The 57,671-nt window shown below is 47.1% G+C and carries 40 protein-coding genes (1 of these 40 running past the window's edge); 35 read left to right on the top strand and 5 right to left on the bottom strand.

Annotated features, from left to right (window positions below; translation table 11 throughout):
• The 18 genes from lepA to HMPREF9429_RS03220 form a co-directional block, all read left to right on the top strand.
• Positions 1 to 672, top strand: the 3' end of a protein-coding gene (gene lepA / locus HMPREF9429_RS03305; RefSeq protein ID WP_006941594.1) for a translation elongation factor 4. The gene continues 1,131 nt to the left of window position 1, outside the view; 672 of the gene's 1,803 nt are visible here — the last part of the coding sequence; its start codon lies beyond the left edge, outside the window; it ends in the stop codon at positions 670 to 672.
• On the top strand, positions 672 to 1,793 hold the full coding sequence (gene hemW, locus HMPREF9429_RS03300; RefSeq protein WP_006941593.1) for a radical SAM family heme chaperone HemW: 1,122 nt from the start codon (positions 672 to 674) through the stop codon (positions 1,791 to 1,793). Before lepA ends, hemW begins: the two co-directional genes overlap by 1 nt.
• 127 nt (positions 1,794 to 1,920) lie before the next feature.
• Positions 1,921 to 2,100 (top strand): 30S ribosomal protein S21, encoded by a 180-nt coding sequence (gene rpsU / locus HMPREF9429_RS03295; protein ID WP_006789398.1) that lies wholly within the window; start codon positions 1,921 to 1,923, stop codon positions 2,098 to 2,100.
• 18 nt (positions 2,101 to 2,118) lie between these two features.
• Positions 2,119 to 2,571, top strand: a complete 453-nt coding sequence (locus HMPREF9429_RS03290; protein WP_006941592.1) for a GatB/YqeY domain-containing protein — start codon at positions 2,119 to 2,121, stop codon at positions 2,569 to 2,571.
• A 138-nt stretch (positions 2,572 to 2,709) separates the two neighbouring features.
• The gene (locus tag HMPREF9429_RS03285) at positions 2,710 to 4,611 is read left to right on the top strand and encodes a type I glutamate--ammonia ligase (protein ID WP_006941591.1); all 1,902 of its coding nucleotides are present in this window, start codon (positions 2,710 to 2,712) and stop codon (positions 4,609 to 4,611) included.
• A 224-nt stretch (positions 4,612 to 4,835) separates the two neighbouring features.
• A complete protein-coding gene (gene hrcA / locus HMPREF9429_RS03280; RefSeq protein ID WP_040773591.1) occupies positions 4,836 to 5,867 on the top strand; it encodes a heat-inducible transcriptional repressor HrcA in 1,032 nt (343 codons plus the stop codon).
• A 12-nt stretch (positions 5,868 to 5,879) separates the two neighbouring features.
• A complete protein-coding gene (gene grpE / locus HMPREF9429_RS03275) occupies positions 5,880 to 6,455 on the top strand; it encodes a nucleotide exchange factor GrpE (RefSeq protein ID WP_006941588.1) in 576 nt (191 codons plus the stop codon).
• A gap of 32 nt (positions 6,456 to 6,487) precedes the next feature.
• Entirely contained in the window at positions 6,488 to 8,338 is a 1,851-nt protein-coding gene (gene dnaK / locus HMPREF9429_RS03270) for a molecular chaperone DnaK (RefSeq protein WP_006941586.1), read from the top strand.
• Positions 8,339 to 8,363: 25 nt separating this feature from the next.
• The gene (gene dnaJ / locus HMPREF9429_RS03265) at positions 8,364 to 9,605 is read left to right on the top strand and encodes a molecular chaperone DnaJ (RefSeq protein WP_006941584.1); all 1,242 of its coding nucleotides are present in this window, start codon (positions 8,364 to 8,366) and stop codon (positions 9,603 to 9,605) included.
• 64 nt (positions 9,606 to 9,669) lie between these two features.
• On the top strand, positions 9,670 to 10,545 hold the full coding sequence (locus tag HMPREF9429_RS03260; protein WP_006941583.1) for a 50S ribosomal protein L11 methyltransferase: 876 nt from the start codon (positions 9,670 to 9,672) through the stop codon (positions 10,543 to 10,545).
• Positions 10,545 to 11,276, top strand: coding sequence for an RsmE family RNA methyltransferase (locus HMPREF9429_RS03255; protein ID WP_006941582.1), 732 nt, complete (start codon positions 10,545 to 10,547; stop codon positions 11,274 to 11,276). The genes HMPREF9429_RS03260 and HMPREF9429_RS03255 overlap by 1 nt, the downstream gene beginning before the upstream one ends.
• Positions 11,276 to 12,592 (top strand): tRNA (N(6)-L-threonylcarbamoyladenosine(37)-C(2))-methylthiotransferase MtaB, encoded by a 1,317-nt coding sequence (gene mtaB / locus HMPREF9429_RS03250; RefSeq protein WP_006941581.1) that lies wholly within the window; start codon positions 11,276 to 11,278, stop codon positions 12,590 to 12,592. Before HMPREF9429_RS03255 ends, mtaB begins: the two co-directional genes overlap by 1 nt.
• Entirely contained in the window at positions 12,592 to 12,936 is a 345-nt protein-coding gene (locus HMPREF9429_RS03245; RefSeq protein WP_040773586.1) for a histidine triad nucleotide-binding protein, read from the top strand. Before mtaB ends, HMPREF9429_RS03245 begins: the two co-directional genes overlap by 1 nt.
• 229 nt (positions 12,937 to 13,165) lie before the next feature.
• On the top strand, positions 13,166 to 13,531 hold the full coding sequence (locus tag HMPREF9429_RS03240) for a YraN family protein (protein WP_006941578.1): 366 nt from the start codon (positions 13,166 to 13,168) through the stop codon (positions 13,529 to 13,531).
• A gap of 3 nt (positions 13,532 to 13,534) precedes the next feature.
• Positions 13,535 to 15,052: a YifB family Mg chelatase-like AAA ATPase gene (locus HMPREF9429_RS03235; RefSeq protein ID WP_006941577.1), complete on the top strand. Its 1,518-nt coding sequence runs from the start codon at positions 13,535 to 13,537 to the stop codon at positions 15,050 to 15,052.
• Positions 15,053 to 15,054: 2 nt separating this feature from the next.
• Entirely contained in the window at positions 15,055 to 16,158 is a 1,104-nt protein-coding gene (gene dprA / locus HMPREF9429_RS03230) for a DNA-processing protein DprA (protein WP_006941576.1), read from the top strand.
• Positions 16,159 to 16,286: 128 nt separating this feature from the next.
• The gene (locus HMPREF9429_RS03225; RefSeq protein ID WP_006941575.1) at positions 16,287 to 16,916 is read left to right on the top strand and encodes a hypothetical protein; all 630 of its coding nucleotides are present in this window, start codon (positions 16,287 to 16,289) and stop codon (positions 16,914 to 16,916) included.
• Positions 16,917 to 16,937: 21 nt separating this feature from the next.
• Entirely contained in the window at positions 16,938 to 17,975 is a 1,038-nt protein-coding gene (locus tag HMPREF9429_RS03220) for a threonine aldolase family protein (RefSeq protein ID WP_006941574.1), read from the top strand.
• Between the two features lie 23 nt (positions 17,976 to 17,998).
• Here the strand turns inward: HMPREF9429_RS03220 and HMPREF9429_RS03215 are convergent, their stop codons facing one another.
• Positions 17,999 to 18,748 (bottom strand): transglycosylase domain-containing protein, encoded by a 750-nt coding sequence (locus HMPREF9429_RS03215; RefSeq protein ID WP_006941573.1) that lies wholly within the window; start codon positions 18,746 to 18,748, stop codon positions 17,999 to 18,001.
• A gap of 205 nt (positions 18,749 to 18,953) precedes the next feature.
• Between HMPREF9429_RS03215 and HMPREF9429_RS03210 the strand changes: the two genes are divergently transcribed.
• The 4 genes from HMPREF9429_RS03210 (at position 18,954) to HMPREF9429_RS03195 (ending at position 23,072) form a co-directional block, all read left to right on the top strand.
• Positions 18,954 to 20,177, top strand: coding sequence for an argininosuccinate synthase (locus HMPREF9429_RS03210; protein ID WP_040773583.1), 1,224 nt, complete (start codon positions 18,954 to 18,956; stop codon positions 20,175 to 20,177).
• A 31-nt stretch (positions 20,178 to 20,208) separates the two neighbouring features.
• On the top strand, positions 20,209 to 21,642 hold the full coding sequence (argH, locus tag HMPREF9429_RS03205) for an argininosuccinate lyase (RefSeq protein ID WP_006941571.1): 1,434 nt from the start codon (positions 20,209 to 20,211) through the stop codon (positions 21,640 to 21,642).
• Between the two features lie 124 nt (positions 21,643 to 21,766).
• A complete protein-coding gene (rd, locus tag HMPREF9429_RS03200) occupies positions 21,767 to 21,925 on the top strand; it encodes a rubredoxin (RefSeq protein ID WP_006941570.1) in 159 nt (52 codons plus the stop codon).
• A 112-nt stretch (positions 21,926 to 22,037) separates the two neighbouring features.
• On the top strand, positions 22,038 to 23,072 hold the full coding sequence (locus tag HMPREF9429_RS03195) for an alpha-hydroxy-acid oxidizing protein (RefSeq protein ID WP_006941569.1): 1,035 nt from the start codon (positions 22,038 to 22,040) through the stop codon (positions 23,070 to 23,072).
• A gap of 69 nt (positions 23,073 to 23,141) precedes the next feature.
• On the opposite strand, the gene HMPREF9429_RS03190 is transcribed toward HMPREF9429_RS03195, so the two are convergent.
• The gene (locus HMPREF9429_RS03190; protein ID WP_006941568.1) at positions 23,142 to 24,599 is read right to left on the bottom strand and encodes an amino acid permease; all 1,458 of its coding nucleotides are present in this window, start codon (positions 24,597 to 24,599) and stop codon (positions 23,142 to 23,144) included.
• Positions 24,600 to 24,838: 239 nt separating this feature from the next.
• On the opposite strand from HMPREF9429_RS03190, the gene HMPREF9429_RS03185 reads away from it, so the two are divergent.
• From HMPREF9429_RS03185 to HMPREF9429_RS03175, 3 genes are read left to right on the top strand one after another with little or no spacing between them, the layout of a single operon-like run.
• Positions 24,839 to 25,114 carry a chorismate mutase gene (locus HMPREF9429_RS03185; protein ID WP_040773579.1) on the top strand — a complete coding sequence of 92 codons (276 nt, stop codon included), beginning with the start codon at positions 24,839 to 24,841 and terminating at the stop codon, positions 25,112 to 25,114.
• Positions 25,114 to 27,276 (top strand): SF1B family DNA helicase RecD2, encoded by a 2,163-nt coding sequence (recD2, locus tag HMPREF9429_RS03180; protein ID WP_006941566.1) that lies wholly within the window; start codon positions 25,114 to 25,116, stop codon positions 27,274 to 27,276. The genes HMPREF9429_RS03185 and recD2 overlap by 1 nt, the downstream gene beginning before the upstream one ends.
• Positions 27,270 to 27,923, top strand: coding sequence for a ComF family protein (locus HMPREF9429_RS03175; RefSeq protein WP_006941565.1), 654 nt, complete (start codon positions 27,270 to 27,272; stop codon positions 27,921 to 27,923). The genes recD2 and HMPREF9429_RS03175 overlap by 7 nt, the downstream gene beginning before the upstream one ends.
• Before the next feature lie 45 nt (positions 27,924 to 27,968).
• Here the strand turns inward: HMPREF9429_RS03175 and HMPREF9429_RS03170 are convergent, their stop codons facing one another.
• From HMPREF9429_RS03170 to clpB, 3 genes are all read right to left on the bottom strand, one after another.
• Positions 27,969 to 28,574: an HD-GYP domain-containing protein gene (locus tag HMPREF9429_RS03170; RefSeq protein WP_006941564.1), complete on the bottom strand. Its 606-nt coding sequence runs from the start codon at positions 28,572 to 28,574 to the stop codon at positions 27,969 to 27,971.
• Positions 28,575 to 28,614: 40 nt separating this feature from the next.
• Positions 28,615 to 29,100, bottom strand: a complete 486-nt coding sequence (locus tag HMPREF9429_RS03165) for an S-adenosylmethionine decarboxylase family protein (protein ID WP_006941563.1) — start codon at positions 29,098 to 29,100, stop codon at positions 28,615 to 28,617.
• A gap of 241 nt (positions 29,101 to 29,341) precedes the next feature.
• Entirely contained in the window at positions 29,342 to 31,921 is a 2,580-nt protein-coding gene (gene clpB / locus HMPREF9429_RS03160) for an ATP-dependent chaperone ClpB (RefSeq protein WP_040773576.1), read from the bottom strand.
• 762 nt (positions 31,922 to 32,683) lie between these two features.
• On the opposite strand from clpB, the gene HMPREF9429_RS03155 reads away from it, so the two are divergent.
• From HMPREF9429_RS03155 to HMPREF9429_RS03105, 10 genes are all read left to right on the top strand, one after another.
• Positions 32,684 to 41,119 (top strand): ESPR-type extended signal peptide-containing protein, encoded by an 8,436-nt coding sequence (locus HMPREF9429_RS03155; protein WP_006941561.1) that lies wholly within the window; start codon positions 32,684 to 32,686, stop codon positions 41,117 to 41,119.
• 58 nt (positions 41,120 to 41,177) lie between these two features.
• Positions 41,178 to 41,774, top strand: a complete 597-nt coding sequence (locus HMPREF9429_RS03150) for a hypothetical protein (RefSeq protein ID WP_006941560.1) — start codon at positions 41,178 to 41,180, stop codon at positions 41,772 to 41,774.
• Positions 41,775 to 42,075: 301 nt separating this feature from the next.
• On the top strand, positions 42,076 to 43,392 hold the full coding sequence (locus HMPREF9429_RS03145) for an MFS transporter (RefSeq protein WP_040773573.1): 1,317 nt from the start codon (positions 42,076 to 42,078) through the stop codon (positions 43,390 to 43,392).
• 676 nt (positions 43,393 to 44,068) lie between these two features.
• A complete protein-coding gene (locus tag HMPREF9429_RS09085) occupies positions 44,069 to 51,169 on the top strand; it encodes an ESPR-type extended signal peptide-containing protein (protein ID WP_006941557.1) in 7,101 nt (2,366 codons plus the stop codon).
• An 88-nt stretch (positions 51,170 to 51,257) separates the two neighbouring features.
• Entirely contained in the window at positions 51,258 to 52,016 is a 759-nt protein-coding gene (locus HMPREF9429_RS03135; protein WP_006941556.1) for a hypothetical protein, read from the top strand.
• A gap of 134 nt (positions 52,017 to 52,150) precedes the next feature.
• Entirely contained in the window at positions 52,151 to 52,633 is a 483-nt protein-coding gene (locus HMPREF9429_RS03130; protein ID WP_006941555.1) for a tRNA (cytidine(34)-2'-O)-methyltransferase, read from the top strand.
• A gap of 12 nt (positions 52,634 to 52,645) precedes the next feature.
• The gene (locus tag HMPREF9429_RS03125) at positions 52,646 to 52,996 is read left to right on the top strand and encodes a YlbF family regulator (protein ID WP_040773570.1); all 351 of its coding nucleotides are present in this window, start codon (positions 52,646 to 52,648) and stop codon (positions 52,994 to 52,996) included.
• Positions 52,986 to 53,909 carry a UDP-N-acetylmuramate dehydrogenase gene (gene murB, locus HMPREF9429_RS03120; protein WP_006941553.1) on the top strand — a complete coding sequence of 308 codons (924 nt, stop codon included), beginning with the start codon at positions 52,986 to 52,988 and terminating at the stop codon, positions 53,907 to 53,909. The genes HMPREF9429_RS03125 and murB overlap by 11 nt, the downstream gene beginning before the upstream one ends.
• Before the next feature lie 145 nt (positions 53,910 to 54,054).
• Positions 54,055 to 55,866: a translational GTPase TypA gene (gene typA, locus HMPREF9429_RS03115; protein WP_040773567.1), complete on the top strand. Its 1,812-nt coding sequence runs from the start codon at positions 54,055 to 54,057 to the stop codon at positions 55,864 to 55,866.
• 746 nt (positions 55,867 to 56,612) lie between these two features.
• Positions 56,613 to 57,566 (top strand): lactate/malate family dehydrogenase, encoded by a 954-nt coding sequence (locus tag HMPREF9429_RS03105; protein WP_006941548.1) that lies wholly within the window; start codon positions 56,613 to 56,615, stop codon positions 57,564 to 57,566.
• Positions 57,567 to 57,671: the final 105 nt, after the last annotated feature.

Raw genomic sequence — 57,671 nt, 5'->3', positions numbered from 1 at the left:
AAGACAGACGGTGAAATGGTAGCGGTGGACAACCCTTCCCTGTTGCCGGATACGACTAAAATAGAACATATAGAAGAACCGTTTGTAAAAACGACGATTATAATTCCCAAGGATATGGTGGGAACGGTCATGGAAATTTCACAGAATCGGCGTGGGCAGTATGTGACTATGGACTATCTTGACGACACGCGGGTATCCTTGGTATATGATTTGCCGTTGAATGAAATACTCTATGACTACTTCGATGTCTTGAAGTCGTCTACTAAAGGGTATGCATCCCTGGACTACGAATTGGACGGTTACCGCACCTCGCCTATGGTTAAGATGGATATCCTCATTAACGGGGAAATTGTCGATGCCTTGAGTGTCATTGTCCACAAAGACTTTGCAGCTCGCCGCGGCAGAGGCTTGGTGGAAAAACTTCGCGGTCTTATTCCCCGTCAACTTTTCCAAATACCGATCCAGGCGGCTGTAGGTAATAAAATTATTGCCCGTGAAAACGTGGCGGCTTTGAGAAAAGATGTGTTGGCTAAGTGCTACGGCGGGGATATTTCGCGTAAGCGCAAGCTGTTGGAAAAACAGAAAGAAGGTAAAAAGCGAATGAAGCAGGTAGGTAGTGTCGAAATACCTCAAGAAGCCTTTATGGCTGTCTTGCAGGTGGATGATAACTGATGACGGGCCTGTATGTTCATATTCCTTTTTGCGTACGTAAGTGCCTCTACTGCGACTTTCCGTCGTACGGAGGCATTTCGTCGTATTTAGATGACTATGTAGAGGCTCTGTGTCGAGAAATACGCGCAACTTCATACATTGGGGAGGCGGCGGATACCGTCTATTTCGGCGGCGGTACTCCCTCCCTTTTGACGGCACGGCAAGGCGAAAAAATAATGTCGGCACTGACAGATACCTTTCGGATAGACGCAGATAGCGAAATTACGTTTGAAGTAAATCCGGACGGAATTAAGTCCGATTATATACGCGATCTTATAAAAATTGGCGTTAATAGAATCAGCATGGGAATCCAGTCTTTTGACGATCGATTGTTGCAATTGTTAAGGCGGGTTCATACGTCGGCGGAAGCCTTTGCGGCCTTGGAAGCCGTACGTACTGGCGGTGTGACGAATGTATCGGCAGACCTCATTTACGGCCTGCCGGGACAATCACCCGAGGACGCCGAGACCGATGCCCGTAGCTTAATCGAACTGGGTGTTACACACGCTTCGGCATACAGCCTTATTGTTGAAGAAGGTACGATGCTGAAGCGTCTTGTCCGGAAGGGGGAAATCCTCCTTCCGGAAGATCGTGTTACGGAAGAAGCGGGAGAAAGGGTATGCCATACTCTGGAGAAGGGCGGCTTGAAGCGTTATGAAATTTCAGCCTATGCGGCGGAAGGTTTTCAATCAAAGCATAATCTTAAGTATTGGCAGTATGAGCCGTATATCGGGTTCGGCGCTTCGAGCCACTCCTTTGACGGCACCTATCGTTTTTCAAATATACGTTCTTTGCCGGAATATATAAAAAATGCAGGAAAAACATCGGTCCTGGCAGAACATGAACTAATCGACAAGGAAAGAGGAGAAGAAGATTTTTGCTTTTTAGGGTTGAGAACCATGAAAGGAATTGATAATAAACGGTTTGAGCGGTGTTTTAAGAGAACGGTGACAGATGCTTTCGGCACGGTAATAGAGGATTTGGTACTGCGAGGTTTCCTGGAAAAGACCGAGTGGGGATATTGCCTTACAAGCCAGGGGATTCTTTATGGAAACTATGTGTTCAGCCGCTTTTTGAGATAAAACACGAGAGAATGTTTTTGCATAGGATAAAAGGGCATGTAATTGACAAAACGACGCTTTTTAAGTATAATTTTCATGTGTGCAAAACAGCACTCCCTAACGATAATTTTGGAGGGAGGGATACAGAATGGCAGAAATCAGAGTTGGTAAAAATGAAACTTTGGACAGCGCATTGCGTCGTTTCAAGCGCTCTTGCCAAAAGGCAGGTGTTCTTTCCGAAGTCCGTAAACGCGAACATTATGAAAAACCCAGCGTACGGAGAAAGAAAAAGTCCGAAGCGGCACGTAAACGTAAATTTAAAGCATAATCCGAGAAGGTTGATACAGTGTCTTTAAAGGAAGAATTATCGCAGGACATGAAGTCGGCGATGAAGAAAAAAGAAGCGGGCAAGATTGAACTTGCCGTTATTCGCTCAGTACGTTCTTCCATCAAGAACGTGGAGATCGACGGAAAGTGCGAGCTCGATGACGCCGGTGTAAGCAAGGTCATCGCCAAAGAAATGAAGCAACGCAAAGAATCGCTGGAAGACTTTGTCAAAGGCGGTCGGGAAGATTTAGCTGCACAAGTTCGTGCGGAAATTGCAGTTCTCGAAAAATACATGCCTGCTCAGATGTCGTCGGAAGAAGTGTTTAAAATTGTTTCCGACATAGTGGCCGGTATGGGCGAAGGTGCTTTAAAAATGGGTGATGTCATGAAGGCGGTTATGCCGCAGCTTCAAGGCAAGGCTGACGGAAAGGTCATTTCCGATGCGGTAAAGAAAACTCTGCAAAGCAGATAGATTTTATATCGTCGAGTTGACAGACGAGTCGGTTACTCATATAATGTAACTGTAATTCGGACAAAAGAATATGACCGAGTCAAAGGGGACTCCGCACCGGTAGAGGTGCGGAGTTTTTTAGTTCTAAGGAGGAACAGTATGAATACGGAAAACTTGCTTTATGTAATCCCTGCCGGACAGTACGGAAAAGAAGGCATTCTGGCGCTTTTGGAACAACATCCGGAAATTAAATTCGTATCTTTGGTAGGTGTCGATTTGGCGGGCAATGATACGGATGAAAAGATCCCTATCTCCGTCTTCTTTGACGACTATGAAAGTTTCTTTGACGGCTCGGCCTTCCAGACGGACGGTTCTTCCGTAGTCCTGCCGGGGATTGCCACCTTAGACAATGCTCGTGTAGATATTAAGGCGGATCCGAGCGTTAACTGGTTTGTTGACTATAACGACGGAAATATAGATGAAGCTACGGGAAAGCCTGTAGGGACTTTGCGTATACCGAGTTTCCTTGAACATGCTACGGGCTTTATAGATTCCCGATCTATTTTGCGCAATACGACCGACTATGTAGGCGATGAAGTTCTCAAGCTGGTTAAGGAATACGGTGTTCCCGGGTTGAATATCAATGTAAATGATATAGAGAAACTGGTACTTACGACAGCTACGGAATTGGAGTTTTGGGTTAAGTCGCCCAGTCAGGACGTGGCTTCTCGCCTTTTGTCCACATCGCAAAAATTGCAGGAACAATATTGGCAACGGACACACGGTGTTGTACGCACGGCCTTGGAACAGGCAGTTGAACGCCTTGAAAAATACGGCCTTGAGCCGGAAATGGGGCACAAGGAAGTAGGCGGTATTAAGGCTCATATTGATGATTCGGGTAAACTTATCTTCGTTCTTGAACAGCTGGAAGTAGACTGGAAGTTCTCGTCCGATCCTGTTCAGACAGCAGATAACGAAATTCAGGCCCGTATTATTATTCGCGAAGCCTTTCGTGAAAACGGCCTGGAAGTCACCTTTAAGGCCAAACCGATATCGGGGGTTGCCGGTAGCGGTGAACATACCCATATCGGTATAGGCGCTATTATGAAAAACGGTAAGTATGTTAACCTGTTCAATCCGGATGACATGATGAAAGAGTTCCTTTCATCTGTAGGGTACGGGGCCTTAATGGGTATTCTTAAACATTATGAAGTCATTAATCCTTTTGTATCGTCTACGACGGATTCGTTGAATCGTTTGAAACCGGGATTTGAAGCACCGGTCTGCATTGTAACCTCTTTGGGCGGTGAAAGCCCCGACGTGCCGACTCGAAATCGTTCCGTTTTGGCCGGCTTGATTCGTAACGTAGCAAGCCCTAATGCGACGCGTGTGGAAATGCGGGCTCCCAATCCGTTTACCAATACTTATATCGCTATTGCCCTCTTCTACTTGGCAGCCTTGGACGGCATTCGTTATGCTTTGAAGAATAAAAAAGCACCGGCTGAATTATTGGCTGAAATTTCCAAGAAGGTGGGAGATAAGGCAGACTACCTGGCTGCGGATCGTGCTTATCGTTCGGAAGTGGATGTGTTTGAAGCCTTCACGGAAGAAGAACGCAATACTATGTTCGGCAAGGCTCCGGCGACGGTTTGGGAAAATTTCAAGTCATGGGAAGTATATCCCCATAAACTGGAAACCCTGGCTTGCGATAACTTTGCAAGACGTGTTATGGATTCCTTCCGAGAAGGAGCTTTGAAACGGTGGGCTCTTGAACTTCAGTACCGTATTGTCCCTGATAATCTGGAAAGGGTAATTAATGCTAAGGCATTGCATTTAGATAGCGATGCGAATCCTTTGGAAGAAGAACGGTGGCAGCAAATTAATGCTTTGCGTACTGAACTGGGGAGAGATACGGATAAGAATTTGTCTCTCTTTACGCAAATCAAACGGGCCTTGTCGGAAGAAGACTATGACACGGCTTCGGATTTGCAAGTCTTGATGAGTAAAAAAATGGATGAATTGAGCGAACTTTATTATGTATATTCGCACAATGCTTTCTAAATAATTTCACCTTGGATAGAAGAAATAAAAGAGCAGATTCTCAGGGAGAATCTGCTCTTTTGCCTTTTTCAAAACTAAGAAATAAAACATTTTTGACCTTTTGACTAAATTTGCTGTTTTTGGCTTAAAATCTATTGACAAAGAAAAATAAACATGTTATCTTTTATACAGTTGTTAGCACTCAAAATAACGGAGTGCTAATCAACCGAAACGAGGTGAAGTCGATGGAACTGGATGAAAGAAAACAGAAAATATTGGAAGCCGTCATTCAGGATTATATTACATCGGCTGAGCCCGTAGGATCCCGAACGATAGCGCGTAAATATGATTTAGGCGTCAGTGCGGCGACCATTCGCAACGAAATGTTCGACTTGGAAACAATGGGCTACCTGGAACAGCCTCATACGTCGGCAGGCCGAACTCCTTCAGCCAAGGGGTATCGATTTTATGTTGACTGTCTGTTGCAACCGTCAAAGGTTACAAAAGATGATAAACGGCTTGTACAGACATGGCTCGGGGATCGAGCGGATAATGCGGATCAACTCTTTCGCTCAACGGCTCAGGTATTGGCGAAGATAACTCACAATGTGAGTTTTGTCGTTACATCGGGGCAAAGCGGTGCCAGACTGAAATATGTCCGCTTTTTGCCTTTAGATGACAGGCGAGCCATTATGCTGGTTGTCAGCGATACGGGCCAGGTAGAAGACAGTATTTATGCCAAACCGGCTCATGTAGAGATAGACGAGTTGAACGTATTGGCACAGAAATTGACAGAGCGCTTGGCCGGTATGCAGCTAAGTAAGATTACGACACAAGTGCTGGAACGTTTCAGGAACGATATTGTCGACGATATTGATTTATATAAGGCGGCATTTCGAAATCTGCAACGGGCTTTTCGGAAGCAGGATTTATACCAGGGCGGGGCTACGGAGTTGTTGAATACTCCCGAGTTTCGCGACATGGATAAGGCACGCTCCCTTTTCAGTATGCTGGAAGAAAGGGAAAGGGTAATCCATCTTCTCGGCAAGGAAACGGAAGAAAAAAATCCTGTCGTCCGCATAGGAGATGCACGAACTCCCGCACCTTTAAATGATTGCAGCATTATTGAGGCTACATTCAGGCAAAGGGACGAGGTAGTCGGAAAAATTGCCGTTCTCGGGCCGACGCGAATGGAATATGCCAAAATAATCGGCTTGCTCGATTTTATGAAAGAGCATGTAGTGCAAATCTTGTCGTACCATCATGAAGACACGTAGGAGGTATATTGGATGAGCGAAAGTGAGGAAAAAAACACGCAAGAAAAGGCGGCTGTCGAAGAACCGGTAGTTGAAGAGATCGTTGAAGATGTTGTAGATGATACGGCACAGACGGAATCTCAAGACGCGGGTCAGACGGATGGGGCTGAAGCCAAGGCTCAAGAATTTCAAGAGAAGTTCATGCGTCTGCAGGCCGATTTTGCAAATTATAAAAAGCGCTCTTCAGCCGAACGTTTGCAAGTAGCCGGCGTTATCAAGGGAGAACTCATCAGTACGTTACTTCCTGTAATGGATAACTTTGAACGGGCTTTAAACGTACCGCAAGAAAAGCAAAGTGAAGAAGTAAGACCTTTTATTGAAGGATATGAAATGATTTACAAACAATTGGCCGGAGTTTTGGAAAAGGCGGGCGTCCGTAAGATCGAAGCTCTTGATAAACCTTTTGATCCGAACTACCACCAGGCGGTCATGAGAGTGCCTGCCGAAGGGGTAGCTAACGATACAATCGTAGAAGTGTTGCAAGACGGATATCTTTTAGGAGATAAAACGCTTCGACCGGCCATGGTAAAAGTAGCATTTAACGGTTAAATAATCGTGTATATATTGAGGAGGAATTCAGAATGGCAAAAGTTATAGGTATTGATTTAGGTACGACAAACTCCGTAGTCGCTGTTATGGAAGGCGGCGAACCTACGGTTATTACCAACTCGGAAGGTTCTCGTTTAACACCGTCCGTAGTAGGTTTTTCAAAAACCGGTGAACGTCTTGTAGGGGAATTGGCAAAGCGCCAGGCTATTTCCAATCCTGAAAATACGGTAGCTTCTATTAAACGTCACATGGGTGAAAGCTATACCGTAAAGATTGAAGGTAAAGATTATACGCCTCAGGAAATTTCGGCTATGATCTTGCAGAAATTAAAAGAAGATGCCGAATCGTATTTGGGCGAAAAGGTGACGCAGGCTGTTATTACAGTTCCGGCTTATTTCTCCGACAGCCAACGCCAAGCAACAAAAGACGCCGGTAAGATTGCAGGCCTCGATGTATTGCGTATTATCAACGAACCGACGGCGGCAGCTCTTGCATACGGCCTTGATAAGGGCGGTGAAGGTAAGATTCTCGTATTCGACTTGGGCGGCGGTACATTCGACGTATCTATCCTCGAATTGGGTGACGGTGTCTTTGAAGTTAAGGCAACGAACGGTAATACTCACTTGGGTGGCGACGATTTCGATAACGCCGTTATGAACTGGCTGGTAGAAGAATTTAAGAAACAAACGGGCATCGATCTTTCACAGGATAAGATGGCCGAACAGCGCTTGAAAGATGCGGCTGAAAAAGCAAAAATTGAATTGTCCACTGTTATGTCGACAAACATTAATTTGCCGTTCATTACAGCAGATGCCAGCGGTCCGAAACACTTGGATCTTACGCTGACGCGGGCTAAATTCAATGAATTGACGTCAGACCTCGTACACGCTACGATGGAACCGACTCGCCAAGCTATTAAAGATTCGGGTCTTTCCATCGATGAAATTGATAAAATTATCCTCGTCGGCGGTTCCAGCCGTATTCCGGCTGTTCAGGAAGCTATTAAAAATATTCTCGGAAAAGACCCGGATAAGGGCATTAACCCCGATGAATGCGTAGCTATCGGTGCGGCTATTCAAGCAGGAGTTCTCGTAGGCGATGTTAAGGATGTATTGCTTCTCGATGTTACTCCCTTGTCTCTCGGTATTGAAACTATGGGCGGTATCTTCACGAAGATTATTGAACGCAACACGACCATCCCGACGGAAGGCAAACAAATCTTCTCGACAGCTATGGATAACCAACCGTCCGTTGATGTTCATGTCTTGCAGGGCGAACGTGAAATGGCCGCAGACAACAAAACGTTGGGCCGTTTCGAATTGTCCGGTATTCCTGCAGCTCCCCGTGGAGTACCTCGCATCGAAGTTGCCTTCAATATCGATGCCAACGGCATTGTCAATGTATCGGCAAAGGACCTCGGCACAGGTAAGGAACAGAAAATTACCATTACGTCTTCGTCCGGTCTCGACCAGAGTGAAATCGACCGCATGGTAAAAGAAGCGGCTGCTCATGAAGCGGAAGATAAGAAGCGTAAAGAAGGTATTGAAGCTAAAAATAATGCCGATTCCCTCGTATATCAGGCTGAAAAGACGCTGAAGGAAGTCGGTGATAAAGCCGATCAGACTAAGGTTTCGGAAGTTAAAGATAAGATTGCCGCTTTGAAAGAAGCACTTAAGAGCGAAGATACGGAACAGATTAAAGCCGCATCTGAAGCATTGACGAAACCGCTTTATGATTTAACCGGCGATATGTATAAGCAGGCTGAAGCACAACAACAGGCTCAGCAGTCATCCGGTCAGGAACAGGCACAGGAATCGACGAGTGCCGGTGACGACAATGTAGTCGATGCGGATTACCAAGTCGTAGATGATGATAAGAAATAAGAAGTAAGAAAAGGGGCAGCTCGGAATGAGTAAAAAGGATTATTATGAATTGCTCGGTGTATCGAAAGATGCGAGCGAGGCTGATATAAAAAAGGCGTTCCGAAAACTGGCCATAAAATATCATCCTGATAAAAACCGGGATAACCCGGAAGAAGCGGAAAAAAAGTTTAAAGAAATCAATGAAGCATACAGTGTTCTTTCCGATAAGGACAAACGGGCACAGTATGATCAGTTCGGACCCGACGCCTTCCAAAACGGAGGCGCCGGTGCCGGCGGTTTCGGCGGCTTTGGAGGCTTCGGTCAGGGCGGTTTCGGCCAAGGCGGATTCCAGGGTGACTTCAGCGGATTCGGTGATATTTTCGACTCCTTTTTCGGCGGCGGTCGGGCACAACGACAGAATGGACCCGAACGAGGTGCCGATTTACGATATGACTTAGACATTACTTTTAAGCAAGCCGTTTTCGGTGATGAAACGGAAATCCAGATACCGAAGGATGACACATGTGACCATTGTCACGGTAACGGTGCCGAACCGGGAAGCAAGGTGGATACTTGTCCCGAATGTCACGGTACGGGGCAACAAAGGGTCGTACAAAATACTCCCTTCGGGCAGATGGTCAATGTTCGTACGTGTTCTCATTGTGGCGGTACAGGTAAGATTATTGAAAAGAAATGCAAGAAGTGCCACGGAACGGGTACGATTCGTGTGCGTAAAAAGATTAAAGTCAAGATTCCCGCAGGCATCGATGACGGTCAACGATTGCGCATAGCCGGTGAAGGTGAACCGGGAGTGCGCGGCGGCGGTCGCGGTGACTTGTATGTATACATTTTCGTGCGTAAAGATCCGAACTTTGTTCGTCGCGGTAACGACATTATTTCGCAGCAGACCATCAGCTTTACTCAGGCAGCATTGGGTGCTACTATTCGTGTAGAGACTATGGATGGTAAAATTGACTTAAAAATCCCTGCAGGAACACAGACCGGAACCTTGTTCCGTATTAAGGGCAAGGGGGTTCCCGTCCTCGGGTCCAAGGATCGTCGCGGCGATCATCATGTTCAAGTCAATATTGTCGTGCCGAAACGTCTCAACTCTGAACAGAAACGTTTGCTTAAAGAATTCGGTATAGCCGGTGGAGAAGATTGGCTTATTGAAGATGAAAGTAAGGGTAAAAAGGAAAAAAACAAAAAAGAAGGAATCTGGGACAGGTTGACGAAAATAGTCCGTAACAGATGTATCGGATACAGTCAATTTGCAGCCGGAATGTAGGTCTTACAGGCTGCGGACAACGAGTTTGTTCGCAGCCTTTTTGTCGTATAAAGGAGATGTGTATATGGAGTGGACGGAAATAGGATTACACGTGCCGGTTGAAAGTGCCGACAGTGTTTCATCCCTTATTTGGGAATCCTTGGTGAATGTATCCGTAACAGACGGAGAAACGGATGAAAAGGGCATGAAATCTCTGACTGTGTATACGGAAGCTGAGGGACAACGTGTGGCTGAAGAAATTCGTCGACTCTTAGATTCTTTGTGGCAGGAACATACATGGCAAGACTATGATTTGACCGTTCGGCAAGGTGAGGGAACGGACTGGTTATATGCATGGCAGGAGTTCTTTCATCCTAAAAAAGTATCTGCACGTTTTTGGGCGGCACCGGTAGGAGAGTCCGTGTCGGTACGAGAAGGTGAGGAAGTTATTCGTATCGAGCCGGGAGCTTCCTTCGGCAGCGGATTTCATGAAACAACTTGCATGTGTATTCGTTTCCTGGAAGACTTTGTTAAACAGGGACAAGTCGTATACGATGTCGGTACGGGCACCGGTATTCTGGCTATTGCAGCTGCAAAGTGCGGAGCTTCTACGGTGCGGGCCGGCGATTACGATGAGCAGGCTGTAGAACAGGCTCGACTGAATATAAAATTAAATGCTGCAGATGCCTGTACGACCTTGGTTGTCAGTGACCTGTTAGAACAAATGGTGCCTCGAGGAGAAAAGGCTGATCTTATTGTAGGAAACCTGGTTACGGACCTGATTCTTCGTTTGTTGCCGAATTTAAAAGATTACTTAAAAGAAGGCGGTCTGTTCATTACGAGCGGTATTATTGATGAACGCGTAGGAGAAGTCATAAACTATGCTGAAAGATACGGTTTTTCCGTTGAACGGAAAGCATTTGAAAACGGTTGGTATGCCCTCGTGTTAAGGAGTATATAATGCGTAAATTATTTACAGATTTTCCTATAGAAGGGGAATTCTATTTATCCCCCGAGGACTCTCGCCATGTTGTTCGCGTATTGCGTCACGTTACGGGAGATGTTCTTACCGTATCGGATGGTACGGGGATTGCCTATACTTGTCTTATTGCAGATACGGCCGGTGAAAGGGCCTTGATGCGGCCGTTGAAAAAGATTGTACCTGAAGATGAAACAGAGCGACATGAGCTGATTTTAGCTGCCGCTTTGTTGAAAAATGATCGTTTCGACTGGTTGGTTCAGAAGGCTACGGAGTTGGGGGTAGACCGCGTCGTTCCTATACAAATGAAACACTGTGTAGTAAAATTAGATGAAAAACGTCGTAAAGAACGTTGTGCAAGATGGCAGAAAATAGCCCTCGAGGCGGCAAAGCAATGTGGTCGTACTCGAGTCCCTTCCGTTGATGAAGTGAGGACCTTAAAAGAACTTATACAAGAATACGACCGGTACTTTTTCTTTATCCCTTACGAAGGGGAAGAAAAAGCGGCACGGATTGCCGTTGAGCGGGCGGCCGGGGAAGATACTGTGATCTGTATCGGTCCGGAAGGCGGATACGCTCCGGAAGAAATAGAGGAGCTTACGTCATCTTGCGAACAATATGCCGTCGTATCTCTCGGCAAAAGAATTATGAGAGCAGAAACGGCGGCTTTGGCGGCTTGTTCCGTCATTATGTATGAAAGAGGATTTGTTTAATGCCGACTATTGCTTTTACTACTCTGGGATGCAGGGTGAACCAATATGATACGGACAGTATGCGCGGTCTTTTTGCCGCCGCAGGTTATGAAGAAGCGGATTTTAGCGGTCCGGCCGATGTATATGTTATCAACACTTGTTCCGTCACCCATGTAGGTGAAAAAAAGTCGCGTCAAATTATACGTCGTGCCAAACGAAATAATGCCGACGGCCTTGTTATTGTCACGGGTTGTTATGCTCAGTTATCTCCCGATGTATTATCAGCCATTCCCGGCGTGGATGCCGTTATCGGGACGAACGAACGAAAGTGCATCGTTCAAGTTGTCGAATCGTTACGTAACGAACGAAGCGGGCGGACTGTCCGGGCGGTACATGACATTATGGGAAGAGATGAGTTTGAAGAAATCCCTCTTTATCCGTCGGCAGTAGAACATACGCGGGCAGATTTAAAAATTCAGGAAGGGTGCAATAATTTCTGTGCCTATTGTATTATCCCTTACACTCGCGGTAGTCTGAAATCACGGCAACCCGATGCGGTTATTGAAGAAGCGAAGAGACTGTCTGCGGCAGGTTTTAAGGAAATCGTTTTGACCGGTATCCATTTAGGGGCCTACGGCATGGATTTGCCCGACAGGCCTACACTGGCACTCGTACTTAAAAGGCTCTTGGCGGAAACGGATATTGCCCGTATTCGTATGGGTTCTATCGAGTCCGTGGAAATCGGTGACGATTTGGTAGAGGCCATCAACTCTTCTTCCAGAATTTGTCCTCATTTACACTTACCCATGCAATCGGGGTCCGATGAGATTCTTAAGAGCATGAAAAGGCACTATACAAAGGAAGAGTATATACTCCTTATCGAAGACTTGCATAAAAAGATTAAAGATCTTACAGTATCAACCGATTTGATACTGGGATTTCCCGGCGAAACGGACGAGTTGTTTGACGAAACAATGGATACTTTGAAACGCCTAAAGTTTTCCCATATTCACGCCTTTCCCTATTCGCCGCGGGAAGGAACTCCGGCGGCACAAATGGAGAATCAGGTAAGCAGTGACGTAAAGAAAAAGCGTGTCGAAACGGTAAATGCCTTATCCAAAGAGCAGAAGGAAGAGATTCTCGACGGCATGATCGGTAAGACCGTTCACGTTCTTATTGAAGAGGTAAAGGGGACGACAGTTGAAGGATTTTCGGAACAGTACGAACGTATACGTGCGGAAGTTCCGACCGCTTATACGAGCGGTCGTATTATAAAGATACTCCTGACGGGCCGTGACGGTACGATTTTGACGGGAGTAGAGAAGGAGGATGTATGATGGAAGATTGTATTTTTTGTAAAATTACGGCGGGTGAAATACCGAGCAAAAAAGTGTATGAAGATGAAGATTTTTACGCCTTTGAAGATATTGCTCCCGTAGCGCCTGTACACGTATTGGTTATTCCCAAGAAACATGTTAAAAGTATTGCGGCTCTTACACAGGATGATGCGGCTGTGGCAGGGCGTATGCTCTTTGCCATTCAAAAAGTGGCAGCCTCCTTGGGCCTTGCTGAAGACGGGTATCGCGTAGTTTTCAATACGGGAGAAAAAGCGGGTCAAACGGTACACCACATGCACGCTCATATTTTGGGCGGTAAAGAGATGGCATGGCCCGGAGTATAATATGACGAAGAAGAAAAAAAAGGTAACAGTTACCTTTAACTCGTCCGCTTTGATTCGTATTGCAGCAGTAGCCGCCTTGGCCGTCATTATCGCCTGGCTGGCTGTAAAGGGATTATAAGCAATCGGATGAATCTCAATGAGGTTCATCCGATTTTTTTATGTATTTTTAAGAAAGAGTTTAAGTAATTTCACAGAAAGAACGGCTATACTGAAAACATGAGGTGATAAGGTGACGGATTATAAAAGGTTCGGCTATAAGGGTGAAGATCTGGCTGCCGATTTTTTGCGTCGTAAAGGGTACGATATTGTGGCTGTCAATTATACGACCTCTTTCGGAGAAATCGATATTGTAGCCAGGTATAAGGGGACCACGGTTTTTGTGGAAGTAAAATCACGACGATCCGAACGGTTCGGCGTACCGGCGGAAGCGGTTCATTACAGAAAACGCAGAAAAATTGTCAAGACGGCGCAATGCTGGCTTCAACAGTATAAGGAGAACGACCGTCCTTGCCGCTTTGATGTCATCGAAATCCTAAAAACGAAACCCTCTTATGATATAAGACATATTACACATGCTTTTATAATGGAGTGTTGATTCATGTTTTCACGTATATACGGGGCCGTCCTATTCGGATTGAACGGTTGTTTAATTACAGTAGAAACAGATATTGCTAACGGCTTACCGTCTTTTGATATTGTAGGTTTGGCTACTGTAGCTGTTAAAGAAGCAAAGGAAAGAGTAAGAACAGCTGTCAAAAATAGCGGGTTAGCCTTTCCCGTACGTCGAATTACCGTCAATCTGGCACCGGCGGATATGAAGAAAGAAGGGGCGGCACTGGACCTGCCCATTGCCGTGGCTTTATTGGTATCAAGCGGACAAATTGCACCGGAATCATGTGAAGATTCCGTATTTATCGGGGAACTGTCGCTGGACGGTCTTATCAGGCCGACTGTCGGGGTTTTATCCATGGTCATTGCTGCTAAAGAAAGGGGCATGAGAACTGTTTACGTCAGCCCCGAGAATGGAGACGAAGCTCTTTTATGTGAAGGGATAACGGTTTATGAGGCCGAGACTTTCGCCGTACTATCCGATCACTTACGAAAGATACACTGCCTTTCTCCCTCTTCAGCTAAAATGTTACAGGAGGAAGATAAGGAATATCATAATGACTTTTCGGAAGTACAGGGACAGGCAGTGGCTAAAAGGGTGATGGAAATTGCCGCTGCAGGAGGGCATAACCTGCTTATGACAGGCCCTCCGGGGTCAGGTAAATCTATGTTGGCAAAACGGATGCCCACTATTTTACCGCCCATGACCTTAAACGAGTCTTTAGAGGTTACGAGAATTTACAGTGTAGCCGGTATATTGAACAAGGCAGGTCGCATTACGGAAAGGCCCTTCAGAAGTCCCCATCACACCGTATCTGCAGCAGGTCTTATAGGAGGAGGTTCCGTGCCTAAGCCGGGAGAGGTGACACTAAGTCATAACGGCGTTCTCTTTTTGGACGAATTGCCCGAGTTTTCTCGTTCCGTTCTTGAAGTATTGCGCCAACCACTGGAAGACGGTGATGTGAGAATCGTACGTGCACGGGCTTCTTTAGCCTATCCGGCATCCTTTATCCTTATTGCGGCCATGAATCCCTGTCCATGCGGTTATTTGCATGATAAAGATCACGTTTGTACTTGTTCGGCCGGAGAAATCAGAAAATATGTACGTAAAATTTCAGGGCCTTTATTGGACCGCATCGACTTGCATGTTACCGTTGAACGCCCTTTATACAGTGAATTATCTTCATCGCAGCGGCAAGAATCATCTGCGGCTATTCGAGAACGTGTTACGGCGGCAGCGAACATTCAGGCGATGCGCCTGAAACCGTACGGAATCTTACGTAACGGTTTGATGGGGCACAGAGAGATTCGTGAAACATGTCCGCTTACGAGCGAAGGAAAAGAATTAGCGGCTCGGATTTTCCAACATTTGAAATTGAGTCCTCGCGGGTTCGATCGACTCATAAAGGTTGCCAGAACTATTGCCGACTTGGCCGGTTCCGATGTGATTGAAGCTTGCCATATTACGGAAGCGGCTGCTTACAGAGATACGGTACAGCGCCAGTAAGGATGAAGGAAGGGATACTTATAAAACGTGAAGGGGAAAGAGAATGCTTAACGGCTCTGGCGGCCATGCCCGGAACGGGTCCCGGCACCTTGCGTGATTTATTTGAAAAGTGCGGTACGGCGGCGACGATTTGGTATGAAGGGGAAAGGGATGAAAGACTGCCTGAAAAATTCAGGCGAGCCTTGGTAAGCTGGCGTACCCAGTATTCGTTTGAACGGACAAAAGAAAATTTAAAAAAATACGAAGCCGTTGTTCTTACGTGGAATGATGAATCTTATCCTAATTTACTGCGCTGTACCGTGAATCCGCCGCCTGTATTGTATTATTGCGGTCGTCTCTTGCAAACGGAAAAGACCGTGGCTCTTGTGGGATCGAGGAAGGCCGATACGTACGGGTTACGTGCGGCACACAGGTTAGCACGCACCTTGGCTGAGGCCGGTGTAACCGTTGTCAGTGGAGGAGCGAGAGGCATTGACACGCAGGCACATTTAGGTACCTTGGCGGGTGGAGGAATGACGTGGGTTGTAACGGGGGCCGGTTTGGATAAAACGTATCCGCCGGAAAATGCGGCCTTGTTTCGGAGAATTATCGGAGCAGGCGGTGTCGTTTGCAGCGAATTTCCTTTCGGAACACCGCCTTTGGGGCGTAATTTTCCGGCTCGCAATCGTGTTATCGCCGGCCTTTCGCAAGCCGTAGTCGTAGTAGAAGCGGCCTTGCGAAGCGGGTCTTTGATTACGGCGGATTTTGCCCTGGAAGAAGGGCGTGATGTTTTTGCCGTACCCGGTTCCGTATACTCACCACTATGTGCCGGTACGAATCGTTTGATTAAAAGCGGTGCCGTACCGCTTTTATCCGGTAAAGAATTATTGGAGACCTACGGTTGGCAAGAAGAGGTGAAAAAAAGAGGAAGGAAAGCCTTGCCACCTCTATCTAAAGGAGCCGGCCGTATTTATAAACTGATGCAAGGCGATCGCTCCGTAAGCTATGAAGAGCTATGTGCCGAGACGGCCTTATCGCCGGCGTGTTTGGCCTCGTCCTTGACGGAACTGGAAATGGCGGGACTTATCGATGTTTCGGCACAACAATATTTTTTAAAAATAGATTAGGTGACAAATGTATATAAACGGCTTTATTATCGAAAAAAGACGCCCTGAAAAGGGCGTCTTTTTTGACCTTAAAGGTAAAATAGTATAGAATTATAAATAATTAATTTTTCAGTAAGAAAGGAATAAAAATGCGTATAAAGACATTGGCTTGCCTGGCTTTAGCCGTATGTATTTTTGCGGCACCCGTAAGTGCAAAAGATAAAAATAAGACTGCGGATATGTTCTTAAACGGATGGGGAAACGTTGCAGTTCCCGATAGCTTATATATCCAATCCGGAACCCAACAGTTATTGATCGCCCAGGAGACGGGAAATGATATGACGTCGTATATTGCCCAAGCTCTTCCGGGAGTAACCCCTCATACCTATCAGTTGGTTAAGGTCTATAAGGGAGAGTTCCAATATGCATATATGATGCATTATTCTCTGTTGTCTTCCGATGTAAAAACACTTATCGGCACCGATTCCATAACGCTGACAGCTATGAATGATGCTTTGACCGGCCGATTACCTCGTAATTTTTATGTAGCTGAAAATATGCATGGCGTCAAAGTGAACGGAAATACTTATTATATAGGGACTGTCAATGGAGATTTATTCGTAAATAACGGAAGATTTACGGAAGCCGTTCGCATTCTTGTTGCACCTCGAAGTTCCGGGGCGGATGTGATACTGATCTTCGGTCAAAATGAGGATAGTGGAGACTTGTTGTCGACTGTAACGGACATATTGGTGCGAACCAAAAATACAAAAAAATAATTGAGAAAGGGTGGAAGCAGTATGATACGCTTTGAATGTGACTATTTGGAAGGAGCTGTTCCGGAAATCCTTGAAGCCCTAGCCGCTTCGGCAGGAGAACAGCATCCCGGGTACGGGACGGATGAACGTACGGAACATGCAAAGGAATTGATTCGTCAGGCTTGTGACGCTCCCGATGCGGGAGTATACTTTGTTGTCGGCGGCACGCAAATCAATCTTACCGTTATCGGAGCGGCTCTAAAAAACTATCAAGGTGTATTGGCTCCTGTGACTTCTCATATTAATGTTCATGAAGCCGGAGCCATTGAATTAACGGGTCATAAGGTATTGATTCTTCCGTCTGAAGACGGAAAATTACAGCCTCAACAGATTGAAGAATACTGTCGTGCCTATCAGGCTGATACACACGGGTTTCACATAGTTCAACCGGGTATGGTTTATATTTCGCAGACGACGGAAACGGGAACCCTCTATTCAAAGGCCGAATTAGAAGCCATCCACGATGTTTGTCGTCGTTACGATCTCATCCTTTTTGTAGACGGCGCTCGCTTGGGGTATGCTCTCGAATCTCCCGACTGTGATATGACGTTGCCCGACTTGGCGCGACTTTGCGATGTCTTTACCATAGGCGGTACAAAGCAGGGGGCTCTTTTCGGAGAAGCAGCCGTCATTACGAATGAGACCCTGAAGCGTGAGTTCCCTTACCATGTGAAACAGCGCGGTGCTTTATTAGCTAAGGGATGGCTCTTAGGATTGCAATTTGAAACTCTTTTTACAGACGATTTGTATTTTAAGGCTGCTCGTCATGCGGCTGATTTGGCCGTCGTCTTACACGAAGGATTAAAAAAACTGGGATTCGACTTCTTCTATCATCACAGGACGAATCAACAGTTACCCATTTTGACGAAAGAACAATGCGATAAGTTGGCGGAAAAAGAATTTACTTTCGATCATTTCGGGGACTTACCGGACGGTCGTGTAGCTATTCGCCTCTGTACTTCGTGGGCTACCAAGGCGGAAGATGTAGATGCCTTATTGACAGCTATGGAAGAGCTTTAAACCGAATAAAAAGGGTAAGACCGTCAGGTCTTACCCTTTTTTTGTAGGTGCAGGTCTTCGGCATATGCCTTATCGGCCTGAGCTTTAGTAATAAGCTCCTGGTCCGCCATTCGGTCGAGAACTATTTTTTGACGACTCTTGGCAGCTTCATAATTTTCGAAAGGATTGTAGTAAGTGGGTGCCTGAACCAATCCTGCCAACATAGCTGATTGGGCCAGTGTCAGGCTTTCAGGGGAAATGCCGTAATAAATTCGACAGGCCTTGGAGATTCCGTACGCATCGGCACCGAAATAGGCCGTATTAAGATAAGCGGCAAGAATGGCGTCTTTACTGTAGTTTCGTTCCAGTAAGACAGCTAAGTACAACTCTTTCAACTTTCTGGAAAAGGTGCGCTCTTGCGTTAAAAAGACATTTTTAACAACTTGTTGACTGATGGTGCTGCCGCCCTCAACCGTGTCTTGTGAATATAAGTTGACGAGGCCGGCTCTAAGAAGACCGAGAACGTCGATAGCCCCGTGGTCGTAGAAACGTTTATCTTCAACTGCGACAAGAGCTTTTTTCATGGAAGACGGAATATTATCGTTTCGTACATATGAGGGGATCCCGTTCAGTTTTTGTTGCATAGCTTCACGGAAGTGAAAATACGGAGATATGGAATTTTCTTCGGACTCGGCCTGTACTGTCTGAGCCGGTCGAGCCGTGTCACTGAAATGACTCCATGCGGCCGTTACGGCAAAGGCCAGCACGAAGAAGAGAATATACTTTATTTTCATAGGCCCTCCTCCGGGTGAATTATAGCATATTCGCAAAGAAACGGCAAAAATAAGCGGTTTATACCTGAAAAAAAGGGATGTTGCTAAAAATATATATAGAAAATATACAAAATACTTGCATAAAATAACAGATAAGAGTATACTCTCATCATAGCATATGGTAACGTCACAGGTTGATGTGGCACAGGTAGAAAGGAGCAGTAACATGAGTGAAATAAAGAAGATTGTCTTAGCATACTCGGGCGGTTTGGATACTTCCGTCATTATACCGTGGTTAAAAGAAAACTATAACGGATCTGAAGTTATAGCCGTATGTGCCGATGTAGGTCAACCCGATGACTTTAAGGCCGTTGAAGAGAAGGCATACATGTCGGGAGCCGACAAGGTATATATTGCAGATGTAAAAAAAGAGTTTTTAGAAAACTATGTATGGCCTGTAGTGAAGGCCGGCTGCGTATATGAAGGAAAATATCTTCTCGGCACGTCTTTTGCACGGCCGTTGATTTCAGCCAAATTGGTAGAAATTGCAAAAAAAGAGGGAGCCGATGCTATTTGTCACGGTGCAACAGGAAAGGGAAACGACCAGGTTCGTTTCGAACTGACCGTCAAAGCCTTGGCACCGGAAATGAAAATAATTGCACCTTGGAGAGTTTGGCATATTAAGTCCAGAGAAGATGCCTTGTCATATGCAGCGGCTCATGATATCCCTATTGCACATCAAAGTACGGATAAGCCTTATCCGTACAGCATGGATTGGAATATTTGGCACTTAAGTCATGAAGGTGCGGACTTGGAAGACCCGGCTAATGAACCGCAAAATGATGTATACTTGGTAACGACGCCGCCTGAAAAAGCTCCGGATATGCCCGAATACGTAAGCATTGACTTTGAAAAAGGGGTTCCCGTGGCCGTGAACAGTGAAAAGCAGGGAGCCGTTCAGTTATTGACGACTTTGAATGAAATAGGAGCACGCAACGGTATCGGTATTGTCGACATTGTAGAAAACCGTCTCGTAGGGATGAAAAGCCGGGGCGTATATGAAAACCCGGGCGGAGCCCTGATTATGTATGCTCACAAAGAGTTGGAATATCTCTGCCTCGATAGAGCTACTATGCATTGCAAAGAGGAATTATCCGGTAAGTACGCAGACCTCGTTTATGACGGCATGTGGTTCTCGCCCTTGCGCGAAGCTTTGGCGGCCTTTGTAGATGTTACTCAGGAAACCGTAACGGGTACCGTAACATTGAAGTTATATAAGGGTAATATTATCAGTGCCGGCTCCGTATCTCCTTATTCATTATACAGTGAAGAATTCGTTACCTTCGGCGAAGATGATGTGTATAATCAACAGGATGCGGAAGGGTTTATCAATCTTTTCGGATTGCCGTTGAAGATGAGAGCCCTGATGTTGCAGGCAAAGAAAAAGTAGCCGTGTACAAACGGGGAAAAGAGGAATAGGTATGAAATTATGGGGCGGCCGATTTACGGCAGAAACGGATAAGGCCGTAGAAGCTTTTACGGCGTCGATTCATTTTGATCGGCGTATGTATGCCGAAGATATTTGCGGCAGTATCGTACACGCTGAAATGTTGGCAAAGGAAAACATTATTACACAGACTGACAAGAAGGATATTATTGAAGGGTTAAAAAAGATATACCGCCTTATTGAAAAAGATGAATTCGAGTTTTCCGATGCGGCTGAAGATATTCATATGAGCGTTGAACAGAAATTGACGGATATGATCGGTGAAGGCGGGAAGCGTTTGCATACAGGACGATCTCGTAATGACCAGGTGGCCTTGGACACGCATTTATATGTGCGTAAGGCCGTTACCCGGACGGGGAAGCTTCTGTTGCGCCTACAGAACTCTTTGTTGGAAGCGGCGAAGCGGTATGAAGATGTTATTATGCCCGGCTATACCCATTTGCAGAGAGCGCAGCCCATTTTGTTCAGTCACCATATGATGGCTTATTTTGCCATGCTGTCCCGTGATTTTAAATATCTATCCCTGACCAGAGACTTGGCTGACATGATGCCCTTGGGTGCCGGGGCCTTGGCGGGTACGACATGGCCTTTGGATCAGGCTTATGTGGCAAAGCGACTGAAATTCACGACATTATATGAAAACAGCCTCGATGCTGTGAGCGACAGAGACTACATTATTGCTTTTTTGGAATTTGGCGCTCAAGTAATGATGCACCTAAGTCGTCTTTCTGAAGAGTACGTTCTCTGGTCATCGGCAGAATTCGCCTTCATTGAACTGGATGATTCTCATTGCACAGGGTCGTCTATTATGCCGCAAAAGAAAAATCCCGATATTTGTGAACTTGTCCGCGGTAAAACAGGGCGGTTCTACGGGCATCTTATGGCTCTTCTCACTGTAATGAAAGGTCTTCCTTTAGCTTATAATAAGGATATGCAGGAAGATAAAGAAGGACTGTTCGACGCTGTCGATAATTTACACTTCGCACTGTCCGTATATGCCGATATGATCGATAAGATGACCGTCTGCAAAGATCGCATGCGGGCTGTATTGGAAGGCGATTTTTCAGATGCGACGGATATGGCCGACTACCTTGTCCGTCAAGGACTTCCTTTCAGAGAAGCCCATGCCGTCACGGGCCATGCCGTCCGGTATTGTATTGAACACGGTAAGGTCTTGAAGGACTTAAGTCTTGATGAATTGCGGACATGGAGTCCCGTTTTTTCAGACGATGTTTACGAAGCTTTACAAATCGAGTCTTGCGTAAGAGGGCGCAAAACGTATAGCGGTACGGCTCCCGAATCGGTTTCTCGACAATGTGCGGACGGTGAAAGGCTTTTAAGATCGGAAGAAGCACAAATCTCGGCTTGGGAAGATATGGATCGTCATGTATATGCCATTTTGAAATAGGAAAAATCCCTTTTTTTTACTACGAAATATGGATAACTTGTTGCAATAGAAAAAATCCATGTTATAATAGGGATGTAGTTAATTAATAACGATAATTTATTAGTAATCACAGGAGGAAGTAACAATGGATAAATACGAATGCACAGTATGCGGTTACATTTACGATGAAGCTGAAGGCGATCCGGATAACGGCGTAGCTGCAGGCACGAAATGGGATGATGTTCCGGCTGACTGGGTATGTCCTTTGTGCGGTGCCGCAAAAGACGCATTCCAGAAAATGTAAGACTTTAAAATACCGTCACTTTCGTGACGGTATTTTTTTGCCCTTTTGCACTAGTCGGGTAGAACCTGTTATGATATGGTTATAAATTTTTCGGGCAGGAGAGTGAGTAACTATGACATATGAAGAAATACGTGCCGCCGCTAAGGCTAAAATGAAGGGGTGTCGTGTCTGTTCTCAATGTGACGGTCGCGGTTGTATCGGTCATATACCGGGGTTCGGGGGATTGCGACGCAGTCGTTCGTTTTTGCGTAATATAGCGGCACTAAATGAATACGGGTTGATTATGAACAGTCTGAGGGGCATAGAAGAACCGTCGACGGAAACGGAGTTTTTCGGACAAAAACTGTCCATGCCCGTCATGGTAGCCCCTATCGGAGCCATTACCCTGAATTGTAAGGTAGAAGGCGAACCGGAACAAGTCGAAAAAGAGTATGCCCTTGCTGTAGCGGCCGGAGCGGCTACAGCGGGAACGCTAGCTTTTTGCGGAGATGGCGGAGCTCCTTATATGTATGAAGGAACCTTGGCGGCTTCAGCGGCTTGTCCCGGGCGAGTGATTCCGACGATTAAGCCGCGGGAAGACGACAAGATTATTGAAAAAATCGCTCGGGGTGAAGCGGCGGGAGCTCCGGCGACAGCTTGTGATATAGATGCGGCTACACTGGTAAATATGCGACTTCTCGGCCAACCGGTAGGTCCTAAAAATGAAGCGAGTATTCGTCGTATTTGTCAGGAATCTCCCTTACCCTTTGTCGTCAAAGGAATTATGTCTGCCAAAGAGGCAAGAATTTGTGCCGATGCGGGAGCGGGTGCTATTGTAGTGAGCAACCACGGCGGGCGTATTCTCGATGATATGGCCGGCACAGCCGATGTTTTGCCGGAAATTGCCGCTGAAATTAAGGGTAACATACCTGTTTTTGTCGACGGCGGTATTCGTTCGGGTGAAGATGTACTTAAAATGTTGGCTCTCGGGGCCGACGCTGTTCTTATCGGCAGACCGGTGGCCGTAGCCGCCATAGGCGGAGGCGCTGAAGGCGTAGCTCTGTATTTGGATAAAATTCGCAGAGAACTTATAGATGCTATGGTTATTACGGGAACGGCGGATGTACGCCGTGTAGACGCATCGTGTCTTAAAAAATTAGTATCCTGACAAGAATAAGCAATACAAAGCCCCTTGCAGATTATCTTATGGTGACCTGCAAGGGGCTTTTTGTATAGTTTATTTTGAATCTATGTGTTCTTCACGCGTCAAGTTTACATCTTTCAAGGGGATAAGACTGGTTTTGTGCTTGAACTTGTGATAGAAGAAAACGGCTAAGAATACGGGAATACCTATGTAAGCAACACTGGCGCCGTACCAGTCGATTTCAGGGCCTGTGAAGGCCGAATAATTCTGTCCTGCCGTAACGATAATGCAAAGAATAAGGGCCAAAATCGGTCCGAAGGGAAATAAAGACGCCTTGTAAGGCAGGGCGGACAAGTCCTTATTTTGAGCCTTAAAAGCACGGCGGAAACGATAGTGACAAATAGCAATACCTATCCAAGTAATAAATCCGGCCATGCCGCTGATATTGACAAGCCAGTCATAGGCCTTGCCTTCACCGATAAGAGAAGTGAGGAAGGCGGCGAGGCCGAAGATAGCCGTAGCAAAGAGGGCGTTGGTAGGTACGCCGCGTTTATTAAGCTTTAAGAAGATTTTCGGAGCTTGTCCCGTCTTGGCCATAGCGTAGAGCATACGCGTCGATACGTATAGGCCGGAGTTGCCTGCCGAAAGAACGGCCGTAAGAATAACGGCATTCATGACGGAAGCGGCGGCAACGAGGCCGAAGCGTTCAAAAACAAGGGTAAACGGGCTGATGGAAATATTTTCCACATCCGTGTTCAAAAGGTTCGGATCCGTATAAGGAATAAGGAAGCCGATAACGACGAAGGCACCTAAATAGAAGAGGAGAATTCGCCAGAAAATGGAGTGGACGGCTTTGGGAATATTTTTTTCCGGGTCTTCACTTTCACCGGCCGCAATGCCGATCATTTCCGTCCCTTGGAAAGAGAAGCCGGCAACCATGAAAATACCGAGAACGGCAGCACCGCCGCCTACAAAAGGAGCTTCCCCGACAGTCCAGTTCGTAAAGCCGGGTGCTTCACCGCCTACGCCGAGGATGAGTAAGGTACCGACGACGAGGAAGGTAACAACCGTAATAACTTTGATACTGGAGAAAATAAATTCGCTTTCACCGTAAGAACGGGTCGATAAATAGTTAAGGAAAAAAAGGATGACCAGGAAAATACCGCTCCATACGGAAGCCGGTACATCGGGGAACCAGTATTTCATAATGAGTGCCCCGGCTACGAGTTCGGCAGCCAGTGTTATGGCCCAGTTAAACCAATAATTCCAACCCAGTGCAAAGCCTAAGGACTTATCGACATAACGGTTGGCGTATGTCTCAAAGGACCCGCTGACCGGCAGATAAGCCGCCATTTCACCGAGACTGGTCATAAGAAAGTACACCATAACGCCGATGAAGGCATAGGCCAACAAGGCCCCTCCGGGACCGGCCGTACTGACTGTTTCCCCGCCGGCAACGAAAAGGCCTGTACCGATAGCGCCGCCGATGGCGATCATGTTCATGTGACGGGCCTTCAGGCTCCGTCGTAACTCTTGCTTTTCTTCTGACATGTGAGAAATCACAACCTTTGTATAAGATATAATAAATTCATAAATAATACATAATATTATAACGAAAGAGAAAGGCTCTGACAATTACTTGAAGACTGTAAATGTGTAATAAATATGTTGCATCTGAAGAAACGGCGTTGTACGCATAAATAAAAGTCCCTTGCTAACCGTGGTTTTCCCTTATAAAGTGCGGTATAATGAAAAAAATATACTGTTTCTCAACAAAAGGAATGAAAGATATGAACCTTACGGCCAGTCGTCAGCAAATCGATGAAATTGACAAACAAATAACGGCTTTGTTGGAAGAACGAATGAAAGCCGTAGCCGCTGTGGCAGCCTATAAAAAAGCTCACCGTATGCCCGTACTCGATGCAAGCAGAGAAGCAGCCGTTCTGGATAAAGTAGCCGCCTTTACTTCAGATAAGCTGCTGGTTCCTTATATTAAGCGTATTTATCAGGCCTTAATGGATGAAAGCAAGGTTTATGAAGACGATGAAATGAAGAGGAACGGATAATGGTTGAAGGAGAAGTAATTTCAGGGACAGTTGAACGCCTGCTTTTTGAAGCACCCGACTCGGATTACCTCGTTTTTCGCATTCGCCGAGATGACGGTGCCTTGCTGACTGTAACGGGAAACGGAGTAAAGCCCTTACAGGGGGACCGATTGGAGATACGAGGTCACGGAACAATCCATAAAAAATACGGAGCTCAGTTTGCCGCTTCTTCGTGGAAGCGGCTTTTGCCGGATACGGCGGAAGGTATTGAAAACTTTCTTGCCTCAGGTGCTGTCGACGGTATCGGTCCGGCTTTGGCTAAGCGGCTTGTTAACGCTTTCGGGTCGGAAACGATGAAAATCATGATGAATGAACCCGAGCGGCTTAAGGAAGTTGAAGGAATAGGGCCGAAAAAATTAACGGCTCTTACAGCGTCTTTGCAGGCGGAAAAAGACGTTAACGAGTTGGCCCTTTTGTTGGAAACTCACTATATCTCAGGTCGTTATGCCAAACGCTTGTTGGCGGAATACGGTGATGAAGCGGCCTATGTGCTTGAACACGAGCCTTACAGAATGATTCGTGATATTGACGGTATCGGGTTTAATACGGCCGATCGAATCGCACTGGCTTTTGGAACGGACCCGACGGGAACGGAACGGCTGTCGGCAGGTATCGAGTATGTATTACAGGAAATGACGTCGAACGGACATGTATGCCTGCCTGACGATGAATTGGTCGAAAAGGCGGCGAATGTGTTGAAGGCCGAACCCGTACATATTCGCGATGTATTAAATGAGACCTTGATAACCGGACGTCTTGTAGCTGAAGATTGCAGCGGTCTGACCTATATATATACGGTTGATGCTTATGAGAAGGAGCTGCGTGTTGCCGACGACATTCGCAATCTGGTGGCTATGATACCGTTAAAGACTCATGTCAATATAAACGAGTTTATAGATCGGTGGCAGACAGAACGGGAATTTACGCTGGCAGACAAGCAAAGAGAGGCGGTCGAGAGATCTTTGGACTCGGGACTGACCGTGATTACCGGCGGTCCCGGTACAGGTAAGACGACAGTTGTAAAGGCCATTATCGCACTGGCTGAGCAGGAAGGACTGAATATTTTGCTGTGTGCTCCTACGGGTCGAGCAGCGAAACGACTGGCCGAAACAACTCAGCGTAAAGCCAAGACTATTCATCGGCTTTTAGGACCTGCCGGATATGTAGGGACACATCCCTTATTCGATCATAATCGAGACAATCCTCTGGAGGGCGATTTAATTATTGTTGATGAGGTTTCCATGCTCGATTTGGAATTGACGGACTGCCTTTTGGAAGCCTTGCCCGGCCATTGCCGGTGTATCTTTGTAGGAGATGCGGATCAGTTGGCTTCTGTCGGTGCCGGTGCGGTTTTGCATGATATTATTCGGTCGGAAACAGTACCTGTCGTACGTTTGGAAACTATTTTTCGGCAACAGGAAGGCGGCCTTATTGTCACCAATGCGCACCGCATTAATCACGGTGGTATGCCGGTTGTGGACAAAGAAGGAGAATTTTGTTTTATAGAGACGAATGATGAGGACAAAGGCGCTCATCTTGTTGCCGATCTATACGAGAAAGAAGTGATGTCTACGGGCGGGGACATTTTCTCAGTTCAGGTTCTGTCACCTATGTACAGGAATGCATGCGGCGTCGATGCTCTGAATCAATTGATTCAGAAACAAGTAAATGGCGCCGATGCCGCAAAGGCGGAGTTGAAAAACGGTAATATACTTTTTCGTACAGGCGATAAGGTTATGCAAAAACAGAATGATTATGAAAAGGGCGTGTTTAACGGGGATATGGGAGCCGTCTTCGCGCTCGGTAATGACAGCATGCATGTACGCTATCCCGAGCAGGATATACGCTACAAAGGAAATGACTTGGGAGAAATATCTCTGGCTTATGCCGTAACGGTCCATAAAAGTCAAGGGAGTGAATATGATACGGTTATTATTGTCCTTGTAAACAGTCATTCCATTATGTTGCAGCGAAACCTTTTATATACGGCCGTTACACGTGCCAAGAAGAAGGTAATCCTTGTAGGTACGAAGGCGGCACTGCAACGAGCTGTAAGGGCTACCGATAAAAGTAAGCGGTATACCTTATTGGCTCAACGATTGAAAAGAGATGAAATATGCTGAGTCGTGGGGGAAAGTTTTTAAAAAATCTTCTTTTTCCGCCCGCTTGTCCCGGCTGTGGGTGCTATGTCTCTACTGAAGCCGAGTGGTGTGAAGTTTGCCGAAAAAATTTACTGCATCCCCGCTTTTTGGATGACAGCAGACGAAACAGACTGGACGGTTGCTATGCCCTATGTGATTATTCGGAGCCCGTACAACGAGCTTTAACGCATCTTAAGTATAAGAGAAAACGACAGTACGGTCGCGCTTTCTCGGATCTGCTGGAAGCCTTTCCCTTCACCCGGCGATTGGAGATGTATGATGCCGTTGTGCCTGTGCCGCTTTACCCTTTGAAGGAAAGGGAAAGAGGATTTAACCAAAATGATATTCTCTTCCGTTCGTGGGCCCAAAGACACGGTTACATGTGGCTACCTGCGTTACAACGAATTCGGCCGACTGGTTCGCAGGTCGGCTTGGCACGTAAAGAGCGACAGAGCAATTTGAAAGCGGCCTTTACCGTGGTTGCCGGCAAGACCGTGAAAGATTGTCGCCTGTTACTGGTTGATGATGTATATACGACGGGAGCGACTTTACAGGCCTGTGCCGCCGCTTTAAAGCGAAACGGTGCCGTTGAAGTGACCGGACTTGTTATAGCTTCGTCGCGCAACTGAAAACCCCTTCTTTACAATTTGTAAAGAAGGGGTTTCGTTATTTGTTTATTTTCCCAATGTATCGATAAAGGCTTTTACAATTTCCGGATCGAAGAGAAGCCCCGAAGCGGAGAACAGCTCACGTACAGCCTGTTGCTTCGTCTTAGCCCAAAAATCCGCAGACGGATTAATAATTGTATCATAATAATCGGCTACGGCAATAATGCGGGCACCGAAGGGAATATTGGCACCGCGCAAGTGCTTGGGGTAACCCGAACCGTCCCAACGTTCGTGATGATGAACGATATAGGGAATAATGTCCTGACAACAAGGAATGTTTTCCAGCATATTACCACCGGCTGCAGCATGACGCCGGTACAGAGCCTTTTCCGAACGATTCAGATAAGGGGCCTTGGCCAGTAAGGAATTGGAAAGACTGAGTTTTCCTATGTCATGTAACAACGAAGCGTATTTAATCAACTCGATTTCGCTTTTCGGCAAGCCGAGTTTGGCAGCCACACTGACGCTGTAGTTGGCAACCTGCAAAGAATGTCTGTACAGGCGTTGACTCTTCATTTGTAAGAATGAAACGAGATTGGCTGTAATCGCTTCCAGTGATTCTTTTTCATCAAAGCCCATGCCGGCAGATTGACTCAATGATAACATGTACATGGGGATAAGACCTTTCTGATGCGGACAAACAAACTAACGATTATTCATTGGGAGGCCGTTTGGGGTGGCGCAAAATATTAATCATTTTGGCACTCGTGCGCTTTAAACGAGCTCCCGTATTTTTGACTCTGCGAGCTGTAGAGACTTTGGACTTACGCGTGGGACGCATATCCCTAATGGAACCGAAATCGCCACGACGGACGCTGGTTGCCTTGATGCGATCCGACTTTAAGCTGATTTTGAAGATGTTCATTAACCGATTTAAATTCAAGTCCGTCGAAAAACTGTACAAGTCGACGGCGGCATATGATAAAACGGGGTAATAATGAATACAGACGTGCGTATTACCCGATAAGGCCATGCACGTCATTTCATCAGTTGATTGAAAAAAACTGATTCCCTCAAGTTTAACATCTGCCTGAGCAAATGCTTTTTCTATGGACGGCCGCAACTCTTCCGGTTCGGAAATTACGAGTCGGCAGTTGTAAAAATCAATAAGTAAATGCTTACCTAAAGTATTAGTCATTCCGTTCACCTGTCTATGTATTTGCAGTTCATTATAATATTTTTTTGACCCCTTGTAAACGCGAACGAATGTACCCTCGGGGGTATATCTTGAGAAAGAGAAGAGGAAAAACCGATACCTTATTGTGACAAAGCCGAAAAGAAAGGGATAAAAGAAATAAAAGGACTCTTCTCGTTTTGAGAAGAGTCCTTTTATATAAATATAGAATAAAGGAAACCCGGCTGTTCGGAATAGGAAAGGCTTACCCCTTGACAGGAGTGAAAGTAAAGTCTGTACCGTCGAAATCGATGCGTACAGTTTGGCCTTCACCGATGCGACCGCTGATAATATCACGGCTTAAGGCCGTTTCTACGGTATGCGTGATGAGGCGGCGCAAGGGACGAGCACCGAACTGAGGTTCATATCCTTTATCGGACAGTTCTTCCAAAGCCCGATCGGTCCACGTCAAGGTAATATTCATTTGCTTTTGCAAACGGTTGCTGAGGTGTTCCAACAAAATACGGGCAATATCGAATACCTGTTCTTTTTTCAACGCTTTAAAGACGACAATGTCATCAATACGGTTCAGAAATTCAGGGCGGAAATAGGATTTTAAGATATCCTTAACCGATTTTTCCGCCGTTTCGAAGTCGGCAGCTTCAAGAATTTCATGAGAACCTAAATTACTGGTCATAATGATAACCGTATTTTTGAAATTTACTACGCGGCCCTTGCCGTCCGTCAGACGACCGTCATCGAGGATTTGTAAGAGAACGTTGAAAATATCGGGATGGGCCTTTTCGATTTCATCTAATAAGATGACCGAATAGGGATGACGGCGAACAGCTTCCGTCAACTGACCTCCTTCGTCGTATCCGACGTATCCCGGAGGCGCTCCGATAAGTCTTGACACGGTGTGCTTTTCCATATATTCGCTCATGTCGATACGTACGATATTGCGATCGTCGTCAAAGAGCGATTCAGCCAAGGCTTTGGCCAGTTCTGTTTTACCTACGCCTGTAGGTCCGAGGAAGATGAAAGAACCGATGGGACGATTCGGATCTTTAATGCCTGCACGAGCACGCATAATAGCATCACTTACGACGCGAACCGCTTCGTCTTGGCCGACGACTCTCTGATGGAGTGTATCGTCCAAATGAAGGAGCTTTTCACGTTCACCCGTCATCATCTTTGTAACGGGAATACCCGTCCAACGACTGACAACCTGTGCAATGTCTTCTTCACTGACTTCTTCTTTCAATAAGTGGCTGTCTTTTTCTTTCGAAAGCAAGTCTTCCTGTTCGGCTAATTGACGTTCCAATTCGGGTAACTTTCCGTATTTTAATTCGGAAGCCTTTGTTAAATCATAATCCCGTTCGGCCTTTTCCATTTGATGGCGTACGTCATCCAGTTCTTTTTTCAAGGCCTGAGTACGTAAAATTGCCTGTTTTTCCTTATCCCAACGAGCTTTTAATTCTTCTTCTTCTGCAACCAGTTCCTTCTTCGTGTCGACAATTTTAGCCAATCGTTCTTTAGAAGTATCATCCGTTTCTTTATTTAACGATTGTTCTTCAATTTCCAGCTGCATGATTTTATGACGAATTTCATCGAGCGGTGCCGGCATGGATTCAATTTCCGTGCGAAGCTTTGCAGCGGCTTCATCGACGAGATCAATCGCCTTATCGGGAAGGAAACGGTCGGAAATATAGCGATCCGAAAGAACGGCAGCGGCGACCATGGCATTATCACGAATGCGGACGCCGTGATGGACTTCATAGCGTTCTTTCAAGCCGCGAAGAATGGTGATTGTATCTTCTACAGAAGGCTGGTCCACCATAACCGGCTGGAAGCGGCGTTCCAAGGCGGCATCTTTTTCAATGTATTTCTGATATTCATTCAAGGTCGTAGCACCGATGCAACGGAGTTCGCCGCGAGCCAGCATAGGCTTCAACAGATTGCCCGCATCCATAGAGCCTTCTGAAGCACCGGCACCGACGACCGTATGGATTTCATCGATAAATAAGAGAATCTGGCCGTCCGATTTAACGATTTCATTGAGGACGGCTTTAAGCCGTTCTTCGAATTCACCGCGATATTTAGCTCCGGCAATGAGAGACCCCATATCGAGAGAGTAGAGGGTCTTGTTTTTCAGAGATTCCGGAACATCACCGGCAACGATACGACCGGCTAAGCCTTCGACAATAGCTGTTTTACCGACACCGGGTTCACCGATGAGAACCGGATTGTTCTTGGTACGACGCGAAAGTATTTCGATGGTACGGCGAATTTCTTCGTCTCTACCGATGACGGGGTCGAGCTTTCCTTTACGGGCGGCAGCCGTCAAATCGCGGCCGTACTTTTCCAAAGATTTATAATTATCTTCAGGATTATCGGATGAAACGGACTGCTTTCTGTTTGCCTTAATGGAAGAGAGAATCTTATCGGCATTTAATCCGAATTGACGGCAAACTTCCTGCATACTTTCATCACTGTCTTCGGCAACGGCTAAAAGCAAATGTTCTGTGCTGACGTAATCGTCGTGCATAGCTTCGGCACGCTGTTGAGCCTTGCCGATGATACGTACCATTTCTGTCGACATGGACAGGTTACTTGAACCTTGAACGGACGGAATCTTTTTAAGCATCTGTTCCAACTTGGCTCTTAAAAGCGGCAAATCAGTTTTACAATCGCTGAAAATAGAGGCTAAGAGACCTTCCGGATCTTTGGTTAGACCGATCATCAGATGAACGGATGTAATTTCTTGATTATAGTGGAGAGCCGCCGTCTGTTGTGCATCTTGGAAAGCGGCCATTACCTTTTGTGTGTATTTTTCATTTCCCATAGTATAAACCTCCTTAGCGGTCAAGAGATAGGAACGATTCATTCATTTAAACTTCTTTATGTTCTCGACTACAACTATGATTATACACTTAAAAGTCAAAAAGTCAAATATTGGAAAGAAAAAATAAAAGTGATTTTATCTTATCTTTTGAGATGATAGTAAATAAAAATAAAACTATCATTTAAAAAAGAGGGATAAATAATTACAAATAAATCTTTTTAAGAAAAAATAGAGTAAATAGCTGAAATATCCCCCAAAGGCTGTGAAAAAACTGTTAGAAAATAAGGAATGAAAAATGAAAGGAAGGGGAGAAAAACTATCAAATAAAAGAAGTAAAAATAAAAGAAATATAACAGAATATACAGAAAACTTCAGGCAACACAAATGACATCAAGATAAAACGGGTTTTCTTGACTCACTATGAGTTACAGTAAGTACAAAGTATTAGCGGTATGTTGATTAAACATTGTAAGGGAGAAAAGGTAATCCCGGGAAATGGATATAAATAAATTTTCGTACTACCCCAGATATTAACGTGTTTACATGCGTTTATATTTCAAAAAAATAACGAAAAACGGGAATGTAACAGAATTGTAATAATTTCACCTTCAAGCATTGCCATAACAAAATAGAATGTGTAATCATAATGTAAAAGAATTGATAATTTATAGAAGATGTTTTGGGTTCCTAAGGGAAGGAGGATATGTACGAATTTTTAAAAGTACATAAACAAAAATACTTTTTAGAAAAAGGGGTCATGATATGAATAAGATTTTTAAGGTTATTTGGAACAAAGCCAGAAACTGTTATGTTGTTACTTCGGAAATAGCAAAGTCTCATTCAAAAACTAAGTCCGAAACATCCAAAGACAGAGGATACACACTTATTTCAACATTGGCGGTCTTATTTTTAACCGGTTGTGTACCCGTCTTTGCTGCCGTCACTGACGAACCGGGACCGACCGATCCCAACCCTGCAAGAAGTGCGGGCATTCGCTTATCATCCGGGTGGATGTCTGCCTTGGAAGGCGGTACGGCGACGAAGATGTACGACTACGGGACGCCGGGTAATAAGGCCTATGACAACACGGGGATCTTACAGTGGGACGGCACAGGTCGGTATCAATTATATACGGGGACGCATTTGTACGGCATTGCACTCGGTAACGCCGCCAACGCTTATGACCCTGAGGTACAGACGGCATCCGGTACGGCACTCGGTGATTATTCGCGGGCTCGTTCGCTGGCCGTTGCCGTAGGTCCCTATGCGTCTGCCGAAAAGATTGCCGCTGTCGCCATCGGTGCCGGGGCCAAGGCTGCGGAATTTAACTCTCTGGCCATGATGCGTCAGTCTTATGCAAGCGGTAAGTATGCGGCGGCTATCGGGACGGCTGCCGTAGCTAAGGGGGAAGCCAGCCTGGCTATGGGACATTCGTCTACGGCTACGGGCAATCAGTCCATCGCCATCGGCACCATAGCACCGAAGACACAATATGATTCCAAGGGAACTCCCATTGCCGCCTATGACGGTGTAAACAATACGCAGGCTACGGCCGATCGTGCCATTGCTTTGGGGCAGACGGCTCACGCTACGGGCGTAGACAGTATAGCCTTCGGCAGTCGCAGTACGGCCGGCGGTGCCAGCTCTATTGCTTACGGTACCGATGCCAAAGCGTGTGTCGATAATGCCGTGGCTATCGGTAAAAGCGCTTCGGCACCGACGGTAAACGGCGTAGCCTTGGGCTCCAACTCGAGGGCCGACAGAACAAGCGGTGAATGGGGCTATAATGTTAAAACCGAAGACGGGCGGACAAACGGTTATACCGGACTTGGCGGCTCTGCTTTACGGTCCGAATATGCAGCCGTTTCCGTCGGTAATGAAGGCCATACAAGACAGATTACCCATGTAGCAGCCGGCAGCAAGGATACGGATGCTGTCAATGTAGCGCAATTGCGCAATGTGAACCTCAAAGTGGGTGCCAATACGGGTCATACGGATGTCTTATTGGATAGTCAGACTTTAAAAATTCAAGGTGATAATCAGTATGTGACCACTCAGGCAGGAAGCGGAACGGTTACTGTCGGGTTAACCGATGCGGTTCGTCAAAAGATTGATGCGTCGGCTAACATTAACTTATCCAACATTACCAATGAAGGCAAAACGGTTATTCACAACGAAGCTCAGAAGGCCGTCGTAGTGAAAGGCGGTTCGAATACGACCGTTACATCAACTGTTGCTAACGGAACAAAAACTTATACTGTAAACGGTAGAGATACGACTGTGTCCGCCGTTCCGGGGAGTCGTATTACCGTTAAAGATAACGGCGGTATCGATGCAAACGGAAACAGACATTATGAGATCGGCTTTAAAGACTGCGACTTGGCGAAGAAGACGGATATTTGGACGCTACAGGCTAACGGGAAAGATGTACCGCCCAGCCGGGGTAAGGTCAATCTTGTAAACGGTGAAAACGTGACCATCGAAAAGTCGGCAAACGGGCAAATCCGTATTTCCGCAAAGGGCGGTCACGATGAAGACGCCGTTCACTACGATATTTCAAACGGCGTGGTGAATAAAAACTCCGTTACCATGGCGGGCAGCACGTACGTTAACAAGACGGGCGGCACGCATATTACCAACGTAGCCTATGCGACGGGTAACGACGGAAGCGAAGTCGTAAATGTAGATTACCTGACGGATCAGGTAAATAATGCCGTAACGAATACGACGACGAATATTACGAACAACCTGACGGCCAAAGGTATGAACTTTGTCGGTAATGACGGACAATCTATTCACAAGGATTTGGGCTCGACCTTGGGCATTGTCGGAAAAAATTCGAATATTCAAACGGCTAACGATAACGGTAAAATTTCTATTGCCTTAGCGAAGAATTTGACGGACATTACATCCGTATCGAACGGCAATACGAGTATTGTCTTGAACAACAATACGAGTGTAGGCGGCAACGGCGTGACCATTACGGGCGGTAATGTCAGCGTATCGAATAACCGAATCACGAACGTCCAAAACGCCGTAGACAGTCATGATGCGGTCAATAAGGGGCAGCTTGACTCGAAGGTGGAAGAAGTTACGAACAAGGGACTTCGTTTCGATGCCAATGTGGGCGGTGAACAGACGAGTGCCTTGGGGTCGAAGGTGACCGTTAAAGGCGACGGCACGAATATTAAGACGTCTATTAAGAAGACGGGTGCCGACACGGTTATTGACGTCGCTCTCGGCAAAGACGTGACAGCTGAAACGGTAACCGTTACGGGCAAAAACGGCAAAGACGGCACCATCGGCATTAACGGTAAAGACGGCGTAGACGGTATTAACGGTACGAGTCGTGTAGACATTCATGTTGAAAAAGGTCAGCCGGGTGTCAACGGTACGGACGGCGTTACTCGCATTGTTTATGAAGATAAGACGGGGAATCACGAAGTGGCAACCCTGGACGACGGCATGAAGTTTGCCGGAGATAACGGTACGGTGATTTCCAAGAAACTCAACGAACGGTTGGATGTCCGCGGCGGTGCTGCAGGAGCTTTGTCTGACGGCAACATCGGCGTCAACAACGTCGGCGGAGTCTTGAAGGTACAGCTTGCCAAAGAAGTAACGGGACTTACGAGCGTAACGGCCGGCAATGTGAAGACGGGTACGCAAGTATCTGGCGGCGTGACGGGTAACTACGTGACGGGCCTTGATAACAAGACGTGGAACGGTACGGCTGTTTCAGGCAGAGCGGCTACGGAAGATCAGCTGAAAGTCTTGCAAGATACCATTTCGACTCAAGGCGCCGGTGCGACGGATTACCGTTTGGTGGAAAACAATACAGCCGATAAGGCGTATAGCGTCGATGCCGACGGCAAGGTGAACTTGACGGTAGAAGACAAGAATCATGCAGGAATGAAGCAGACGGTTACGATTAAGGATGTAGCGTCCAAGACGGCTGTAGACAACTTGTCGAACCGTTCCGTACAGTACGATGTAACAGGCGGCGTGGTGAATAAAAACTCTGTCACCATGGCGGGCAGCACGTACGTTAACAAGACGGGCGGCACGCATATTACCAACGTAGCCTATGCGACGGGTAACGACGGAAGCGAAGTCGTAAATGTAGATTACCTGACGGATCAGGTAAATAACGCCGTAACGAATACGACGACGAATGTGACGAACAACCTGACGGCCAAGGGCATGAACTTCGTCGGTAACGACGGGCAATCTATTCACAAGGACTTGGGATCTACCTTGGGCATTGTCGGAAAAAATTCGAATATTCAAACGGCTAACGATAACGGTAAAATTTCTATTGCCTTAGCGAAGAATTTGACGGACATTACGTCCATATCGAACGGCAATACGAGTATTGTCTTAAACAACAATACGAGTGTAGGCGGCAACGGCGTAACAATTACGGGCGGAAACGTCAGCGTCTCGAATAATCGGATCACAAACGTCCAAAACGCCGTAGACAGTCATGATGCGGTCAATAAGGGGCAGCTTGACTCGAAGGTGGAAGAAGTTACGAACAAGGGACTTCGTTTCGATGCCAATGTGGGCGGTGAACAGACGAGTGCCCTGGGTTCTAAGGTGACCGTTAAAGGTGACGGCACGAATATTAAGACGTCCATTAAAAAGACAGGTGCCGATACGGTTATTGATGTAGCCCTCGGCAAAGACGTGACGGCTGAAACGGTAACTGTTACGGGTAAAGACGGTAAGGACGGCATCATCGGCATTAACGGTAAAGACGGCGTAGACGGTATTAACGGTACGAGTCGTGTAGACATTCATGTTGAAAAAGGTCAGCCGGGTGTCAACGGTACGGACGGTGTTACTCGCATTGTTTACGAAGACAAGACGGGCAACCACGAAGTGGCAACCCTGGACGACGGCATGAAGTTTGCCGGAGATAACGGTACGGTGATTTCCAAGAAACTTAACGAACGATTGGACGTTCGCGGCGGTGCTGCGGGAGCTTTGTCTGACGGAAATATCGGCGTCAACAACATAGGCGGAGTCTTAAAGGTACAGCTTGCCAAAGAAGTCACGGGACTTACGAGCGTAACAGCCGGCAATGTGAAGGCGGGTACGCAAGTCTCAGGCGGCGTGACGGGTAACTACGTGACGGGCCTTGATAACAAGACGTGGAACGGTACGGCTGTTTCAGGCAGAGCGGCTACGGAAGATCAGTTGAAAGTCTTGCAAGATACCATTTCAACGCAAGGAGCCGGTGCGACAGATTACCGTCTGGTGGAAAACAACACGGCCGATAAGGCGTATAGTGTCGATGCCGACGGCAAGGTAAACTTGACGGTAGAAGATAAGAAGCACGCAGGCGTAAAAGAAACCGTTACGATTAAGAATGTGGCTTCCAAGACGGCTGTAGACAACTTGTCGAACCGTTCCGTACAGTACGATGTAACAGGCGGCGTGGTGAATAAAAACTCTGTCACCATGGCGGGCAGCACGTACGTTAACAAGACGGGCGGCACGCATATTACCAACGTAGCCTATGCGACGGGTAACGACGGAAGCGAAGTCGTAAATGTAGATTACCTGACGGATCAGGTAAATAACGCCGTAACGAATACGACGACGAATGTGACGAACAACCTGACGGCCAAGGGCATGAACTTCGTCGGTAACGACGGGCAGGTAATTCATAAAAATCTCGGCGAAACCTTGGGTATCGTCGGCGGCGGCACGAAGATCGATTCCGAGTATAGCGGTGAAAATATTAAGACCGTAAAAGATGCAAACGGCAATATTTCCGTCATGATGGATAAAAACCTTGTTACCGAATCCGTTCAAGTCGGTAAAGACGGCAAGGACGGTATCATCGGCATTAACGGTAAAGACGGCGTAGACGGTATTAACGGTACGAACCGTGTAGATATTCATGTTGAAAAAGGCCAGCCGGGTGTCAACGGTACGGACGGAGTTACTCGCATTGTTTATGAAGACAAGACGGGAAATCACGAAGTGGCAACCCTGGACGACGGCATGAAGTTTGCCGGAGATAACGGTACGGTGATTTCCAAGAAACTTAACGAACGATTGGACGTTCGCGGCGGTGCTGCGGGAGCTTTGTCTGACGGAAATATCGGCGTCAACAACATAGGCGGAGTCTTAAAGGTACAGCTTGCCAAAGAAGTAACGGGACTTACGAGCGTAACGGCCGGCAATGTGAAGACGGGTACGCAAGTCTCAGGAGGCGTGACGGGTAACTATGTGACGGGCCTTGATAACAAGACGTGGAACGGTACGGCTGTTTCAGGCAGAGCGGCTACGGAAGATCAGCTGAAAGTCGTAAATGAAGCTATTAATAACGTGAGCGGTAATATGTCCGACTTCCGTTTAGTAGCTAATGACGGAAGTGCCGACGGTGCCTACTCTGTCGATGCTGACGGCAAGGTGAACTTGACGGTAGAAGATAAGAAGCATGCAGGCGTAAAAGAAACCGTTACGATAAAGGATGTGGCTTCCAAGACGGCTGTAGACAACTTGTCGAACCGTTCCGTCCAGTATGATGTAACAGGCGGCGTGGTGAATAAAAACTCCGTTACCATGGCGGGCAGCACGTACGTTAACAAGACGGGCGGCACGCATATTACCAACGTAGCCTATGCGACGGGTAACGACGGAAGCGAAGTCGTAAATGTAGATTACCTGACGGATCAGGTAAATAACGCCGTAACGAATACGACGACGAATGTGACGAACAACCTGACGGCCAAGGGCATGAACTTCGTCGGTAACGACGGGCAGGTAATTCACAAAAACCTCGGTGAAACCTTGGGTATCGTTGGCGGCGGCACGAAGGTAGATTCCGAATATAGCAGTGAAAATATTAAGACCGTAAAAGATGCAAACGGCAATATTTCCGTCATGATGGATAAAAACCTTGTTACCGAATCCGTTCAAGTAGGTAAAGACGGAAAAGACGGCAAGATCGGTGTGAGCGGTAAGGACGGTAAGGATGCCGTAACCGTATACGGTAAAGACGGTGTGGGCCATATCGGCTTAACCGGGCCGGCGGGAACCAACGGTAAGGACGGTACTAACGGTATCGACCTGACTGTGAAGAACGGTTATGATGATGTCTCCAAGGGAATTAAGGGTGAAAAAGGTGTAGACGGTACGGACGGAATTACGCGTATCGTTTATGAAGACAAGACGGGAGAACATCAAGTTGCAACGATGGAAGACGGCATGGTCTTCGGCGGCGATACGGGAACGGATATTATTAAAAAATTGAACAACAAGGTTTCCGTTATCGGCGGTATTACGAACAGAACTCTGCTTACGACAGAGGATAATATCGGTGTCGTCTCTGACGGAACGGATAACCTGAAGGTTCGGTTGGCGAAGGACTTGAGAGGCATTACCTCTATTTCTAACGGCGATACGAAGATAACCTTGAAAGACCATTGTGAAGATGCCGTAACGATTACGGGCGGCAATATTAACGTAACGAACAATCGCATTACGAACCTTAAAGACGGCGAAGACGAACATGATGCTGTCAATAAGGGGCAGCTTGACAAGGCTGTAGACGGGATCAAACAGGGAGCCTTCGGTGTGACGGCTGATGACGGTAAGTCGGTTAAGAAAAACTTGGGCGAAACCGTCGCTATCGGCGGCGACGGAGCCAATATTTCCACATCCGTTGAAAACGGTAAGGTTCGCGTATCTCTGAATAAGGATGTGCGCGTTGACACGGTTACGGCCAATAAGGTGACGACCGGTGATACGACCGTAACCTCTGACGGACTGGTTATTAACGGTGGTCCGTCGGTTACGAAAAACGGTATCGATGCGGGAAATAAGGTTATTACGAATGTAGCGGCAGGACGTATCGGTGCCGGCAGTACGGATGCCGTTAACGGCGGCCAACTTCATGATATGGCGGACAGTATAAGCCGTAAAGGATTCGGCGTGACTGCTGATGACGGCCAGTCGATTATGAAAGGCTTGGGCGAAACGGTGGCTATCGGCGGCGACGGTACGAACGTACGCACGTCCGTAAGCGGCGGTAAGGTTGTCGTAGGCCTTTCGGACAAATTGACCATCGGTAGCGGTGCCGGAGCTGTAAGTATTGACGGTGTAAACGGCAATATCGGTGTCGGCGGAGTAAGTATAGGTCGACAAGGCGGCGGCAGCTATGTAGGCGGCTTAAGCAATACGACGTGGGACGTAAAGAACCCGAATATTACAAGCGGCAGAGCGGCAACGGAAGATCAGCTCAAGGTCGTCAGTGATAAGATTTCCGGCGGTCGTGTTTTCCAAGGCGACTGGGGTAAGGTTTCGGTCGGCCTCGGAGATACGTTAAATCTGCGCGGCAATGCGAAGAATCTGTCGCGCTTGACGGACGGCAACATTGCCGTAGTATCGAATTCCGCTCAAGACGGCTACAATATTAAGTTGGCTAAGGACATCAATATGGGTGACGGTACTATTACCTTTACCACGTCGACTACGGCTCCCGAGTCAACGCCGAGAGAGATGACAAACGGACCGGTTCTCGGTGAAGATCGTCGACCGGGGGCTCCGACCGTGACATCGTCCATGACCATGGGCGGTAGCGGTATTACCTTCACACCTGTCGGCACTTCGACAACAGGGGTCAGACTGACGGGAACGGGTCTTAATAACGGCGGACAACAGCTTCACGGAGTGGCAGCCGGCACTTTAGATGACGATGCGGTCAATGTAAGCCAGCTTCGTCGCGTACAGGTTAAGGTGGATAATGCCGGTTCCGCATCGGCAGCCTTGGCGGGATTACACCCCTTGGCTTATGATCCTATTGCACCTACACAGGTTATGGCGGCCGTCGGTTCGTACGGTAACAGTACGTCCGTAGCACTCGGCTTGGCCCATTACACGAATGAAAATACGTTGCTCCACGTGGGTGCCTCCTTCGGACAACAGGATAACGCCGTCAATGCGGGCGTAACGTACAAGTTCGGTCGATCGGCTGAAAAGAAAGCCATTCCCGATCGCTACAAAGCCGGTCCTATCAGCTCCGTATACGTAATGCAAGATGAAGTAACGGCACTGAAGGCTGAAAACGCCCGTATTAAACACCATGAAGAAGAACTGACTGAAGCGTATCGGAAGGTTCAGGCCGATAATGAAGAAATGAAGGCTCAAATTGCCCTCTTAATGGAAAAAGCGGGTCTGAAGTAAGTATGAGAAACGGGGGCTCCCGGCTTCGGCCGGGGGCAAACCTCGTAAGGAGGATGCTATGTTGAAAAAACTGATTACTGCAGCCTTGGCCTTGTCTGTCAGCGCTACGGCTTATGCTGCCGTCGACCCCTTATCCCAACCGGCACCGTCGAGTCGGGATTTGACGGCAGTTCAGGAAATGACGGCTATCGTCGTTCCGAATACGGAAGTGTATAAGGCGTTGCAACAATTTACGACCCTACAGGCACAAAGAGGCGGGCAGTTGGTCAAGGAAGTCGGTGTGGGCGTAAAATCCGAACAGGGTTGGTATAACGATCAGGTTCTGCATTATATGTACGTTCGCGTCAATCTGTATCGTGACAGTCATGGCTGGAAGGAAGCAGCGTACGGCAAACAGGCGGTCTATAAGCTTTATCATGACTATGAAACATTTTTTGCCACTCATTCCTATGTAACGCCGGAGAACAAGGCAACGTTTGAACAAGACTTCCTGAATATTTTGGCTGACAATACACGACAAGTCGAAAACAATGAATTACGGTTCTATTTAAATGAAACGGTACTCTTTTCACTGCAAGCCGGTATGGATGCGGATAGACAATTAATTTCGCCCTATGAAGAAGGACGTATCGTAAATTTACGTCAACAATTATAATATTTATATAATGTAATATAAGAGGGAGCTTCTTATTAAAGAGGCTTCTTTTTATATTGCTTTAAAAGTGTATAAAGTAAAGTAATAGGTGTCGGCATGGGTATGTGAAAGTTTTATAAGGTTTATAAGAATAACTATGCTATACTTATAAAGTAGCATTTATAGTGATGATAAAATAAAAGGGGATAGAAGATAGAGGCTGTCCTACTTTTATAAAAATGGATGAGGAATATATATAAATGGGGCTTAAAATTTAAAATGCGTATTTGCACAATTATATACATAATATGAGGAGGATGATATTGTGCTGGAACGTTTAAATGCGTTACCCGTTTCATCGTTTCACTATAAGCTGTTGGTGGTTGCAGGAATCGGTTGGGTTTTTGATTCCATGGATACGGGGCTTATTGCGTTTGTATTGCCCTTGCTTATCAAAGAATGGGGGCTTTCGGCTACTCAGGCGGGGATGCTCGGTAGTATCGGCCTTGTCGGCATGGCCCTGGGAGCCGTAGCGGCAGGAACCTTAGCCGACAGAGTGGGGCGGAAAACCGTATTTTCCGTCACCATAGTGTTGTACAGCTTGGCTACGGGATTGTGTGCCGTAGCACCGAATTATGAGTTACTCGTTCTTTTTCGCTTTTTGGTAGGGCTGGGACTGGGCGGTGAGTTGCCCGTAGCGGCTACGCTGGTGACCGAATACGTTCCGGGGCGTGCCAGAGGTCGTTTTATGGTACTCTTGGAAAGCTTCTGGGCCGTCGGCTGGTTGTTGGCAGCCCTTATCGCCTACTTTATTATTCCCGTGACGGGATGGCGTACGGCCTTTCTCATCGGAGCCTTACCGGCCTTATATACCATGGTTATTCGTATGCACTTACCCGAATCGGTTCGCTATCTTTTAAAAAAGGGAAAAATAGAAGAAGCCCGAAAAATCGTTTCTTCCTTGGAAGAACGTTGCCATATGGAACCTCGTCCCCTTGAAGTGACGGAGAAGGATGTGGCGGAAGAAACTAAAGGCTCCTTTACGTCTCTTTGGACAAGCCGTTTTATTAAACGAACCGTCATGCTCTGGCTCGTGTGGTTCGGCATCGTTTTCAGCTATTACGGTGTCTTTATGTGGCTTCCTTCCCTTGTATTTAAACAAGGATTTACGGTAGTCAAAACTTTTGAATATGTCCTCGTCATGACTTTGTCACAGTTGCCGGGATATGCAGCGGCGGCTTGGCTCGTCGATCGACTGGGACGGCGCTATACCTTGTCCCTGTTTTTGTTGGGCAGCGGCATAGCCAGCTACTTTTTCGGACACGCTGAGACTGTTACGGCACTGCTTTGTTGGGGAGCGACCATGTCTTTCTTCAATCTCGGTGCCTGGGGTGTTATATATACTTATACACCCGAACTCTATCCGACGGAGATTCGCGGTCTGGGTTGCGGCTGGGCTACGGGATTCGGTCGTGTAGGCGGTATGGTGGCACCTCTTCTTGTAGGAGCCCTTTTGACCGATGCGTGGGATATGGGACATATATTCTATATCTTTGCCGGTGTATTTGTACTTATTTCCTTTATTGTCCTTACCTTGGGAAGGGAAACGAAGCGAAAAGAATTGGAAAGTTTGTCGTAAACAAGACGAAGAATTCATGTAATCCGGAACGGGAACTCCTGTATGATACAGGGGTTCCCGTTTTTTACAGCATTATAACCAAGTAACCCGGAATGAAACGTAACGGATAATCGAATGTTATAAAACTGTAACAGAATGAAAAATAAACGGAAATAAATTAATGGTAAAATCTTAGCGAAATACAAATTATATTCCGTTTAAGAATGACGTTAGTATAAAAATGTGTATAGCATATGAGAGGGTGGTATGGGGAGAAAGAGTATGCACGAAAAATAAATAATAACACAAAAGAATATGGAGTCCGTATTTGGTGAGAAGAAGTTCCGGGGGGTGGGAGAAACGCGGACAACAAGCTCCGACCTTACTGTATGCAGTGTTATCGCATATTGGGAAGGTCTTTTTTTATAAAAAAAATCAAGAGCTTGTCATCATGAATAAATTTGATAACCTCATCAAAAAACATGAGTTCAACTCATTCATAAATTACTAATGGAAAACGATTACTACCTTGAAAGAATAGAAAAAGTTTTGTAAAATAACATGCACGTAAGTTATTAAAAATTTGAACTCATGGTGAAAGTTTCGTTTACATGACGGAACGAAAGGTTAAAAACCTGTAACATCGACAATTGTATGTTTGTATCGTTATTTTTTGGAAAGGAAGGTAATGTGAAGAATGAATAAGGTTTTTAAGATTGTTTGGAGTAAGTCTAAACAGTGTTATGTAGTTGTGTCGGAATATGCCAAGTCAAACGGCGGCAAGAAAAAGGTTTTGGCAACCGTTTTGGCAGGCCTCATGATGGCCGGCGTTGGCATGGATGGAGTCCAGGCGGCTCCCCATCAAGGGACTGTTGATACGTCGGGAAGTAAGGTCAATATTTCAGCTTACGGAAAACCGCAGAATACTGGGACTAGCGATGCGAATGCCGTTAACTATATTGCCATCGGCTATCAAAATGATGTCACGGCAGCAACTCCCGGTCAAGACGGTCGTACGGCTATCGGTGCGGGCAATAAGGCGACGAGAAATTCTGCATTGGCAATCGGTAACCAAAATGAAGCGACAGGCGGTGCGTCTACGGCTATCGGTGCTTGGGCAAAGGCTTCAGGGGATGCATCCGTGGCGATGGGGAATGTGGCTTATGCGGATAAGCATGCTTCTATTGCTATCGGTGACTATGTAAATGCCGAAGTACCTAGTGGCAACAAAATTTCGACAGGGGAATATGCGACAACTGTCGGCAGTCGTTCTAGCGCTACTACGGATTATGCGACGGCGCTTGGTGCGGAAAATAAGGCGACAGGGAATATGGCAACCAGTGTCGGTAATCATAATACAGCAAGTGGCGACGGTTCTGCGGCATTAGGTGTTAATAGTGAAGCCACCGGTCGCTGGGCTGTAGCTGTCGGGAATGTGGCGAAAGGTACAGCTCAGAATGCTACAGCTATCGGCAATACAGTTACGGCTTCGGGAAATAATTCCAATGCTATAGGTTTCAGAGCTGCCGCGTCGGGTGAAAATTCTACGGCTATGGGTACGTCGACAGAAGCGACGGGTACTGGTGCAACGGCTGTCGGTAATGCGGCGAAAGCAAAGGATCAGAGTGCATCCGCTTTCGGTGATCAATCGGAAGCGACGGGTACTGGTGCAACGGCTGTCGGTAATGCGGCGAAAGCAAAGGATCAGAGTGCATCCGCTTTCGGTGATCAATCGGAAGCGACAGGCTTCCAATCTACAGCAATCGGTTTTAAAAATAAGGGGATAATAAATGATGCTACGGCCGTTGGTAGTCAGAATACTGCGTCGGGAGCACAGTCTACGGCAATAGGGTTTCAAACAAACGCGACCAATACAAGTGCTATTGCTATTGGTGATCAAGTGACCGCATCGGGGGCACAGTCTGCGGCAATAGGCTATCGAGCTACAGCGTCTGAAGTTCGTTCAGTTGCATTGGGTGACAGGGGACAGGCTTCAGGAAATGGTGCTTATGCTATGGGTTATGATACAAGGGCCACTGCGAAAGGAGCCTATGCCATTGGTTTCTCGGCACACGCAACAGCCGAGACTGCCTATGCTATTGGCGGTGCGGCTGAGGCTTCTGCTTCAAATTCCATGGCTATCGGCAGGAAAGCTAATACAAAGGCTCAGGATGCTACGTCGACTTATTCCTATTCCGGTACGGGCGGTGCTGTAGGTGCGAGCGGCTACAATACGGAAACGTCGACTATTCATTCGGGAGACGGTACAAATACAGCCACCGATACATATAATGCAGGCGATACGTTGGCTATCGGTACCAATGCGACTGTAAGCGAACAGTCCAACGAGACGGTGGCTATCGGTAAAGACAGCTCGGCAGGGAAGAACACTCATTATTCGACGGTTATCGGTCAGGGTGCTCAGGCAAGACAAGGTGCTTCAGACAGTACGGTTATCGGTCACGGTGCGTATACGGAAGCCAGAGAGTCCGTAGCTATCGGCAGAACGGCTAATGTATCGGGTACGGACAGCGTGCGGTCTACGGCTATGGGCTGGGGTGCACGGGTTTCGAATGCGTATGATGCGACGGCTATCGGTACGGGCGCACAGACGACCGTGAGAGGCGGTGTTGCTATCGGTTCGGGTGCAGATTCTTCCAGAGCTACAACGGATCCCAAATCGGATGCTTATGATGCGGCTTATGCAAACGGAGCGGTTATTCATAACCGTAAATACAATCCGACCGTATTTGCAGCAAGCGCGACTCAAGGTGCCGTTTCTGTCGGCAATGACATAGAAAAACGCCAAATCATCAACGTAGCCGGCGGTTCCGACGACTATGATGCCGTCAACGTGGCTCAGTTGAAGAATGTCGGTGTGATTGTAAAAGGCAATACGGGAAAATCGGACTTCCTCGTTCACGACGGTTCTCTGAAGGTTGAAGGAACCGGCCGTATCAGCACCGTAGCAGCCGATGACGGTACGAAAGATTCAAAAATTACATTGAAATTTAACGACTCGGACTTGGCTAATACGAGTTTAACCAATATTACCAATGACGGTAAAAAGACGATTACAGGCCTCGGTACTATTGTTAAAGCCGGTGATAACGTAACGGTTACGTCTACATCCGATGCGACGACGGGACAAAAGACCTATACGGTCAGCACGACAAGCCCCGTAGTTTATACGGATAAGGACGGCAACAAGGTATACCTCCACGACGACGGTAAGTTCTATACGTCTGCGACGGGCGGCACGGAAGTAAATAATTCCAACGTTATTGCTTCCTTTAAGGATCCGAGCGGAGCCACGACGGGCGGTACTATGATCGTCAATAACGTGGGCAGCGCTATTTCCAACCATACGACTCCGGGCGTGACGTCGCCGACGTACCTCGATAAACTCGATGCGGCGGCAGGCGATACGAAGACGCAAAATGCAGCGGTCAACGTAACGGACTTAAAGAATACGGCAGACGGCTTGACGGAAAAGGGTCTCAAATTCGATGCCAACTCGGGCGGCGTAAAGACGAACAAGCTCGGTTCTACGGTTAAGGTTCAAGGCGAAGGTGCTAAAGCCGATACGGAATACAGCGGCAAGAACGTTAAAACCATCATTAATCAAGACAGCGTCGGTAATACGACCATTGATGTAAAGCTCGATAAAAACCTGGAAACGGATACGATTACGGCAACGGGTAAAGACGGCAAAGACGGCAAGATCGGTATTAACGGTGCGGATGGACAAACGACGACCATTACGGTAACTCGTGACGGCAAGCCGGGCGTAGACGGAGCACCGGGAACGACGACGACTCGCGTTGTATACGAAAAGCCGGACGGCAGCAAAGAAGAAGTGGCAACACTGAACGACGGCATGAAGTATGCAGGCGATGACGCTCAGGGTACGGATAAGACCAAAGTCGTTAATAAGAAGCTCAACGAAACGCTCGATATCATCGGCGGAGCGGACGCTACGAATTTAACGGACGGCAACATCGGTGTTAACAACGACGGTAACGGCAAGCTCAAAGTACAGCTTTCCAAGAACCTGAAAGATATTGATACCATTAAAAACGGCGGCACGACGATTACGCTTAACACCACTCCGGGCGGCGCAAGCAATACGCCGGCGGTGGTTATTAACGGCGGCAACCTGAGCATGGGCGGTAACAAGATTACCAACGTATCTCCGGGTGAAATCAGCAGCACGTCGACAGAAGCCGTAAACGGCTCGCAGCTTTATAAGTTAAAGGCGGAAGAACGCCACATTCGTCCGACAAACGTACCGACAGGCTCGACGGAAACGACGCAGACGACGGGTACGGATGCCGTTTACAAGTACGATGCATCGACGAAGAAAGTTACGTTGGTATATAACGACGGAAACGGCACGGCTGTAAGCGACACGAAGGCGGTCATCGACTTCTCCGATCTGTCCACAGGCGGCAGCGGCACGAATACGATTGTTGAATCGACAGACGGTACGGTCAAAGTAACGGATAACGGTACGTCACCGGACCACAAGTATGACTTGGCAGTCAACTCGCAGAAGGTCGTAAACAACGCACAACTTCCCGTAACGTACACGAAGGCGGACGGCACGAAGGTATATCTGCATAACGACGGCAACTTCTACGATGATAAAGCAGAAGGACAAGGCAACTTGGTAGCGAAGTCGGATGTCATTGCGTCCATGAACGACGGCAACAACTCGACGACGGCTCCGATGCGTCTGAACAATGTAGCAAGCTCGATCTCCAACCAGACGGGAGCTACGTTCCTGGATAAACTCGACGCGGCTAATACGAACAACCCGAACAGTGCCGTTAACGTATCGGACTTGAAGAACACGGCCGACGGCTTAACGGACAAGGGTCTTAAGTTTGACGCCAACTCGGGCGGCGTGAAGACGAACAAGCTCGGATCGACGGTTAAGGTACAAGGTGCGGGCACGAAGGCCGACACGAACTATGACGGTTCGAACATCAAGACGTTCATCGACCAGGATGCAAGCGGCAACACGACGATTGACGTGAAGCTCGATAAAGACCTGAAGACCGAAACGATTACCGTTACGGGTAAAAACGGCAAAGACGGTACTATTGGCATTAATGGTAAAGACGGTGTGGACGGTATTAACGGTACGAGTCGTGTAGACATTCATGTTGAAAAAGGTCAGCCCGGTGTAAACGGTGCTCCCGGAACGACAACCACGCGTGTCGTATATGAAGACCATACGGGTAAGCATGAAGTAGCAACACTGGACGACGGCTTACGCTTTACGGGTAACAACACGTCTACGGAAAACAAACACAAGCTCAACAGCTTGGTTAAGGTAAAGGGTGAAGGCGTAACGGAAGCGGAAGCGAATGCCTTCGACAGCGCGGCAGGCAATATCGCAGTGGTAGCAGACGGCACGGATACGTTGACGATTAAGCTGAACAAGACTGTAAAAGGCTTGAATACGGTAGAAACGAAGACAATCCAGTTGGGCGATCCTGTAGGTAACCACACGACGATTAACTACGCAGGCGACCGCATTACGTACACGACGCCGGATACGACGCCGGGTGCCACACCGGGCTCTACGGTAACGCATAAGGTAGCGAACCTGGAAGATGAACTTCACATCAAACCGGGTACGTATACGCCGAATACAGCCGGTAAGGTAACTCTTACTTACGTAGACGGTAACGGAAACGACGTAGCCGGAAAGACGGCGGTAGTCGACTTGAGCAGCTTCACACCGGCAAGCGGCATGAGCAAGTGGGTAGCTAAGTCTTCTGCAGGCGAAGGTACACACTCGGGTGATACGACTCAGGATATTACGGACAGCAAGGCTGTTGAATTCCAGGCAGGAAAGAACGTCACCATTACCCAGACGAACGACAGTGCAGGCAATACGGTTATTAAGTACGGCCTGAGCGACGAAATCGAAGTAGGTAAACCGGGAACGCCGGGAAAAGACGGTAAGGTAGGCGTTAAGGGTGCAGACGGTTCGGCAGTTGTGATTAACGGCAAGGACGGCTCCATCGGCTTGAACGGCACAAACGGCCGCGACGGCATTACCATTCAAGGTAAAGACGGAGCTAAGGGTCTTGACGGCACGAACACGACGCGTATCGTATACCATGACGAAACGAACAATAAAGACCATCAGGTAGCAACACTTGACGACGGCATGAAGTTTGCCGGTGACGACGGCCAGACGGATTCTTCGAAGGTTATCAGCAAGAAACTCAATACGGTTGTCGACATTGTCGGCGGTGCTGATAAGACGAAGCTTACGGATAACAATATCGGCGTCAATAACGTAAACGGCAAGCTTAAAGTACAGCTGTCCAAGGACCTTGATTTGACGGCCGGCGGCAGTGTCAAGATGGGTGATACGACGGTTAACAACGGCGGTATTACCATTAAGGCACCGACAGGCGGCACGACGACGGATGTTCATCTCGGATCTGACGGCCTCAACAACGGCGGCAATAAGATTACGAACGTTGCTAAAGGTACGGCCGATACGGATGCTGTTAACGTAAGCCAGTTGAAAGACGCCAAGAGCGAATTGAAGGCTGCTGAACGCCACATTAAGCCGGGAACTTATACTGTTGACAGCAACGGTAAGGTAACCATGACCTATGTGGACGGCAACGGTGACGACGTAGCTGATGAAAAAGCGGTTATTGAAGGCATTGCCAAGAACGACTTGTCAAATATTACAAACGACGGCAAGAACGTTATTACGAACCTTATCGACATGGAAAACGGTAATAACACGACTGTTTCCTCTCGTAAGGATACAACAGGCAAGAAGATCTTCAAGGTCGACGTAGATTTGTCGGCTACGAATCGGAAGGTTGATACGGCCGCTACAGGTACGGGTTCCGTGGCATCGGGCAGTGCTGCCGGTGCAGCTGTAGTCAATAAGGGCACGCAGTTCGTTGCAGGCGACAACATGGTCGTTAAACGCGAAACCATGAGCGGCAACGATACGGATCAGAAGATTACGTATGCTCTGAACCCGAACTTGCAGAACATTAAGTCCATCAGCAGCGGTACGACAACGAGTAATGCTCCGCGTATCGACTTCGGCTCCAACACGGTAACGATTAATAACGGTAATTTGAGCCTGGGCGGTAACAAGATTACCAACCTGGCACCGGGCACAAGCTCGACGGATGCCGTAAACCTCAGCCAGTTGGAAGGCGCTCGTACGAAGGTTACATCCAATGACGGATCCGTAACTGTTACGAGAAACGAAAATACGACGACGAAGGAAATTACTTATGACCTTCATGTAGCAGGCGGTAACGGTACTCCGGATCCGACTATTTACAATCGTCTCAACAACCTGGGTGATGAAATCCAGACAGTCGGTGCATTAGGAGCCGCATTAGGCGCACTGAAACCGATTCAGTACGATCCGTTGGAACCGACTCAGATTATGGCCGGCTACGGTAACTATCGCGGTACCTCGGCTTTGGCTTTAGGGGTAGCTCATTACAGAAACGAATCGCTCATGATGCATGCAGGCATGTCCTGGGCAGGCGGTTCAAGCCACATGATGGCTAATGCTGGTGTTACGTGGAAACTCGGTCACCGCGATCCGGAAACGGCTATTGCCGACCGCTATCGTCGCGGCCCGATCAGCTCGGCTTACGCATTACAACAGGAAATGGCGGCAGTGAAAGAAGAAAATCAGGGCTTGAAGGGTGAAGTAGCCGATTTGAAGAGCGAAAATGCGGAAATGAAGAAGAATATCGCTATGTTAATGGCGAAACTCGGCATGTAATTCAGCGGCTTTTATGACAGGTAGGGCCTCGCAAGAGGCCCGTCGCCTGTTAACTTGAGACTTGATACTAAAGAAGAGGAGTATAGACATGAAAAAATCTATCTTGTCTGCTTTCACGGCAGCACTTGTTTTAGGAACGGCTTTTGCCGGTACATCCGTACAGGCATTGCACGATCCCTTGCTTAGTAAAAATCCCGAAACGACACCGCAACTCGGCACAGTCGTACTCGTAAAGGTTCCGAATCAGGAAGTTAAGGACTCGGTACACGCTTTTGCACAGGCTTGGCAACATGCGACAACACGTATTGCCGAAGTAAAGGCAAAGCAGGCTGAAGGCAAAGAGTTGACAAAAAATGAAAAGAAATGGCTCGAATCCAATCGAGTCAACAATTACGGCGACTATTTCCGTACAGACATTTATTCGTATGTCCACGGTCTTGAATTCGTAATGAACTGGAATGCCGAAAACGACGGTATTCAGGAATACAACTATGAAACCATGCCCGGTAAGGATCCGAAAACGGGTACGGATATGAAGCACGGCTATACAAACAGCTATGGCTGGAATGTCATGCGCGGTATGGCTGACAGACTTATTGAGATTACAAAAAAACAGCAGGATGAAGGCGGCGTAAAGAGTGATGAAGAAGCAGCCGCTTTGGAAAATGCGATTCTCACTGTCATGGTTGAAGACCAGGAACATGTAGCCAATGAAGAACTGCGCCATTATATGAATGAAGGCGTATGGTTTACGACAAAACAGGTCGTAAAAGACAAACATATTACGGAACCGACCGAACAGGAAGACCATACAGTCGACTTGTGGCAGTCTATAAACCGTAAATAAGCGGATATAAACCGTCCGTTTGATGAAATTCGAAAAACCGCGATGAAAATCGCGGTTTTTTGCTGTTTAGACATGTACCCGTTCTTGTCTTTCCGCGGCGTATCTTGTACAATTAAAAACGGAGTGTGATTACGATGCATGTAGTAATGGTGGAACCGGAAATTCCCGGGAATACGGGTAATGTTTCCCGCCTTTGTGCGGCTAACCATATAACCTTACATTTAGTAAAACCCTTGGGGTTTTCGTTGGAAGATAAGTATCTTAAGCGGGCCGGTCTCGATTATTGGGATCTTCTCGATTTACATGTACATGAGAATTTTGAGGAAGTTCAGCAACAGTATCCGAACAGCAGATATTTTTATTTGACGACCAAATCGGATAAGTCGTACACGGATATTGTCTTTAGAGAAGATGATATGCTGGTTTTCGGTAAGGAAACGAAGGGGCTTCCTGAAGATTTGTTAAAACGAAATGCGGATTACTGTTTTCGTATTCCTATGATTGATAAGGCACGGAGTTTAAACCTGTCGAATGCCGTGGCTATTGTTTCGTATGAAGCGTTACGACAACTGGGTTTCCCGGGAATGACGGGCGGTAAGGGTATAGAAAATTTGTAAATGAGGTGCGGCATGGAAGACGTATTTGTAAAAGCCGATGCATTGGCTAAGGCTGTAGGAGAATGTGAAGACTATAAGAATCTTCTCGCTGCGGGAGAAAAGTTGGCAGCCGAAGAAAGTACGCGAAAAAACGTGCGCGACTATCTGATTTTACAGGCTAAGTTAGCTTATGCACAGTCTATGGGTGACAAACCGGTAAAAAAGAAAATCGAAGAATTAAATCGCTTAGCCGATATTATTAAAAATAAGCCGACGGCTATGGAATACTTGCAGGCGTATAATACGTGGCAGTCGAAGGCCGGCGAAATTTATCAGATTATACAGAATTCCATGGCGGAAGGGATGAGCATTCTTGACCAGTAAGGCAGTTGAAAAGTTCACGGAATGCCTCGGTGCCGAGATTCCTAAGGATCGAATTTATCGGGACGAACCTATGCGTGATCACACGACCTTTGCCGTCGGCGGACCGGCGGATGTTCTCGTCTTACCGCATTCGGTAAAGGAAATGTCTCTGGCCATTCGGGCGGCTCGCTCTTTGGAACTGCCCGTAACGGTTCTCGGCGGCGGTTCCAATGTTCTTGTTCTGGACGGCGGAATACGCGGCGTCGTCATTCAGCTCAATGAGATGAAGCGAACCCTTTCATGCCACGGCAATCGTATTCACGCCGCCTCAGGTTACATGTTGGCCGACGTATGCGAATTTGCTTATGAAAACGGTCTTACAGGAGCGGAATTTGCCTGCGGCATTCCCGGTACCTTGGGCGGTGCCGTCTTTATGAATGCCGGAGCTTACGGCGGTGAAATGAGCCAGATAGTTTCCCGTGTACGTACGGTAAACGGTCACGGCGGAGTGACGACCTATGAAAAGGGCGAGTTCGGGTTTTCTTACAGAAAGAGCATTTTTCAGAAATTGCAGGAATATGTGGTAGATGTGGAGTTGTCTTTACAATACGGCGATAAAACCGAGATCAGAGCGACGATGGATGATTTAACGGAACGTCGTACGTCGAAGCAACCTTTGGAAATGCACAGTGCGGGCAGTACCTTTAAGCGTCCGCCGGGGTACTTTGCCGGTACGTTAATCGACCAAACCGGGCTTAAAGGGTTATCGCACGGCGATGCGGAAGTATCGGAGAAGCATGCGGGCTTTGTCGTTAATCGCGGTCATGCTACGGCGGCAGATGTTTTAGCCGTCATTCGTGAAGTTCAAAGGCGTGTGGAAGAAGCTCACGGAGTGACTTTAGAGACGGAAGTGCGTATTATGGGAACACCTTAATGTAATAAGAGGTGGAACGAGCGGTTGTCGACCTTGCGGTTGAGAGCCGCTTTTTGTTTGGCTATGGTCGGTATATGTGCTATACTATTACAGTTATATAAAAATTGAAGTTTTTCTATTTTTCTGAATGGGAGAGGAAATATATATGGAACGTCAGGATATTCGCAATATTGCTATTATCGCTCACGTCGACCACGGTAAAACGACACTTGTCGATGCGATGCTCAAACAGAGCCACGTTTTCCGGTCTAATGAAAAGGTTGCGGAACGTGTCATGGATTCGGGGGACATCGAACGGGAACGAGGCATTACGATTTTATCCAAAAACACGTCGGTTATGCATGACGGCGTAAAAATAAATATTGTCGACACCCCGGGCCATGCCGATTTCGGCGGCGAAGTGGAACGCGTTTTGAACATGGTTGACGGTGTATTGCTTCTTGTCGATGCATTTGAAGGCCCTATGCCGCAGACCAAGTATGTATTGCGTAAGGCTTTGGAACAAAATTTAAAACCCATCGTGGTCATTAATAAGATTGATAAGCCTGATGCACGTGTTGCGGAAGTAGAAGACGAAGTCCTCGAATTGTTCATGGAATTGGATGCCAATGATGAACAACTTGATTTCCCCGTTATTTATGCCAACGGCCGTGACGGTATTGCCAAGACGGATATGGCGGATGAAGGTACGGACTTGCAGCCCCTGTTTAAGGCGATTATCGACCACTGCCCGTGCCCGAAGGGCGATTTGGAAGGACCTTTGCAGTTCATGGTTACTACCTTGGACTACGATGATTATGTCGGTAAAATCGCTATCGGTCGAATCGTTCGCGGCAGTATGAAACCGAATCAGAACGTGCTTCTCGTTGACGGTGAGAGCCAGAGAAAGGCTAAAATTTCCCGAGTGTATACGTATGAAGGGTTGAATCGTGTAGAACGGGAAGACGGGGCCTCGATGGGGGATATTGCCTGCATCGTCGGCATTCCCGATATTAAAATCGGTGAAACCGTTGCCGATCCGACGAATCCCGAAGCTTTGCCGAAAATCGATATTGACGAACCGACACTGTCCATGATTTTTTATGTTAACGACAGTCCCTTTGCCGGTCAGGAAGGCGATTTTGTTACGAGCCGTCATTTGCGAGACCGACTTTTCCGCGAAGTGCAGACCAATGTCAGCCTGCGTGTAGAAGAAACGGGATCTGCCGATGCTTTTAAGGTATCGGGTCGCGGTGAATTGCATATTGCCGTTCTCATTGAAGAAATGCGTCGTCAGGGCTATGAAATGCAAATCGGTAAGCCCAGTGTTATTACAAAAGAAATTAAAGGTCAGAAGTGCGAACCTCTCGAAGCCTTGACCATCGACGTGCCTCAGGAATTTATGGGGGCTGTTATGGAACGGTTGGGTACGCGTAAGGCCGAAATGGTCAACATGGTCGATATTGCCGGCTATACACGGTTGGAATTTATTATTCCGGCTCGCGGACTCATAGGTTTCCGTAGTGAGTTTTTAACGGCTACGAAGGGTAACGGTATTATGTACCATGTCTTCCACGGTTATGCCCCTTGGAAGGGAGATATTCCCGGTCGTACGCGCGGCAGTCTCGTTGCCTTTGAAGCGGGCGAAACAACGGCTTACGGTATTTATAACTTGCAGGACCGAGGCACTATGTTCATTTCGCCGGCTCAGGAAATCTATCTCGGCCAGGTTATCGGTGAAAGTAATCGTGACGTAGATATTGATGTCAATCCGTGCAAGAAGAAACATCTCAGCAATACGCGTTCTTCCGCATCGGATGAGGCTCTCCGTCTTGTGCCGCCTCGCATCATGAGTTTGGAACAGGCCTTGGAATGGATTAATGACGACGAACTCGTAGAAGTTACACCGAAAAGCATTCGGTTGCGTAAGGCTATTTTGGATAAACACGACCGCAAGAAAGCGGCTAAAAAAGGATAAGCAAAAAAGAGTTACGACTTCGGTCGTAACTCTTTTTAAGTATGGTGGCGAATGTCTTTGCTTATAGAGGACTGTCTTTTTTACATAACATTTGTAAGTCTCGGCCCAGCTCGCAGAGTGTATTTATATCTGCCGTTGTACAGGTACCGAAGATATTGAGGCTTTTTGTACCTTTTATAGTTGTAAATGATTTATTTCTGCCTATAAAGGTTATCGCCTGCTCATCCGTACGGATTGTCAGCTTCAGGCAGGAAATTCGTTTTTGAGGGCTATAATGCAGCTGACAGCTTTGAATGGGACCGCTTAACAGTACAGTTGCGTTGTTTCGAATCGTGACGATTCGGTCGTTCAGTTCAACCGTGTATGTTTTCAATAATGCCCGTTGTATCTTCTTTACCAAGTACCAAGCGGTGTATACTGCAAAAATCGTAAGAAATATGTATAGGACAGTCTGTCCGGGCAGTGTTTTGTGTGCCGGCAGGTAAAACAGGAATAAGTTTATAAGTAATATGTTCAGACCGAAACAGAACGGTAAGGTAAGGGCTGTGAGTATTTCCGATTTTTCACTTCCTGCCGTAAATACGTATTGTTTCATACAGTGTCCTTTCGTGTGGATGTCATAGAGATATTAAGTAAATTATAACATTCGCATAAAAAACGGGGAACTGTGCATATGACAGAGCGGCTCAATGGTGGTATGATAAGAAAGTACTTCATGAATATTAATCGGATTAGGGGGACTTATCATGAAAAAAAGAATTATCGGTGTAGTCGGAATGGGTCATGTAGGTGCTCATGTAGCTTTTGTGTTGGGCATGCGAGGTGCCGCCGATGTAGTTAAAATTTGCGATATAAATGAACAGAAGGCTATCAGCGAACGTCAGGATTTGATGGATGCCGTCCTTTTCATGCCGCATCATGTAGATTATGTGATTGCAAAGTATGAAGAATTGGGTGATTGCGACATTATCATTAATGCCATGGGCAAGGTTGAATTGTGTGCGACGGGCAGTCGTGATGATGAAATGGGATTTACCGTACCGGGTGTAGCCGATTATATTCCCAAGATTATGAAGGGGGGATTTGACGGCTATTTCATTAATATTACCAATCCGTGCGATGTTGTTACTCATCTGATTCGCGAAAAGAGCGGATTGCCGTCTCACAAGGTTATGGGTACAGGTACAGGTCTTGATACGTCTCGTCTGGTCAGTGCTATTTCTCAGCAGACGGGGATTGATCATCATTCTTTCACGGCCTTCATGTTCGGAGAACACGGCAATTCTCAAATGACTCCCTGGTCTCTTGTTAAATTTGCCGGTCAACCTTTTGAAGAATTGGCTGAACATGATGAACGCTTCCGTTTTGATAAGGCGGAACTTCAAGAACGTGCTATTAAGGGCGGGTGGTATACCTTTATGGGCAAGCGTTGTACTGAATACGGCATTGCTTCTACGGCCGTACGCATGGCTGAAGCCATTCTTCATGATGAAAAGGGGATTATGGCGGCCAGTGTCGAATTGGACGGCCAATACGGAGAAACGGGTATTTATGCCGGTGTACCTGCCGTTATCGGAGAAAACGGCGTAGAACAGGTTATGGAATACAACTTAACGGCTGAAGAATTGAAAACCTTTAAAGAATGTTGTCAGAAGATACGTGACAACATTGCTAAGGCCGATGCTTTATTGGCTAAATAAGAGGGATATATTTTTATATATCCTTATATACGGGCATAAGGAGATCGTCTGTTTTGCAGGCGGTCTCTTTTGCTGTACGCCGAATAGGCATGACAAAACCCCCAG

This window comes from Megasphaera micronuciformis F0359 (assembly GCF_000165735.1).
In the GTDB taxonomy this organism is placed as follows: domain Bacteria; phylum Bacillota; class Negativicutes; order Veillonellales; family Megasphaeraceae; genus Megasphaera; species Megasphaera micronuciformis.
This window is presented reverse-complemented; position numbering and strand designations above follow the sequence as displayed.

Coding starts and splice junctions, on each gene's coding strand:
- clpB (WP_040773576.1), bottom strand. CDS start 31,921: ATGGGAAATGAAAAATACACACAAAAGGTAATGGCCGCTTTCCAAGAT.
- HMPREF9429_RS03190 (WP_006941568.1), bottom strand. CDS start 24,599: ATGTCAGAAGAAAAGCAAGAGTTACGACGGAGCCTGAAGGCCCGTCAC.
- HMPREF9429_RS03225 (WP_006941575.1), top strand. CDS start 16,287: ATGCGTATAAAGACATTGGCTTGCCTGGCTTTAGCCGTATGTATTTTT.
- dnaJ (WP_006941584.1), top strand. CDS start 8,364: ATGAGTAAAAAGGATTATTATGAATTGCTCGGTGTATCGAAAGATGCG.
- HMPREF9429_RS03185 (WP_040773579.1), top strand. CDS start 24,839: ATGAACCTTACGGCCAGTCGTCAGCAAATCGATGAAATTGACAAACAA.
- grpE (WP_006941588.1), top strand. CDS start 5,880: ATGAGCGAAAGTGAGGAAAAAAACACGCAAGAAAAGGCGGCTGTCGAA.
- HMPREF9429_RS03285 (WP_006941591.1), top strand. CDS start 2,710: ATGAATACGGAAAACTTGCTTTATGTAATCCCTGCCGGACAGTACGGA.
- HMPREF9429_RS03125 (WP_040773570.1), top strand. CDS start 52,646: ATGGAAGACGTATTTGTAAAAGCCGATGCATTGGCTAAGGCTGTAGGA.
- HMPREF9429_RS03220 (WP_006941574.1), top strand. CDS start 16,938: ATGATACGCTTTGAATGTGACTATTTGGAAGGAGCTGTTCCGGAAATC.
- HMPREF9429_RS03130 (WP_006941555.1), top strand. CDS start 52,151: ATGCATGTAGTAATGGTGGAACCGGAAATTCCCGGGAATACGGGTAAT.
- HMPREF9429_RS03255 (WP_006941582.1), top strand. CDS start 10,545: ATGCGTAAATTATTTACAGATTTTCCTATAGAAGGGGAATTCTATTTA.
- typA (WP_040773567.1), top strand. CDS start 54,055: ATGGAACGTCAGGATATTCGCAATATTGCTATTATCGCTCACGTCGAC.
- dprA (WP_006941576.1), top strand. CDS start 15,055: ATGAAGGAAGGGATACTTATAAAACGTGAAGGGGAAAGAGAATGCTTA.
- dnaK (WP_006941586.1), top strand. CDS start 6,488: ATGGCAAAAGTTATAGGTATTGATTTAGGTACGACAAACTCCGTAGTC.
- rd (WP_006941570.1), top strand. CDS start 21,767: ATGGATAAATACGAATGCACAGTATGCGGTTACATTTACGATGAAGCT.
- HMPREF9429_RS03245 (WP_040773586.1), top strand. CDS start 12,592: ATGGAAGATTGTATTTTTTGTAAAATTACGGCGGGTGAAATACCGAGC.
- HMPREF9429_RS03105 (WP_006941548.1), top strand. CDS start 56,613: ATGAAAAAAAGAATTATCGGTGTAGTCGGAATGGGTCATGTAGGTGCT.
- HMPREF9429_RS03155 (WP_006941561.1), top strand. CDS start 32,684: ATGAATAAGATTTTTAAGGTTATTTGGAACAAAGCCAGAAACTGTTAT.
- HMPREF9429_RS03215 (WP_006941573.1), bottom strand. CDS start 18,748: ATGAAAATAAAGTATATTCTCTTCTTCGTGCTGGCCTTTGCCGTAACG.
- argH (WP_006941571.1), top strand. CDS start 20,209: ATGAAATTATGGGGCGGCCGATTTACGGCAGAAACGGATAAGGCCGTA.
- HMPREF9429_RS03210 (WP_040773583.1), top strand. CDS start 18,954: ATGAGTGAAATAAAGAAGATTGTCTTAGCATACTCGGGCGGTTTGGAT.
- hemW (WP_006941593.1), top strand. CDS start 672: ATGACGGGCCTGTATGTTCATATTCCTTTTTGCGTACGTAAGTGCCTC.
- HMPREF9429_RS09085 (WP_006941557.1), top strand. CDS start 44,069: ATGAATAAGGTTTTTAAGATTGTTTGGAGTAAGTCTAAACAGTGTTAT.
- HMPREF9429_RS03165 (WP_006941563.1), bottom strand. CDS start 29,100: ATGACTAATACTTTAGGTAAGCATTTACTTATTGATTTTTACAACTGC.
- HMPREF9429_RS03150 (WP_006941560.1), top strand. CDS start 41,178: ATGTTGAAAAAACTGATTACTGCAGCCTTGGCCTTGTCTGTCAGCGCT.
- rpsU (WP_006789398.1), top strand. CDS start 1,921: ATGGCAGAAATCAGAGTTGGTAAAAATGAAACTTTGGACAGCGCATTG.
- HMPREF9429_RS03195 (WP_006941569.1), top strand. CDS start 22,038: ATGACATATGAAGAAATACGTGCCGCCGCTAAGGCTAAAATGAAGGGG.
- HMPREF9429_RS03175 (WP_006941565.1), top strand. CDS start 27,270: ATGCTGAGTCGTGGGGGAAAGTTTTTAAAAAATCTTCTTTTTCCGCCC.
- mtaB (WP_006941581.1), top strand. CDS start 11,276: ATGCCGACTATTGCTTTTACTACTCTGGGATGCAGGGTGAACCAATAT.
- recD2 (WP_006941566.1), top strand. CDS start 25,114: ATGGTTGAAGGAGAAGTAATTTCAGGGACAGTTGAACGCCTGCTTTTT.
- HMPREF9429_RS03135 (WP_006941556.1), top strand. CDS start 51,258: ATGAAAAAATCTATCTTGTCTGCTTTCACGGCAGCACTTGTTTTAGGA.
- HMPREF9429_RS03235 (WP_006941577.1), top strand. CDS start 13,535: ATGTTTTCACGTATATACGGGGCCGTCCTATTCGGATTGAACGGTTGT.
- hrcA (WP_040773591.1), top strand. CDS start 4,836: ATGGAACTGGATGAAAGAAAACAGAAAATATTGGAAGCCGTCATTCAG.
- HMPREF9429_RS03170 (WP_006941564.1), bottom strand. CDS start 28,574: ATGTACATGTTATCATTGAGTCAATCTGCCGGCATGGGCTTTGATGAA.
- HMPREF9429_RS03260 (WP_006941583.1), top strand. CDS start 9,670: ATGGAGTGGACGGAAATAGGATTACACGTGCCGGTTGAAAGTGCCGAC.